59 protein-coding genes and 1 pseudogene (2 of these 60 cut by a window edge) are annotated in these 54,923 nt (G+C 60.9%); 33 read left to right on the forward strand and 27 right to left on the reverse strand.

Annotated elements, in window-relative coordinates; genetic code table 11:
• The 3 genes from ATY29_RS32185 to ATY29_RS32195 form a co-directional block, all read right to left on the reverse strand.
• On the reverse strand, positions 1-579 hold the 5' portion of the coding sequence (locus ATY29_RS32185; protein WP_097533879.1) for a sugar transporter. The gene continues 123 nt to the left of window position 1, outside the view; the window shows 579 of its 702 coding nt (coding positions 1-579); it begins with the start codon at positions 577-579; the stop codon falls past the left edge of the window.
• A gap of 81 nt (positions 580-660) precedes the next feature.
• Entirely contained in the window at positions 661-1,872 is a 1,212-nt protein-coding gene (locus tag ATY29_RS32190; RefSeq protein WP_037091494.1) for an SLBB domain-containing protein, read from the reverse strand.
• Between the two features lie 286 nt (positions 1,873-2,158).
• Complete coding sequence (locus ATY29_RS32195) at positions 2,159-3,583, reverse strand: O-antigen ligase family protein (protein WP_097533881.1); 1,425 nt, start codon at positions 3,581-3,583, stop codon at positions 2,159-2,161.
• 309 nt (positions 3,584-3,892) lie between these two features.
• Between ATY29_RS32195 and ATY29_RS32200 the strand changes: the two genes are divergently transcribed.
• Together ATY29_RS32200 and ATY29_RS32205 are read left to right on the forward strand one after the other, a co-directional pair.
• Positions 3,893-4,492, forward strand: a complete 600-nt coding sequence (locus ATY29_RS32200; RefSeq protein ID WP_097533883.1) for a transglutaminase-like cysteine peptidase — start codon at positions 3,893-3,895, stop codon at positions 4,490-4,492.
• Between the two features lie 269 nt (positions 4,493-4,761).
• Positions 4,762-6,090: a UDP-glucose dehydrogenase family protein gene (locus tag ATY29_RS32205; protein WP_003565853.1), complete on the forward strand. Its 1,329-nt coding sequence runs from the start codon at positions 4,762-4,764 to the stop codon at positions 6,088-6,090.
• 119 nt (positions 6,091-6,209) lie between these two features.
• On the opposite strand, the gene ATY29_RS32210 is transcribed toward ATY29_RS32205, so the two are convergent.
• On the reverse strand, positions 6,210-7,004 hold the full coding sequence (locus tag ATY29_RS32210; RefSeq protein WP_003565855.1) for a metallophosphoesterase: 795 nt from the start codon (positions 7,002-7,004) through the stop codon (positions 6,210-6,212).
• A gap of 551 nt (positions 7,005-7,555) precedes the next feature.
• On the opposite strand from ATY29_RS32210, the gene ATY29_RS32220 reads away from it, so the two are divergent.
• Positions 7,556-7,807 (forward strand): KTSC domain-containing protein, encoded by a 252-nt coding sequence (locus tag ATY29_RS32220; protein ID WP_003565857.1) that lies wholly within the window; start codon positions 7,556-7,558, stop codon positions 7,805-7,807.
• Positions 7,808-7,888: 81 nt separating this feature from the next.
• On the opposite strand, the gene ATY29_RS32225 is transcribed toward ATY29_RS32220, so the two are convergent.
• The 3 genes from ATY29_RS32225 to ung form a co-directional block, all read right to left on the reverse strand.
• The gene (locus ATY29_RS32225; protein WP_003565859.1) at positions 7,889-8,494 is read right to left on the reverse strand and encodes an alpha/beta hydrolase; all 606 of its coding nucleotides are present in this window, start codon (positions 8,492-8,494) and stop codon (positions 7,889-7,891) included.
• A gap of 12 nt (positions 8,495-8,506) precedes the next feature.
• On the reverse strand, positions 8,507-9,439 hold the full coding sequence (locus ATY29_RS32230) for a VOC family protein (protein ID WP_003565861.1): 933 nt from the start codon (positions 9,437-9,439) through the stop codon (positions 8,507-8,509).
• A 119-nt stretch (positions 9,440-9,558) separates the two neighbouring features.
• On the reverse strand, positions 9,559-10,278 hold the full coding sequence (ung, locus tag ATY29_RS32235; protein WP_003565864.1) for a uracil-DNA glycosylase: 720 nt from the start codon (positions 10,276-10,278) through the stop codon (positions 9,559-9,561).
• Between the two features lie 236 nt (positions 10,279-10,514).
• Here ung and ATY29_RS37240 point away from each other — a divergent pair.
• From ATY29_RS37240 to ATY29_RS32245, 3 genes and pseudogenes are all read left to right on the forward strand, one after another.
• Positions 10,515-11,936, forward strand: a pseudogene (locus tag ATY29_RS37240) (phosphomannomutase); the annotation flags it as partial.
• 39 nt (positions 11,937-11,975) lie between these two features.
• Positions 11,976-13,403 (forward strand): mannose-1-phosphate guanylyltransferase/mannose-6-phosphate isomerase, encoded by a 1,428-nt coding sequence (locus tag ATY29_RS37245; RefSeq protein ID WP_025417616.1) that lies wholly within the window; start codon positions 11,976-11,978, stop codon positions 13,401-13,403.
• Between the two features lie 126 nt (positions 13,404-13,529).
• Positions 13,530-13,835, forward strand: coding sequence for a hypothetical protein (locus ATY29_RS32245; protein ID WP_097533885.1), 306 nt, complete (start codon positions 13,530-13,532; stop codon positions 13,833-13,835).
• Positions 13,836-13,850: 15 nt separating this feature from the next.
• Here the strand turns inward: ATY29_RS32245 and ATY29_RS32250 are convergent, their stop codons facing one another.
• Complete coding sequence (locus ATY29_RS32250) at positions 13,851-14,807, reverse strand: endonuclease/exonuclease/phosphatase family protein (protein WP_097534026.1); 957 nt, start codon at positions 14,805-14,807, stop codon at positions 13,851-13,853.
• Positions 14,808-15,085: 278 nt separating this feature from the next.
• Here ATY29_RS32250 and ATY29_RS32255 point away from each other — a divergent pair, with 278 nt between their 5' ends.
• Entirely contained in the window at positions 15,086-16,102 is a 1,017-nt protein-coding gene (locus tag ATY29_RS32255; protein ID WP_025416861.1) for an NAD-dependent epimerase, read from the forward strand.
• 238 nt (positions 16,103-16,340) lie between these two features.
• Here ATY29_RS32255 and ATY29_RS32260 read toward each other — a convergent pair whose 3' ends face one another.
• Together ATY29_RS32260 and ATY29_RS37145 are read right to left on the reverse strand one after the other, a co-directional pair.
• Positions 16,341-16,655 carry a hypothetical protein gene (locus ATY29_RS32260; protein WP_097533887.1) on the reverse strand — a complete coding sequence of 105 codons (315 nt, stop codon included), beginning with the start codon at positions 16,653-16,655 and terminating at the stop codon, positions 16,341-16,343.
• A gap of 252 nt (positions 16,656-16,907) precedes the next feature.
• On the reverse strand, positions 16,908-17,060 hold the full coding sequence (locus ATY29_RS37145) for a hypothetical protein (RefSeq protein ID WP_003581757.1): 153 nt from the start codon (positions 17,058-17,060) through the stop codon (positions 16,908-16,910).
• Between the two features lie 320 nt (positions 17,061-17,380).
• Here ATY29_RS37145 and ATY29_RS32270 point away from each other — a divergent pair, with 320 nt between their 5' ends.
• The 6 genes from ATY29_RS32270 to ATY29_RS32295 all read left to right on the forward strand — a co-directional run bounded on the left by ATY29_RS32270 (position 17,381) and on the right by ATY29_RS32295 (position 23,600).
• Positions 17,381-18,088 carry a CerR family C-terminal domain-containing protein gene (locus ATY29_RS32270; protein ID WP_003565874.1) on the forward strand — a complete coding sequence of 236 codons (708 nt, stop codon included), beginning with the start codon at positions 17,381-17,383 and terminating at the stop codon, positions 18,086-18,088.
• The gene (hlyD, locus tag ATY29_RS32275; RefSeq protein WP_003565877.1) at positions 18,085-19,095 is read left to right on the forward strand and encodes a secretion protein HlyD; all 1,011 of its coding nucleotides are present in this window, start codon (positions 18,085-18,087) and stop codon (positions 19,093-19,095) included. The genes ATY29_RS32270 and hlyD overlap by 4 nt, the downstream gene beginning before the upstream one ends.
• Positions 19,092-20,837 (forward strand): ATP-binding cassette domain-containing protein, encoded by a 1,746-nt coding sequence (locus tag ATY29_RS32280; RefSeq protein ID WP_097533891.1) that lies wholly within the window; start codon positions 19,092-19,094, stop codon positions 20,835-20,837. Before hlyD ends, ATY29_RS32280 begins: the two co-directional genes overlap by 4 nt.
• Positions 20,834-21,961, forward strand: a complete 1,128-nt coding sequence (locus ATY29_RS32285; protein WP_097533893.1) for an ABC transporter permease — start codon at positions 20,834-20,836, stop codon at positions 21,959-21,961. The genes ATY29_RS32280 and ATY29_RS32285 overlap by 4 nt, the downstream gene beginning before the upstream one ends.
• Position 21,962: 1 nt before the next feature.
• Positions 21,963-23,075 carry an ABC transporter permease gene (locus ATY29_RS32290; protein ID WP_097533895.1) on the forward strand — a complete coding sequence of 371 codons (1,113 nt, stop codon included), beginning with the start codon at positions 21,963-21,965 and terminating at the stop codon, positions 23,073-23,075.
• Positions 23,076-23,204: 129 nt separating this feature from the next.
• Positions 23,205-23,600, forward strand: coding sequence for a DUF1236 domain-containing protein (locus tag ATY29_RS32295; RefSeq protein WP_003565884.1), 396 nt, complete (start codon positions 23,205-23,207; stop codon positions 23,598-23,600).
• Between the two features lie 99 nt (positions 23,601-23,699).
• On the opposite strand, the gene ATY29_RS32300 is transcribed toward ATY29_RS32295, so the two are convergent.
• From ATY29_RS32300 to ATY29_RS32320, 5 genes are all read right to left on the reverse strand, one after another.
• Complete coding sequence (locus ATY29_RS32300; protein WP_097533897.1) at positions 23,700-24,137, reverse strand: EamA family transporter; 438 nt, start codon at positions 24,135-24,137, stop codon at positions 23,700-23,702.
• Between the two features lie 39 nt (positions 24,138-24,176).
• Positions 24,177-25,220, reverse strand: a complete 1,044-nt coding sequence (locus ATY29_RS32305) for a Gfo/Idh/MocA family protein (RefSeq protein WP_097533899.1) — start codon at positions 25,218-25,220, stop codon at positions 24,177-24,179.
• A 9-nt stretch (positions 25,221-25,229) separates the two neighbouring features.
• Positions 25,230-26,015, reverse strand: a complete 786-nt coding sequence (locus ATY29_RS32310) for a ThuA domain-containing protein (protein WP_097533901.1) — start codon at positions 26,013-26,015, stop codon at positions 25,230-25,232.
• A 194-nt stretch (positions 26,016-26,209) separates the two neighbouring features.
• Positions 26,210-26,551, reverse strand: coding sequence for an SMR family transporter (locus ATY29_RS32315; protein WP_003565892.1), 342 nt, complete (start codon positions 26,549-26,551; stop codon positions 26,210-26,212).
• 18 nt (positions 26,552-26,569) lie between these two features.
• Complete coding sequence (locus tag ATY29_RS32320; protein WP_097534028.1) at positions 26,570-27,133, reverse strand: TetR/AcrR family transcriptional regulator; 564 nt, start codon at positions 27,131-27,133, stop codon at positions 26,570-26,572.
• A gap of 203 nt (positions 27,134-27,336) precedes the next feature.
• Here ATY29_RS32320 and ATY29_RS32325 point away from each other — a divergent pair, with 203 nt between their 5' ends.
• The gene (locus tag ATY29_RS32325; protein WP_097533903.1) at positions 27,337-27,726 is read left to right on the forward strand and encodes a group II truncated hemoglobin; all 390 of its coding nucleotides are present in this window, start codon (positions 27,337-27,339) and stop codon (positions 27,724-27,726) included.
• Between the two features lie 2 nt (positions 27,727-27,728).
• Entirely contained in the window at positions 27,729-28,100 is a 372-nt protein-coding gene (locus ATY29_RS32330) for a DUF423 domain-containing protein (protein WP_097534030.1), read from the forward strand.
• On the opposite strand, the gene ATY29_RS32335 is transcribed toward ATY29_RS32330, so the two are convergent.
• From ATY29_RS32335 to ATY29_RS32355, 5 genes are all read right to left on the reverse strand, one after another.
• Positions 28,097-28,468: a bleomycin resistance protein gene (locus ATY29_RS32335; protein WP_097533905.1), complete on the reverse strand. Its 372-nt coding sequence runs from the start codon at positions 28,466-28,468 to the stop codon at positions 28,097-28,099. The genes ATY29_RS32330 and ATY29_RS32335 overlap by 4 nt on opposite strands.
• Complete coding sequence (hmuQ, locus tag ATY29_RS32340; protein WP_003565902.1) at positions 28,465-28,779, reverse strand: heme-degrading protein HmuQ; 315 nt, start codon at positions 28,777-28,779, stop codon at positions 28,465-28,467. Before hmuQ ends, ATY29_RS32335 begins: the two co-directional genes overlap by 4 nt.
• A gap of 9 nt (positions 28,780-28,788) precedes the next feature.
• Positions 28,789-29,061: a hypothetical protein gene (locus tag ATY29_RS32345; protein WP_003565904.1), complete on the reverse strand. Its 273-nt coding sequence runs from the start codon at positions 29,059-29,061 to the stop codon at positions 28,789-28,791.
• Positions 29,058-29,465, reverse strand: a complete 408-nt coding sequence (locus ATY29_RS32350) for a DUF2325 domain-containing protein (RefSeq protein WP_097533907.1) — start codon at positions 29,463-29,465, stop codon at positions 29,058-29,060. The genes ATY29_RS32345 and ATY29_RS32350 overlap by 4 nt, the downstream gene beginning before the upstream one ends.
• Positions 29,466-29,571: 106 nt before the next feature.
• On the reverse strand, positions 29,572-30,885 hold the full coding sequence (locus tag ATY29_RS32355) for a TonB family protein (RefSeq protein ID WP_097533909.1): 1,314 nt from the start codon (positions 30,883-30,885) through the stop codon (positions 29,572-29,574).
• 338 nt (positions 30,886-31,223) lie between these two features.
• Between ATY29_RS32355 and hemP the strand changes: the two genes are divergently transcribed.
• From hemP to ATY29_RS32390, 7 genes are all read left to right on the forward strand, one after another.
• On the forward strand, positions 31,224-31,406 hold the full coding sequence (hemP, locus tag ATY29_RS32360; RefSeq protein ID WP_097533911.1) for a hemin uptake protein HemP: 183 nt from the start codon (positions 31,224-31,226) through the stop codon (positions 31,404-31,406).
• Positions 31,407-31,414: 8 nt separating this feature from the next.
• On the forward strand, positions 31,415-32,464 hold the full coding sequence (locus tag ATY29_RS32365; RefSeq protein ID WP_097533913.1) for a hemin-degrading factor: 1,050 nt from the start codon (positions 31,415-31,417) through the stop codon (positions 32,462-32,464).
• A gap of 11 nt (positions 32,465-32,475) precedes the next feature.
• Positions 32,476-33,405, forward strand: coding sequence for a heme/hemin ABC transporter substrate-binding protein (locus tag ATY29_RS32370; RefSeq protein WP_097533914.1), 930 nt, complete (start codon positions 32,476-32,478; stop codon positions 33,403-33,405).
• Positions 33,406-33,450: 45 nt separating this feature from the next.
• Positions 33,451-34,518 (forward strand): FecCD family ABC transporter permease, encoded by a 1,068-nt coding sequence (locus tag ATY29_RS32375; RefSeq protein ID WP_097533915.1) that lies wholly within the window; start codon positions 33,451-33,453, stop codon positions 34,516-34,518.
• A 22-nt stretch (positions 34,519-34,540) separates the two neighbouring features.
• Positions 34,541-35,335 carry a heme ABC transporter ATP-binding protein gene (locus tag ATY29_RS32380; RefSeq protein ID WP_025416872.1) on the forward strand — a complete coding sequence of 265 codons (795 nt, stop codon included), beginning with the start codon at positions 34,541-34,543 and terminating at the stop codon, positions 35,333-35,335.
• A gap of 147 nt (positions 35,336-35,482) precedes the next feature.
• A complete protein-coding gene (locus ATY29_RS32385; protein WP_003565920.1) occupies positions 35,483-35,827 on the forward strand; it encodes an ElaB/YgaM/YqjD family protein in 345 nt (114 codons plus the stop codon).
• A gap of 9 nt (positions 35,828-35,836) precedes the next feature.
• The gene (locus ATY29_RS32390; protein WP_097533916.1) at positions 35,837-36,238 is read left to right on the forward strand and encodes a hypothetical protein; all 402 of its coding nucleotides are present in this window, start codon (positions 35,837-35,839) and stop codon (positions 36,236-36,238) included.
• 287 nt (positions 36,239-36,525) lie between these two features.
• Here the strand turns inward: ATY29_RS32390 and ATY29_RS32395 are convergent, their stop codons facing one another.
• Entirely contained in the window at positions 36,526-37,083 is a 558-nt protein-coding gene (locus ATY29_RS32395; RefSeq protein ID WP_003565924.1) for an RNA polymerase sigma factor, read from the reverse strand.
• Positions 37,084-37,093: 10 nt separating this feature from the next.
• Positions 37,094-37,300 (reverse strand): NepR family anti-sigma factor, encoded by a 207-nt coding sequence (locus ATY29_RS32400; protein WP_097534032.1) that lies wholly within the window; start codon positions 37,298-37,300, stop codon positions 37,094-37,096.
• Positions 37,301-37,553: 253 nt separating this feature from the next.
• Between ATY29_RS32400 and ATY29_RS32405 the strand changes: the two genes are divergently transcribed.
• From ATY29_RS32405 to preA, 4 genes are all read left to right on the forward strand, one after another.
• Positions 37,554-38,348 carry a response regulator gene (locus ATY29_RS32405; protein ID WP_003581798.1) on the forward strand — a complete coding sequence of 265 codons (795 nt, stop codon included), beginning with the start codon at positions 37,554-37,556 and terminating at the stop codon, positions 38,346-38,348.
• A gap of 192 nt (positions 38,349-38,540) precedes the next feature.
• A complete protein-coding gene (locus ATY29_RS32410; RefSeq protein WP_193550385.1) occupies positions 38,541-39,536 on the forward strand; it encodes a sensor histidine kinase in 996 nt (331 codons plus the stop codon).
• A gap of 419 nt (positions 39,537-39,955) precedes the next feature.
• Entirely contained in the window at positions 39,956-41,317 is a 1,362-nt protein-coding gene (locus ATY29_RS32415; RefSeq protein ID WP_025416875.1) for an NAD(P)-dependent oxidoreductase, read from the forward strand.
• Between the two features lie 15 nt (positions 41,318-41,332).
• On the forward strand, positions 41,333-42,646 hold the full coding sequence (gene preA / locus ATY29_RS32420; protein WP_097533917.1) for an NAD-dependent dihydropyrimidine dehydrogenase subunit PreA: 1,314 nt from the start codon (positions 41,333-41,335) through the stop codon (positions 42,644-42,646).
• A gap of 422 nt (positions 42,647-43,068) precedes the next feature.
• On the opposite strand, the gene prfH is transcribed toward preA, so the two are convergent.
• From prfH to ftrA, 3 genes are all read right to left on the reverse strand, one after another.
• Entirely contained in the window at positions 43,069-43,680 is a 612-nt protein-coding gene (prfH, locus tag ATY29_RS32430) for a peptide chain release factor H (protein WP_097533918.1), read from the reverse strand.
• The gene (locus ATY29_RS32435) at positions 43,667-44,857 is read right to left on the reverse strand and encodes an RNA ligase RtcB family protein (protein WP_244597487.1); all 1,191 of its coding nucleotides are present in this window, start codon (positions 44,855-44,857) and stop codon (positions 43,667-43,669) included. The genes prfH and ATY29_RS32435 overlap by 14 nt, the downstream gene beginning before the upstream one ends.
• A gap of 115 nt (positions 44,858-44,972) precedes the next feature.
• Positions 44,973-46,094: a transcriptional regulator FtrA gene (gene ftrA / locus ATY29_RS32440; RefSeq protein WP_097534038.1), complete on the reverse strand. Its 1,122-nt coding sequence runs from the start codon at positions 46,092-46,094 to the stop codon at positions 44,973-44,975.
• A gap of 70 nt (positions 46,095-46,164) precedes the next feature.
• Between ftrA and ATY29_RS32445 the strand changes: the two genes are divergently transcribed.
• A complete protein-coding gene (locus ATY29_RS32445; protein ID WP_097533920.1) occupies positions 46,165-46,575 on the forward strand; it encodes a rhodanese-like domain-containing protein in 411 nt (136 codons plus the stop codon).
• Between the two features lie 68 nt (positions 46,576-46,643).
• On the opposite strand, the gene ATY29_RS32450 is transcribed toward ATY29_RS32445, so the two are convergent.
• Positions 46,644-47,666 carry a zinc-dependent alcohol dehydrogenase family protein gene (locus ATY29_RS32450; RefSeq protein WP_097533921.1) on the reverse strand — a complete coding sequence of 341 codons (1,023 nt, stop codon included), beginning with the start codon at positions 47,664-47,666 and terminating at the stop codon, positions 46,644-46,646.
• Positions 47,667-47,767: 101 nt separating this feature from the next.
• Between ATY29_RS32450 and ATY29_RS32455 the strand changes: the two genes are divergently transcribed.
• From ATY29_RS32455 to ATY29_RS32465, 3 genes are all read left to right on the forward strand, one after another.
• A complete protein-coding gene (locus tag ATY29_RS32455; protein WP_097533922.1) occupies positions 47,768-48,667 on the forward strand; it encodes a LysR family transcriptional regulator in 900 nt (299 codons plus the stop codon).
• 155 nt (positions 48,668-48,822) lie between these two features.
• Positions 48,823-49,359, forward strand: a complete 537-nt coding sequence (locus ATY29_RS32460) for a biliverdin-producing heme oxygenase (RefSeq protein WP_003565946.1) — start codon at positions 48,823-48,825, stop codon at positions 49,357-49,359.
• Positions 49,356-51,926 (forward strand): HWE histidine kinase domain-containing protein, encoded by a 2,571-nt coding sequence (locus tag ATY29_RS32465; protein WP_003565948.1) that lies wholly within the window; start codon positions 49,356-49,358, stop codon positions 51,924-51,926. Before ATY29_RS32460 ends, ATY29_RS32465 begins: the two co-directional genes overlap by 4 nt.
• Positions 51,927-51,929: 3 nt before the next feature.
• Here ATY29_RS32465 and ATY29_RS32470 read toward each other — a convergent pair whose 3' ends face one another.
• Complete coding sequence (locus tag ATY29_RS32470) at positions 51,930-52,580, reverse strand: TetR family transcriptional regulator C-terminal domain-containing protein (RefSeq protein ID WP_003565950.1); 651 nt, start codon at positions 52,578-52,580, stop codon at positions 51,930-51,932.
• 298 nt (positions 52,581-52,878) lie between these two features.
• Here ATY29_RS32470 and ATY29_RS32475 point away from each other — a divergent pair, with 298 nt between their 5' ends.
• The 3 genes in view from ATY29_RS32475 to hydA are tightly spaced (each overlapping or abutting the next) and all read left to right on the forward strand, a layout consistent with a single transcriptional unit that may run on beyond the window.
• A complete protein-coding gene (locus ATY29_RS32475) occupies positions 52,879-54,132 on the forward strand; it encodes a Zn-dependent hydrolase (protein WP_003565953.1) in 1,254 nt (417 codons plus the stop codon).
• A complete protein-coding gene (locus tag ATY29_RS32480; protein WP_025416884.1) occupies positions 54,129-54,410 on the forward strand; it encodes a hypothetical protein in 282 nt (93 codons plus the stop codon). Before ATY29_RS32475 ends, ATY29_RS32480 begins: the two co-directional genes overlap by 4 nt.
• Positions 54,407-54,923: the 5' portion of a dihydropyrimidinase gene (hydA, locus tag ATY29_RS32485; protein WP_003565957.1), read on the forward strand. It continues 938 nt past the right edge of the window; only the first 517 of its 1,455 coding nucleotides appear in the window; it begins with the start codon at positions 54,407-54,409; its stop codon lies off the right edge, out of view. Before ATY29_RS32480 ends, hydA begins: the two co-directional genes overlap by 4 nt.

The raw sequence follows: 54,923 nt of genomic DNA on the forward strand, positions 1-54,923 counted from the left end.
CTTCAGCGTACCCGCAGTCGTCGCGGCGCCGTCAAAAGGCGTGCCATCGTCCGCGCCGGGGCCGGTTTGGCCAACCTGCCCGTCGTTGCCGATGCCCGATGCAGCAGCGGCAGCGCTGGCACCCGGACCGAGTGCAGCGGTCCCGCCTTCGGCAAGAACCTTTGCAAAGGCTGCGAGCAGCGGCGCAAGGTTGGGATCGGCACTCGCCGCGTCGGCAACGGCCTTTTCGATCGCCAGCTTGAATTGCGGATCCGACACCTGGCAGCTGTTCGCAGCCCGTCCAAGACCGGAGCCGATTGCCGCCATCTGCGCGGCATTGGCCTTCTTGGCCTGTTCGATCACCGGCGACAGCGCGTCATTGCTGGTCCCGACCAGAGCGCGAACACGCGACGACAAAATCAATGGATCGGACATGTCGAGCAGAACGGCGGGATCGGCCGTAAACCCGCTGATATCAACGGAAGTGAGATTTGCCGGCCCCAGGCAAGCAGCCGCAGAAGCGCTTGAATTCATGCCGGCGAACATCGCCACGGCAATTCCCCCATATGCAAGCTTACGACAAACACCAAACCTTGCCATATCAGTGGCTTCCTTCATCAAATCCACTATCAGAAACAATGCGCGGCGTCGACCTTGCGATCAACGCCGCCTACATCTCAATCAATTTCCGAGATCCTGGACCGCGTTGCGGGTATCCCTCGCGTCGTCCGTTACTCCGGAAACAGTGGACGATACCGAGTTTACGATGTCAAGGAACTTGACCAATTCAACCGAGTCCGAATTGGAAATATAGATAATGTCCTTGTCTTCCATCTTGAATTGCTGAACGGCAAACAAGGTTGCCGGGTCCCGCAGATTCGCGCGGACGATCACCGGAACCGTCTCACCCGCAAATCTCGTCGTGTCGACCTGCATCGCTGCAACCGTCTTCTTCGGGACCAGGCGATAGAGCAGGACCTGGGCCGGATCGGCACGGTCGTCGCGCAAACCGCCCGCCTTGGCGATCGCCTCTCCGAGGGTCAGGTTAGACTCTTCGAAATCGAAGCGGCCGCTGACGCCTGCGGCGCCGAGCGTAAGATAGGTGCGGCGCTCATGATCGATCGAGATCGTATCGTCAGGCGCAACATAGATATTTTCCGCCGGGTTCTTCAACAACGTATTATAGGCGACGGTCGCCGTCTTGCCGCGACGCTGCAGCGTTACATTCGTTTCGATATTGTTGGTCGTCAAACCGCCCGCAGCGGAAATGACATCGAGAACACGCTCACCGGCCGGGCTGATCTCGACACGCTGGGGATTGTTGACGTCGCCGAGCACGGCAACTTGGCTGGAGCGGCTTGTCGTGGTGGTGATGACCACCTGCGGCTCGATCGCGCGGCTCGCCAGGCGATCTTCGACATCCTGCTCCACAGTCTCCTTGAGGCGACCGGCAGCCGGAACACGACCCGCATAAGGAATTGTGATCGTTCCGTTTCTATCAATGGTCTGGCTTGGCAACGAGATATAATTGCCAGGTCGGCTGCCGGCATCGGACGGAATGAACAGACCGCCGGACTGAGCTTCAAAGATGGCGACTTCGACGACGTCACCGAAACCGAGCGGAATTTCAGGCGGCCCACCGCGACCACCGCCGAACCCCTTGAAAGACGTCGGCTGCGGAGAGGTAAAATAGGGCAGAACATTTTTGCTAAGATCGATCAGGGCGTAGTCGATGCCGACGCGACGCTCCTTCGTTGTCACTTTCACCGCCGCATCTCGATCAACATCTTTATGATCGGGTCCGGATCTTGGCAACGACGTGCAGCTTGCTAATATAGTGGTTAGCGCTACAACAATGGCGACGCGTGTACTAACGATACGAGAACAACCCATAGAATAACCTGTGTTGACGCCCCTGAAGCTACTGCCCCGCAATCTGGCAAAATACAAGACAATCCCCGATCAATAACACTGAAGGCCGATTAACATTCCCCTAACTGTGGCAGGCTGGCAACGCCAAGCCCTTGAGGAAGCGAAAAACGACCCAGTCCAACTTTTCTGGTGTCGTAACAACCCGAAGGCTAGACCCGCTATAAAATTTCTTGCGTTTCAGAGTCAACAGTTCGCACCTGCACAATCGCTATTTTTCAAAAACCTTCATAAACCATCCATTTAAATTTCAGTTGGTGAGCGGCCGCTCATATGCCACATCCGCCCCTCCATTGCTGCGCCCAAGGCTTATGGCGACAACCGCACTGAGGAAGGCGGAATAAAACACTGCAAAACCAGGTATTTGCAGGGAGAAATCGACCGCCGCGTGAAGGGCGACCAGAACCGTTGCGGAGATGCCAAGAAGAACGCAATGCCTGAGACGCCGCCTTTGAGCGAGCCCCTGCCAGAACACTCTGGCAAGCACTGAGAAGACAATGATCGCCGCAACCGGGAACAATATCCCGAGGCCCAGAAATCCTTCGAGATAGAAATTATGCGCTCGGTCGAAGATCCCGAAAATTCCGCAGGCTGGATCGCGGTAGGCGGAAAATACCGTCCGGAAGGTTCCGAGGCCGGTCCCGGTTAACCAATGATCCGAAATGGCACGCCATATGCCCGGCAGGATGCAGAACCGATCATCATCCTCGAGCCGCCGCTCTTGCGCGCGCAAAATCGCCTGACCTGCAAATACCGTCAGCAGCCCGACGACGAAACCGATCGCCGCGAGGAGCTTCAGCATCGATCGCCATCCCGGCGCCGATTTCAGATAACGCCGCGAGCCGTTCCAATTCATGACCAGCCAGGGAAAATAAATGAGAGCGGCAACAAAGGTCGCGAATATGCCGGCGCGCGAGCGGCTCAGCATCAGTGCGGTGAAGCATGCGCACAAGAGCAGCATGTAGATCCACGATTTCACGAGAAGCGTGTTTCGGCAGGGCTCGCCAGGCGGATGGTTCGAATAGGAACGGGCGATGTCTCTGACCAAAGTCAGCATCAGCAGTGTTCCAAGCCCGAGGAAGGTCGCCGCGGTATTGCGGTTGACGAACACCGCCGTCAGGCTGTCGAGGTAGGCGTGTTTCTCCACGACGACCAGCATGTTGGGAAACAGTAAAAACTGCAGCAGGCCGAAAACAGCAATGACGCCCGCAGCAAGCCCGAGGCCGGCCAGCACTTTCCTAGCGCGCCGATCAGTATCGCATAAGAGAAGCCCGGTTAGGAACGTGACGAAGGGCAGCGCCACCCAGAGGATCGACGCAAGCGTGTCGGCGGGCTCGACGGAGATCGCCGCGTAATCGGCGCCCGCCAGGTCACGGGCGGCGTTCCAAGCGGGATTAGCCAGCCAGTGCGACGGCAGTTCGATCGTCTGAATCAACGTCCACCCCGTGAGAACGATCAGCAGAAACAACGCGATGTCGAATACCCATCTACTCTGCCTCGGCTCACCGAACAGAAGTCCCGAGATAAATGCCAGAGCAAACATTCCGATCGCCGCGAAGGCGAAAGGAAAGGGCGTGACGCTCCCGAACGGAATGAGTGTCAGTATAACCAGTCCGATAAAGGCGAAGAGAACAACCTCTTGCAAGATCGACCGGTTGATGAGGTTGGATGACATTTGAATTCGTTTACCAGAGTAGGCGGGAGCCCAAGCCATTGCAACCGAAGCGGTTAATTTACTCGTACTAACATAGGTTGAACATCAAACACTTGCGTGCTAAAGTGTAACAGAATTCCACATCGTTTAAAATTGTCGCGAAAGGCTTAAGCCAATCGAGACAAGACCTGGCTATGCTCCTTCCAAGCAGCAGAAACGGGACAGAAGTTCTGCGTCCAATACTTGGCACATCATCAGATCGCCATGCCATTGACCGAGAAAAAAGGCAAGCCTGATCTTAATCGGTGGCCCTGAACCGGGATTTAAGAGATGAAGAAAACATTCGTTACACTTCTGGCTCTGGCCTTTACAGCAGGGAATGCCTGCTCGGCATTTGCCGCCGGTCCCGCGGGTTTCGCACGCGGCCTGAATGGCGGTTCGGCGGTCAGCTATATCTCTGAAAAAGGCAAGATCATTCCGCCCTTCGCCCAGGTATTGTTCTGCGCCCAAAACCCGTCCGAATGCCGCGACAATAACGGTCTCGCGGTCGTCGCGCTCACCGATGAGCAGATGCTGCAACTGAAGAACGTGAACAGCACGGTGAATCGGACGATGATCGGTCGCAACGACCCCCACAACGAGTTGAACGGCGACGTCTGGAAAGTCAATGTCCGCAGCGGCGACTGCGAAGATTTCGCACTCACCAAGCGCAGCCGGCTGATTGCGATGGGCTGGTCGTCGCGCGCTTTGCGGATTGCGACGGCATACACGCCCTCCGGTGAAGGGCATGCCGTCCTGGTGGTTCGGACGGACAAGGGCGACCTCGTGCTCGACAACAGGCAAAGCAGCATCAAGAACTGGCGGGACACCGATCTGCGCTGGGACAAGATTCAATCGGGAACAGACCCCTATGTCTGGTACCGGCTGTAGAGATTTGGGCTATGGGAAATCTAAAATCGGCCTTCCGGAATTGAAGTCGAGCCGTCTCTGACGAACGGCTCGACTTGTCACATTACCCACACAAACCTATGATTTTAGCTGTCGAGGGGGTGGCCGGCGACGAATTGCCGTGCACGCCGTTCGATTTTCGATGTGGGTATCAAAGCGATCTTCGATATTGTCTTTTCGCCCAGATTAAGTATGACGGACGCCATGCTGCGACGCAGCATGATGTCCTACTCTAATGATTTGAGGGAATTATGCGCATCACGATGATTGGATCAGGCTATGTCGGCCTCGTTTCAGGCGTTTGCTTTGCGGATTTCGGCCACGACGTCATCTGCGTAGACAAGGATCTGAGTAAGATCGAAGCCCTTCGCGAAGGCCGCATTCCGATCTACGAGCCGGGTCTGGAACAATTGGTGGCCGAAAATACCAGCACCGGCCGGCTGTCGTTTTCGACGGATGTCGGCGAAAGCGTCCGTGGCGCCGACGTCGTGTTCATCGCGGTCGGCACGCCATCCCGGCGCGGCGACGGCCACGCGGACCTTTCCTATGTCTATGCGGCTGCGCGCGAGATTGCCACCTATGTGGAAGGCTTCACCGTGATCGTCACAAAGTCGACCGTACCGGTCGGCACCGGCGACGAAGTCGAGCGCATCATGCGCGAAACCAATCCTGCGGCGGATGTCGCCGTTGTTTCCAATCCGGAATTCCTGCGCGAAGGCGCGGCAATCGAAGATTTCAAGCGTCCCGACCGTATCGTCGTCGGGCTGAATGACGACCGGGCACGCGAAACTATGACCGAGGTCTATCGTCCGCTTTACCTCAACCAGTCTCCCTTGGTCTTCACCACCCGCCGCACATCGGAACTGATCAAATATGCGGCTAATGCGTTCCTGGCGATGAAGATCACCTTCATCAATGAGATTGCCGATCTCTGCGAGCGGGTCGACGCAAACGTCCAGGACGTGTCGCGCGGTATCGGCCTCGATGGCCGTATCGGCGCCAAGTTCCTGCATGCCGGTCCGGGTTACGGCGGCTCTTGCTTCCCCAAAGATACGCTTGCTCTTGCCAAGACGGCTCAGGATTACGACGCGCCGGTCCGTCTGATCGAGACGACGATCTCGATCAACGATAACCGCAAGCGGGCGATGGGACGCAAGGTCATCTCGGCCGTCGGCGGGGACATTCGCGGTAAGAAGATTGCGATTCTCGGCCTGACCTTCAAGCCGAACACCGACGACATGCGCGACAGCCCGGCGATTGCCGTTATCCAGACCCTGCAGGACGCCGGCGCCCAAGTGGTCGGCTATGATCCCGAGGGCATGGAGAACGCCCGCAAGGTGATCGAGAACATCGAATATGCGAGCGGCCCCTATGAAGCGGCCGCGGGTGCGGATGCGCTTGTCATCGTCACCGAATGGAACCAGTTCCGCGCGCTCGATTTCAATCGCCTGAAGCAGTCGATGCGCGCTCCAGTCCTGGTCGACCTGCGCAATATCTACCGCAGCGACGAGGTCCGCAAACACGGCTTCGCCTATACCGGCATCGGCACCAATCTCTATCAGGATTCGACAAACGCCTGACAGGTTCTGGTGAACCGATAATCATCCTGACGCCGCGGAGCAAAAAACCGCGGCGTTTTGGTTTTTGGCGCACCGCGCCGAAAAGCCTGAACGGTTCGGTCGGCATCACGCCTTCAGATCTAATTAAGGAGCCCGACCCGCGTTCCTTTTATCGTCAGCACGGTCAGCCGGCCCGTCGCCGAGACTGCGGTGTCGATGCCGATCCGTTGCGGACCGAATGTCGGGGTTCGCGCCGGAGTATGCCCGTGGATCACCAGGACGGGAAGCTGCGGCCCGTCATCCAGGAAGGGTTGGCGGATCCACATCAGGTCGCTGTCCTTCTGCTTCTTGAGGTCGATGCCCGGTTTGATGCCGGCATGGACAAAGACCACCCTGCCCATCCGCAGCATGATCGGCAGCGATTCCAGGAATTGGATATGCCGCTCGGGGATCATGTTGCGAATGACGCGGGTAATCATTTCGCTTCCAGCCGCCGACTGCAGCAGGTGTTCGATATCGATACCGTATGAGTGCAGTGTCTCCGTCCCGGCAAAGCCGAGCCATTCAAGAATGCGCGCCGGTTTGCGATAGAGCTTCACCAGCTCCGCGTCGTGATTGCCGCACAGAGCGAAACGCTGAAATCCCGCCGGCGGGTTCTTGCTCAGGAACTCCAGCACCGCGCTCGAATCAGGCCCGCGATCGACATAATCGCCGAGCATGACGATAAGTTTCGGCCCCGGAATGCGCGCGGCATCCTCCTCAATGCGGCGATGCGCCTCGACGAGCTCTTTATAACATCCGTGAACATCGCTCATCGCATAGACGGCAGCGAATTCGCCTTCGGCAAACGTCAGCCGAGCGCGTCCTTTGCGGCTGCCGGCCAGTATCGGTATCTGTTGTCGCCACGGCGCGAGATAGTTAAACATGTAACCCATTTATGAGGTCCGACAGCCCGCGAGGTTGTCGGAAAAGCTCGATTTCCTGCCCATCCTTGCAAAAGTATCAGGCTCACTGTTCAAAAAGAAATTGGCGTGATCACGGCCTCATCCAAACTGTAACCGGAACCCGGCGTGAAAAAGCCTATACCGCGGGCACTTCAGCCTCGCGTCGAATCATGCAGATCGGCTTTCCGAGGCACATCGTCTCGCCCTTTACGCAACGCACCCGCGACAGCGAAATTACGATTGCGAGAAACGGTAATCTGTATTCCGTCATTGGAAGGGAATCACGGTTAATATTGCGCTGTATTTTGGTAGATGAGCGTTAATTCAGGGTTAAGCCGTATTATTCGTTCCAGCAACGGCTGTGTCAGTCGCCAGTTCTCCGGACCACAGAATTTTCGGCAACGGGATTTCCACAGGGGACACCTCCGAAAAAGCTGCAAAAATCAACTATAGAGAGAGCCAGTAGAAAAAAATGAACGTTTAAGCTTATCATGCTTGACGCTACTGCAGCGGCGCATGATGATGGCGTATTGCGAGCGTGAATGACTTTCTTTACCGGAAATCTCAGATCCAAAACTGCGGGGTGCAAAGTGGAAACTGCGGTTGATTCGAAACTTATCGAGGCGATCACCTACGACGAAGACAGCCGGCATCTACGGGTCTATCTGACAAACGGTCAGAGGCGGGAATATGAAGGCGTTCCAAAGGGCGTTGTCGTCGGCTTGACGATGGCGGAATCCCCGGGAAATTTTTATATGACGGCAATCAGGGGCAAATATCCTCCCCGTCCCTGATGATCTATCATTCCAGCTAGGATGCGGGACCGGCATTCACCGGCCCCGCAAATCAGCGCCACCGACCGGCGGCGCAATCCATCAATAGCCACTGAAGAAATCGCGAACTGCATCGATCTCGAGCGGCGCAATTTCATGGCCGCCGGGATGCCAGACCGTTCTGACGTCCGCGCCGCGATCCTTCAAATGCACCGACAGCGCCTCGGTCACCGGGACGGGAGCGATCGGATCCCGTTTCCCGGCCGTCACCAGCACCTTTCTCCCCGCAAGAGTTCCATGGGTTTCGGGCTGAAACGGAATGAGCGGGTGCATCAGAACGGCGGCATCGAAGATGCCCTTTTCGATCAGCACATTTGCAAGAATGTTTGCGCCATTCGAAAAACCCAGACCGAGAATTTGGGAAGCCTGGTGTTCGTCAGCCAATGCCTTGACATAGGCGGCCATCTTCTCCGTCGCCCGTGAGAGGTCGGCCATGTCGTAGACCCCTTCCGCGGTGCGCCGGAAGAACCGCGCCGCCCCATGTTCTGACACGTCGCCGCGCGGCGAGAGAACCGTCGCTTCGGGCAGCAGGCGCCGACCGAATTCGAAAAACTGGTTCTCGTCGCCACCGGTGCCGTGCAGCACCAGCAGGATGGGTTTATCAGGCGCACCGGCATGCAGCCGGTGCACATATCCAGCTTCGGTCATATCGCCCACTCCTTACGCTTCGAGCGGCTGCAGGTGCTGCTCGAGCAGCGCGCGAAGATGGGCGTGCTGCTGCGGCAGCTTCAGGGCTTCGCCGAGATGGGCCGTATCCTCGTCGTGGTCAAAGCCTGGCTCATTGGTCGCGACCTCGAACAGCACACCACCCGGCGTGCGGAAATAGATCGCCCAGAAATAATCGCGGTCGATCACCGGCGTGACCTGATAGCCGGTGTCCATCAGCGCCTTGCGGACTTCGAGCTGCTTCTCGCGGTTTTCGACAGCGAAGGCAACATGATGGACGGAGCCGGCGCCGGGAAGCGCGCGGGCAATGTTGGGCATCGTCTCAAGATCGATGAGATGTGCGCCGTTGCCTTCGGGCTTGATCAGCCGCTTGACGCCGTCCCTTTGCTCGCCGAGCTCATAGCCCATGAATTTCAGGAGCTCGGCGGTGGCGCCCTCGTCCCGCAGCCGCATGGCGACGGAGTGGAAGCCACGAATGGCGTGATCTTCGCTGATGCCGCCATGCGTCCAGGGCTGGCGGGCATCGTCCTTGACCTCGACGAGCGCAAAGCCGTCGCCATCGGGACCGGAGAAGTTCAGCCGCTTCTCGCCGAAGCTTTCTTCGGCCTTCAGGCCGCTGACATTGAGCGCAGCAAAGCGATCGTTCCAGAAACCGAGCGAGCCTTGCGGAACGGAAAACACCGTCGTGCCGACCTCCCCGGTGCCGGGACGGCCCTGCGCCATCTTCGGGAACGGGAAATAGGTCATGACAGAACCGGGCGCTCCGGTCTCGTCACCATAATAGAGGTGATAGACATCGGGCGCGTCGAAATTCACTGTCTTCTTGACGCGGCGCAGGCCAAGCGCGTGGGTGAAGAACTGGTTGTTGGTTCGGGCGTCCTCCGCCATCGACGTGACGTGGTGCAGACCCTTGATCTGATCGAGCATGTGATACCCCTTTCTTGCCCGCGGCGGGCGGGCTTTCGATGGAGCTAAGATGCGCGCTGAAACTCCGTGGGAACAGTCCCTCAGACCAAAACGCATTGTCTACTTTTGGTGAACGAACGTTAACAGGCGTTCACAACTGGATGTTCTTGGGGATCGGCCGGCAATTGCCAGTCGATTGGCGACCGCCCGCGCGACTGCAGAAAATCATTCGCCTTCGAAAAATGCCGGCAACCGAAAAACCCGCTATGGGCCGAAAGCGGCGAGGGATGTGGCGCCCTGAGCACGAGATGTCGCGTCGTATCGACAAAGGCGGCCTTGCGCTGGGCATAGGAGCCCCAGAGCATGAAGACGACGGATTCGCACTCGTCGTTGATTTTGCGGATGACCGCGTCGGTGAACTTCTCCCACCCCTTGCCCTGATGAGCCGCCGCTTGGCCCTCCTCGACCGTCAGCACGCTGTTCAGCAGCAGCACGCCCTGTCTTGCCCAATGTTCGAGAAAACCGTGACGCGCCGGCGCTATGCCAAGATCCGTCTGCATTTCCTTATAGATATTGACGAGGGAGGGCGGGATGCGCACGCCCGGTCGCACGCTGAAGCACAGCCCGTGGGCCTGCCCCAACCCGTGATAGGGATCCTGACCGAGAATGACGACCTTGACGCTGGAGATCGGCGTCAGGTCGAGGGCGCGGAAATATTCACTGCCTCGGGGGAAAATCCGCTTACCGACCTGCTTCTGCGCGACAAGAAAGGATTTAAGCTGCTGCATATAGGGGCTTGAGAACTCACCCGCCAGAGCGGCTTTCCAGCTCTCTTCGAGACTGACTGATGTATCGCTCATCCAGCAAACCCTTCGCATATGACGAAACAACGGACACACGGTTCTAACAAAATCGATCTACGCTGCAATGCCTGTCGGCGCGGCAATGGGTCGACGACTTCGGAATCGACTGGAGAAGATGACAAGAGGCTGTCCGAGACACGGTCGTCCGTGTTTAACTATATGACGGCTTTGGTATTTACGCCGGCAGGCGGCCTGAGTAGAACTTTGATGATAAACTGGAGACATGTCTTCAAATGAAATTCGGCACGAGCGGTCTTCGCGGGCTTTCAGTGGATCTCAAGGGACGCGCCTCTGCGCTTTATGCGACGGCGTTCGGCAAATATCTGCTGCAGACCGGCAAGGCACAGGCCGGCGACGCCATTCTGGTCGGCCGCGATTTTCGCGATTCGAGTCCCGATATCTCGGGAAATTGCGCCGGCGCACTCGCCGCGCTCGGCTTCCGGGTATTGGACTGCGGCAATGTCCCGACACCCGCCCTTGCCCTCTATGGCCTCGAGAGCAACGCCGCATGCCTGATGGTTACCGGCTCGCATATTCCCGCAGACCGCAACGGCATCAAGTTCTATCGCCCCGACGGCGAGATCGACAAATCGGACGAAGCTGATATCACCGCACGAGCGGCCGAGATCGAACGAACCGGCGAGGCCGTTGCGGAGGCGCCGGCCAAGACCGAAGATCATGAGGCGATCTGCCGTCAACTGTTTTTCGAACGCAATGCCGGCCTGCTTCCGCAGGGCGCGCTCTCCGGCCTGAAGATCGGCGTCTACCAGCACAGCACCGTCGCCCGCGACCTGCTGGTCGAGGTTCTCGCCCATTACGGCGCCGAAATCATCGCTCTCGGGCGTTCGGAGAGTTTCATTCCCGTCGACACCGAAGCTGTTTCCGACGAGACGGTCACATTGATGAAGCGCTGGGCGTCCAAGCACACGTTGGATGCGATCGTCTCGACCGATGGCGACGGCGACCGCCCGCTGGTGGCAGACGAAACCGGCACGCCGCTACGCGGTGACCTCCTCGGCCTTGTCGCAGCCAATTTTCTCGGCGCCGGCACGGCGGTGACACCGGTGACCTCCAATTCCGGCATTGAGGCTGCGGGCTCCTTCGCCGTCAAGCGCACCCGCGTCGGCTCGCCCTTCGTCATTGCAGGCATGGAAGAGGCCGTGGCCGCCGGCGCGGATCATGTCATGGGCTTTGAGGCCAATGGCGGACTGCTGACCGCAACCCCTTTCGATATCAATGGCAGAGTCGTGCGCGCCCTGCCGACGCGCGATTGTTTCGTGCCGATACTGGCGATCTTGTCGCTCGCCGCCGTTCGCAGACAGCCGCTATCTGCCGTTGCCGCCTCCTATCGCCTGCCCTTTGCCGCCGCCGATCGCCTGGAGAATTTTCCGGTTGAGACGAGCGCGGCACTGATGGAATATCTTCGCGCCTCCGATGAAAATCTCGTCGCTTTCCTGCAGCCGATCGGGGAGCTGGCGACGAAATCCGACATCGACGGACTTCGCGTGACGCTGAAGGACGGCAGGATCATTCATTTCCGGCCCTCCGGCAATGCGCCTGAGATGCGCTGCTACGTGGAAGCCGGAAGCGAAACCGCAGCCCTGGATCTGCTGAAGACAGGGCTCAAGACAATAACGGACTGGGCAGACGCCCGCCAGCATGCCACGAACAAACTTTCTTCAAGGAACCCGCCTATGACGCAGAAAATCGTTCCCGTGATCATGGCCGGCGGCAAAGGCACTCGGCTCTGGCCGCTTTCCCGTGCCACCGCACCAAAACAGTTCATCCAGTTCGTTGGCGACAAGACGCTGTTTCAGGAAACCCTCGCACGCGTTTCCAACCCGGAGCTCTATGAAGCCCCGATCGTCGTCACCAATGAGGAATTCCGCTTCCTAGTCGCCGAACAGGCCCGCGCGCTGGGCGTCCCGCTTGCCGCGGTGCTGCTCGAGCCGGTCGCCCGCAACACCGCCGCAGCGGTGGCCGCCGCCGCCACACTTGCCGCCGAACTCTTCGGCAAGAACGCCATCATCCAGATGCTCGCCTCGGATCACGAGATCCTCGCCGACAAGAGCTATTTCGATTGCATCCGCATCGCCCGCGATGCTGCGGCCGATGGCAAGCTGGTCACCTTCGGCATCAACCCCACCGAGCCGGCAACCGGTTACGGATATATCGAGATCGGCGATGCACTCAAGAACGGCGCCCACAAGGTCAGCCGCTTCGTGGAGAAACCGGCCTTGAAAGACGCCGAGCGCATGCTCGCCGACGGCGGCTTTTACTGGAATTCCGGCATCTTCATGTTTCCGGTGACCGAACTCCTTGCCGAACTGCAGGAATATGCGCCCGACGTGCTGAAGGCGGCAAGCAAGGCCGTTTCGAAGGCCAGCCGCGACCTCGACTTCACCCGCCTCGACGCCGATCATTTCGCCAAGAGCCCCGATATCTCCATCGATTACGCGATCATGGAAAAGACCTCGAAAGCCGCGGTCGTCCCATCGCCGTTCAAATGGTCGGACATGGGAAGCTGGGATGCGGTCTGGAAATCAGGCGCACGCGACGACAATGGTAACGTCGCCGCTGCAAACACGACCGTCGTCAACACCCGTAACTCCCTCGTCATGACGCATGGCGTGCATCTTGCCGTCCAGGGTATGGAGGATGTGGCCGTCATCGCCAGCGAAGACGCGGTCTACGTGGGACCGCTTAAAGACAGCCAGAATGTCGGGCAGTTGGTCAAGATGCTGGCCTCTTCTTCCGCCACCGCCAAATTCGCTGAAACCCACCCGACATCCTACCGCCCCTGGGGCGGCTATACGTCCATCTTCAACGGCGACCGTTTTCAGGTGAAGCGCATCTTCGTCACGCCCGGCAAGAAGCTTTCGCTGCAAAAACACCACCATCGCTCCGAACACTGGGTCGTCGTCAAGGGAACGGCCGAGGTGACGGTCGGAGAGAGCGTGCGGATGCTGCGCGAGAACGAGAGCGTCTATATCCCGCTCGGCGAAGTCCATCGTCTCGCCAACCCCGGCAAGATTCTCCTTGAACTGATCGAGGTGCAGACGGGCTCCTATCTCGGCGAGGACGACATCATCCGCATTGTCGATGAGTTCGGAAGAACGTAAGATCCTAACCGAACCAGCGGCGAGGCCTAGACGGTGCGTCACCTTTCCGGTGCGATCGCTGTTGAGTTCGCTATCGGAACTCTCGTAGAATGCACGTACCGAAGACATGACCGGAGATATCCACTGATGCGCATCTTGCCCGCCCTCGCCGGATTTCTTTCAATCATGGCCCCGGGAATGGCGTTTGCCGAAACCGGAAAGATGCGAACCGCAAGCGAGGCTGAAATCCGCGAGCACCTGCCGGGCACGTCGGAACTGAAAGAAAGCAGCAACGGTTACGAATATCGCCAGGGCAACGCCAATGGCTATTTAATAACCAATGGCCAAGTGTGCGTCCGGTTTCCCAACAAGTCGACCGACTGCGTCAACATAAAGACCGACGGCGAGAAATTTCAGATGATCGACAAGAAGGGCGGCAGGACGAGATTTTGACTTTGACCGGCAGGCTTATTTTGCCGGTGAAGTCTCACCGTTCCTGTCGAGAACGAATTCGGCGATCAGACCGGAATGGTTCGAGCCAAGATTGTCATCTAGACGTCTGAGCGATATCAGATGAAGCGGGGGGCGCGCAAATACGTGATCGATGGCGATCCCCAATGAGCCGGCAGCTATCGGCCATGTCGCCGGTTCAGGCGCAACCGTCTTCAATCCCTGTTTACGCAGGAAAGCCTGGATGCTCGGGGCGATCGACGATGAGTTGAAATCCCCTGACAGCACTACAGGGCCGTCGATCGAACCAAGCGCTTTGGCGAGATCTTCCAGTTCAGCCATCTGGAAATCGTCGAAGTATGGCTTGCTCAGATGCGCCGAGACCAGATTGATGGTTTCGCCGCCGAAGTCGACGCTGGATATGACCAGCCTGTTTTTTCGCAGACTGCCCATGCTTGCGACCTGCCGGCTGACGAACGGGCGTTTGGACAGCACCAGCGTATCGCACGTATCCTTCCCGGTGTCGCAGCCGATATGATAGGGATAGGCCTTGAACAATTGCTGCAGATGGAAGGTCAGCGGCTTGGCTTCGAGCAAATTGACGACATCGGCATTCGACGCGATCACCATGTTTGTGATGGCAGTCGAGTTCGTCCAGTTGTCGATTGCGATGTTGAACGACATCAGACGAAAAAGCGGTAGCCTGTCTGTACCTCTGTCGTCCCCCGAAAACTCGCGCAGCATGATGACGCCGTGAGCGATGAGAAGAAGCGAGACAAACAGCAGGACGAAGCCGTAAATCTGTCGCCTGACAGCCAGGATGACAAGGCTGGCGGCAGCAAAGAGGACGCCGAAATGAACCTGAAAGCTGTAGAGAAAGGACAGCAGCCAGAAGTTCGTGACATAGCGCAAGGACACGATCGCGATGGCAACGGTCAGAAACGCGCAGAGAATCCAATAAACAATCTCTCTCATCGATTCCGACCTGCTTGCAGACGACCCGCCGGCCATAACATGCAGGCGGCCATGCCGCAATGCAGCATAACAGCCGGTGGCTGCGGCTGACCCGCAAACCATATAGACGGCTTCGGCCACCCGGCGGGCGGTGAAGGGATAGGCCGACGACCGCGGCAATGACGGCCGCCGCCTTCTCTGTCAAAGACCTATCGACTCGGCCTCTTCTTATCTTGTAAGTGGGGTCACGTGATACGGAGTCGGCTCTTTGCCGTCGGCAGGAGTCGAGAAAGATGGGAATGCGCTACTTCATTACAGGCACAGCCGGCTTTATCGGTTTTCATCTGGCCAGGCGCCTGCTGCAGGAAGGGCACGAGGTCACAGGTTTCGACGGCCTCACTCCCTATTACAACGTCAAGCTCAAGGAGATGCGTCATGCGGCCCTCTCCCAGTTTCCGGCCTTCAAGCCGGTCATAGCAATGCTCGAGGACCGGCCAGCGCTGGAAGCGGCTGTTGTGGCGGCCAAGCCCGACATCCTGATCCATCTTGCCGCCCAGGCCGGCGTGCGATACAGCCTGGAAAATCCGGAGGCCTATCTTCGATCGAACGTCGAAGGCTCGTGGAACATCATGGAAATCGCCCGGCGCGTCGAAATCCGTCACCTGATGCTGGCCTCGACATCATCGATCTACGGCGCCAATGCAACCGTGCCCTTTCACGAGACCGACCGCGCCGACGAGCCGCTGACCATCTATGCCGCGACGAAGAAGTCGATGGAGTTGATGGCGCATAGTTATGCTCATCTGCACAAGATTCCGACCACGGCCTTTCGCTTCTTCACCGTTTACGGCCCATGGGGCCGGCCCGACATGGCGCTGTTCAAATTCACCAAGAACATGCTCGAAGGCCAGCCGATCGAGATCTACGGCGAAGGCAATATGAGCCGTGACTTCACCTATATTGACGATCTCGTTGAGGGGATCGTCAGGCTGTCGGCAATCGCCCCTGGCGAAGATAACCGCCTGGACAACGTGGCTGTCGAAACGCTCTCGCGCCAGGCGCCTTTTCGGGTCGTCAATATTGGCGGCGGCCAGCCGGTCAGCCTGATGGATTTCGTCGAGACGGTGGAAAAAGCGCTCGGCCGTCCGGCCATCCGCAAGATGCTGGCGATGCAGAAGGGTGACGTGCCGCGCACCTTCGCAGCCCCGGATCTGCTGGTGGCGCTGACGGGTTACAAGCCGGATACGACTTTGGATGTCGGCGTCAAAGCCTTCGTCGACTGGTATCTCGACATGCGCGGCGAACTCGACGCCTAACTCATTTGCCGAACTAGAGCAATTCCAGCAAAAGTGCGTAACGGTTTTGCGTCCGGAATTGCGTGAAAACAAAGAGATAGGGCATTTTCGTGATTCGAAGAAGAACGGAAATACTCTAGCTGCGGCCGGTCTCAAGCCGTCGCGTGACACGTGGTTCAAGCGCGTTTTAGCTCGTGGTTCTTATGCCTGTCGTTATCCCGGAACCGCTACGCGCTTCCGGCCGACATGCATCAGGATGTCAGCGGAGAATGGTCACCGCCTCTACGATGTCTACGGCCGTCGAAAACACGTAGTCGACGACAACGGTCAGGCTCTGCGAATAGGTTTTGAGCCGATAGTTTTCACCTTCGACCGTCGCGGGGCTGCGCAGAACGAACGGCATTCCCGGGCGCACGAAACCGGCGCGCGTCGTCAGCGGAATTTCGGACGAATGGCCGATGGCGGAGGTGTACATCAGGTCGCGGCCAAGGCTGGCGGGGCCGATGGCAAGCGCCGGCCCGGCCGCGGCCGCGATGGTCAGAGTCAAAGCGATGGCGGCAAGAATCTTGTGCATGTCGAAGTCCCCGTTTGCGGATTGGCGGGCGCTGCTTCGCCCCTCTCCAAACGATCGACGCGTCTGTCCACGCTCCGGTCGCTTTCATGAGACCACTCTACACATCAGTATTTGCAGGGCTTTTAAGCGGATCGGTCAAATTTTACGAAATTTGATTTTCTCTCCCGATCGTCTCTGGCCAGACCGGAAAACGCTTCCACGGCTCTCGCCAAGGCGAGATCGGCGGAGTGCCGATGGACGCTGATCGCAATCTTAAAGAACGCGATCCAGCTTCTTGTTGATATGCAGGTTCGGCATCAATCCCGCACTCTGCGCGGCGTGATAGGATTCGCGCGCCGCATCGAACGAGATCGACCACATGATGGCGCTCAAGAGCAGCGCAATAATATAAATTTGAATACGCATCTCATCGCCGATACGGAAAGAGCAAGGCAGTTTTGTGTCAAAAAATGACCGCGGAAATAGAAAAAATCGGCGGAGTTTTCGCCCCTGCGTTTGAGGGCAGACATATTAGTGTCGCGAAAATTAGCGACAATGGGTGGCTACCTGTTAGCAGCCAACCCCGAGGCTTGGTTTCCCACCCTGAAACCCTCAAAGTTCCGTTCGCCACGGGCCTCTTTGCTTTTTTGGCCGACGAGCCTGAGTGAAAAGCCCACAGCTAAAGCCTTTCCCCGAAAAATATATCAATCGATTGACTTATTTGGTGACCTGCGTTATAAAATATCATGAACCAAGAACACGACAGCCAAACCCCGCCAGCATCCGCCCGCGCCGAGGCCGCGCGGCAGAAGATGTTGGCCGCCGCCCTCGACGTCTTCGGGCGCTACGGCTTTGACGGCGCCTCGACACGCCAGCTGACCGAAGCCGCGGGCGTCAATCTGCAGGCGATCCCCTATTATTTCGGCAGCAAGGAAGGACTTTACATCGCCACCGCCGAATATCTGATGGCCCGCATCGATACACATGTCGGCGACATGCGGGCGCGTATCGGCACGCATCTCATGGCGCTCGATGCCGCCGGCGAAACACTCGGCGAAACCCAAGCCCGTCTCTTCCTCACAGAAATTCTGCAGACGATGGTGACGCTTTTTGTCGGCAAGGAATCCGAATCCTGGGCACGCTTCCTGATCCGCGAGCAGATGGAGCCGACCGAAGCCTTCACCCGTGTTTATCAGGGCATCATGCGGCCGATGATCGAGATGGGCCGGCGGCTGATCGGCGCCATTCTGGGTGAAGATCCCGCCTCGGAGCATGTACGCCTGCGCACCTTCACCCTTATTGGCGGCATCCTCGTCTTTCGCGTCACCCATGCCGCCGTGCTTGCCCAGATGGAATGGGACGGAGTCGGCCCGAAACAGGTGGAAATCCTGCGCGGCCTTACAGCTGAACTGGTCGACATGCTCGGCCCGTCAACCAAAGGAGGCGCAGCATGAAACGTCTCCTCCCCCTCGCCCTGCTTCTCCTCGTTGCGGCAGGCGCTGCCTGGTGGTACGGCCTGCCCGAAAAGCTCGGCTGGCTGCCCGAGGCTCGCCGCGAATTCGTCCTGTACGGCAATGTGGATATTCGCCAAGTCTCGCTCGGCTTCCGGGTCAGCGGACGCCTCTCCGAACTCCGCGTCGACGAGGGCGATGTCGTCAAGAGCGGAACGGTTTTGGCGAAGCTCGACGCCGCGCCCTATGACTTCGCCGTCCGCTCCGGCGAGGCCAATGCCGCGGCCCTTCGGGCAACGCTCGACAAGCTGAAGGCAGGCCCGCGCCCGACTGAGATCGCCCAAGCGCGCGCCGCTTATGATGAAAGCCTCGCCGATCTCGAAAATGCCAACCTTGCCTACGACCGAGCCCGCCAGCTTCGCCCCCAGGGCACGATTTCCGAGGCAAGCCTCGACCAGGCGACCGCCGCGAAGGCAATGGCCGCCGCCCGCTCCCAGTCCGCCAACGAGGCGCTGAAGCTGCTGCAGGAGGGTTCTCGCGTCGAGGATATCGCCGCAGCCGATGCGCAAGTAAAGGCGGCGGAGGCGACGCTCGCCTCGGCCCGCACCTCGCTCGCCGATACCGAATTGCGCGCCCCGAACGACGGCGTCATCCTCTCGCGTGTGCGGGAGAACGGCGCGATCGTCTCGCCGGCCGATACCGTCTTCGTCTTGTCCCTGACCGAGCCCGTCTGGGTGCGCAGTTATGTCGCCGAGCCCGATCTCGGGCGAATCCACCCCGGCATGAAGGTTTCCGTCACCTCCGATACGGCACCCGACAAGCCCTATGAAGGCACGATCGGCTTCATCTCGCCGGTCGCCGAATTCACCCCGAAATCGGTGGAGACGCCGGAGCTGAGGACCGACCTCGTCTATCGCCTCAGGATCGTCATCGACAAACCCGGCCCGGATCTGCGCCAGGGCATGCCGGTCACCGTGCGGCTTTCGACGCCTGCGGCAGACGGACGATGACCGCCGCTCAAACCCATCGGGGCGACGAGCCGCTCGTCCGGATCGACGGCGTCACCAAGCGCTTCGGCGACGCGGCCGCAGCCCTCGACGCAGTCTCCGGGGCGATCGGCGGCGGCGCCATCACCGGCCTCGTCGGTCCTGACGGCGCCGGCAAGACGACACTCATCCGCCTGATGACCGGCCTGATGCTGCCAGACGCCGGAACGGTCGAGGTTCTGGGCTTCGACACGAGGAAGAATGCCGCCGGCATCCAGGCGGCGATCGGCTACATGCCGCAACGTTTCGGCCTCTATGAGGACCTCTCGGTGCAGGAGAACCTCGACCTCTATGCCGATCTGCGCGGCCTGCCGAAGAGCGAACGCGCCGGCGCTTTCGAGGAGCTACTGACATTCACCGACCTCAAGCGCTTCACCGGCCGGCTCGCCGGCAAACTCTCCGGCGGCATGAAACAGAAGCTCGGCCTTGCCTGCGCGCTGCTGAAAAAGCCGCGTCTGCTGCTGCTCGACGAGCCGGGTGTCGGCGTCGACCCGATCTCGCGCCGCGACCTCTGGAAGATGGTGGAAAACCTGACGAAGGAAGGCATTGGCGTGCTCTGGTCGACCGCCTATCTGGACGAGGCCGAAGCCTGCGACCATGTGCTGCTGCTGAACCAGGGGAAACTGCTTTTCTCGGGAAAACCGCAGGAGATGACCGAGCGTGTCAACGACCGCGTCTTCCGGGTCTCCGGTGTCGCCGGACGGCGCCGGCAGGTGCTCGCCGAACTCCTGCAGGCCGATGGTGTCATCGACGGCGTCATCCAGGGTGAGGCGATCCGTCTGGTGGCCGGCAAGGACAAAAAGCCCGATATCGGCAAGGCCGGCGACGGTGCATCGCTGGCCCCTGCGCCGCCCCGCTTCGAGGATGCCTTTGTCGACATGCTGGGCGGCGGCCCCGGCGGTCGATCCAGGCTTGCCGAAGCGCAAGAGCCGCTGAAGGCCGAGGGCGACCGGCCGGTGATCGAGGCCAAGGGCCTGACCAAGCGCTTCGGCGATTTTACCGCCGCAGACGACATCAGCTTCGATATAAGCCGCGGCGAAATCTTCGGCCTGCTCGGCCCGAACGGCGCCGGCAAATCCACCACCTTCAAGATGCTCTGCGGGCTGTTGAAGCCGACAGCAGGCGAAGGCCGCGTCGCCGGTTTCGATCTCCGCCGCGATGCCGCCGAAGCCCGTAACCAGCTCGGCTACATGGCGCAGAAATTCTCGCTCTACGGCGATCTCACAGTCATGCAGAACCTCGAATTCTTCGCCGGCGTCTATGGCCTTCGCGGGCAGCGCAAGCGCGATCGCATCGAGCTGATGGTGAGCATTTTCGATTTCGGACGCCACGCCCGTGAACCCGCCAAGGACCTGCCGCTCGGCCTCAAACAACGCCTGGCGCTTGCCTGCGCCGTCATGCACGAGCCGCGCGCCCTCTTCCTGGACGAACCGACCTCAGGCGTCGATCCGATCACCCGGCGCGAATTCTGGACGCATATCAACGCGCTGGTAGAAAAGGGCGTCACCGTGCTCGTTACCACCCATTTCATGGATGAGGCGGAATATTGCGACCGCATCTCGCTGATCTATCGCGGCCGCTCGATCGCGCTCGGTTCCCCCGATGAGTTGAAGGCCCGCGTGGCGACCAAGGAGCAGCCGGACCCGACGATGGAGGACGCCTTCATCGCACTGGTACAACAATCGGAAGCGGAGGATGCCGCATGAGCGCGTCTTCCGGCCGGCGACGGCGTTTGTTTGCCCTCGTGCGCAAGGAGAGCTTTCAGGCGATCCGCGATCCGAGCAGCATTCTCATTGCCTTCGTGCTGCCGCTCATCCTGCTCTTTCTCTTCGGCTACGGCGTCTCGCTCGATACCAGCCGCACCCGCATCGGCCTGGTGACCGAGGCGATGACGCCGCTGACGCAGGATCTGTCGGCCAGTTTCCAGGCCTCGCGCTATTTCGATGTGGTGATCGGCCGTGACCGGCGCCTGTTCGAGGAAGATCTCGTGATCGGCAAGGTACGCGGCATCGTCATCATTCCGGCCGAGTTCACCACGCGCTATACCGCCGGCAACCGTCCCTCGATCCAGGTGATCGTCGACGGCTCCGACCCGAACACGGCGAATTTCGTGCAGAATTATGCGCAGGGCGCGGTCGCCAACTGGGAGCAGCAGAGACAGGCGGATGTCGCCTCCCGCAATCCCGCCATCGCGGTCGAGCAGCGCTTCTGGTTCAACCCGGAACTCACCAGCCGCAATTTCCTCGTGCCGGGCTCGATCGCTATCGTCATGACGCTTGTCGGCACGCTGCTTACCTCGCTCGTCGTCGCCCGAGAATGGGAGCGCGGCACGATGGAGGCGATGATGGCGACGCCGGTGACGGCGGTCGAACTGCTCGCCGGCAAGATCCTGCCCTATTTCCTGCTCGGCCTCACCTCGATGACGCTCTGCGTGCTGCTGTCGGTCTTTCTCTTCGGCGTGCCGTTTCGTGGCTCCGTCGCCGCCCTTTACGCCTTGTCGGCCGCTTTCCTGATCCCGGCGCTCGGCCAGGGCCTGCTAATCTCGACAGCGACGAGGAACCAGTTTCTCGCCTCGCAACTGGCGCTGATATCAGCCTTCCTGCCGGCCTTCCTGCTCTCGGGCTTCCTGTTCGAGATCAACTCGATGCCTCAAGTCATCCAGTGGATCACCTTCATCGTGCCGGCGCGTTACCTGATCCCCAGCCTGCAGACGGTGTTCCTGGCCGGCGACATCTGGCCGATGTTCGGGAAGGCCATTTTCGTGATGCTGACGATCGGCGGCATCATGTTCGTGCTCGCCGCACGCAGCACCCGAAAGAGGATCGGCTGAGATGGGATGGACAAGGCTTTACGCCCTCATCGTCAAGGAATTGCTCGCCGTGCTGCGCGATCCCAAGGGCCGCGCGATCCTGATCGGCCCGCCGATCGTTCAGCTTCTCGTTTTTTCCTATGCTGCCACACTTGAAGTGCGCAATGTCGACGTGATGGTCCTCAACCGAGACAGCGGTCATTGGAGCCAGGAACTGATCGAGCGTATCGATGGTTCGCCGACCTTTCGCAACATCGCGTTCGCCGCGAGCCAGGCGCAAGTCCAGGTAGCGATCGATAACCAGACCGTGATCGCCGCCGTCGAGATCGGTCCGGATTTTTCGCGCAACATTGAGGCCGGGAGCCCCGCAGACCTGCAGGTCGTGCTCGACGGCCGCCGCTCCAACGCCTCGCAGATCGTCGCGGGCTACCTCTCGCAGATCGGCGCGGCCCTTGCCGCCGAGACCCCGGTCGGCAAGCGCGCCGGCACCGAATTTGTTTCGACCGTGCCCCGGAACTGGTTCAACCCGAACCTCACCTACCAATGGTTCATGGTGCCGAACCTGATCGCCAGCATCGCGCTCCTGATCGGCCTGATCGTCACGGCCTTGTCGATCGCCCGCGAGCGCGAGCTCGGCACCTTCGACCAGCTGATGGTCTCGCCGCTGCGCCTGCACGAGATCCTGATCGGCAAGCTGATCCCGCCGATGATGATCGGCCTCTTCCACATCACCGTCTATATTCTCGCTGCCGTCTTCCTGTTCGAGGTGCCGCTGCGCGGCTCGCTCTTCCTGCTTTACGGCAGCGCCATCTTCTACCTCGGCTCGGTCGCCGGCCTCGGCCTCTTCATCTCGGCACTGTCGATGACCCAGCAGCAGGCGATCCTCGGCGCTTTCCTGTTCATGGTCCCGGCCATGCTGCTGTCGGGCTTCGCGACGCCGATCGAGAACATGCCGGCATGGCTGCAGCCGATCACCCTGATCAATCCGCTGCGTTATTTCCTGGTGATCGTCAAAGGCGTTTTCCTCAAGGATATTCCCTTGAGCGAGGTGGCAAACCAGACGATCCCGCTGGCGCTGATCGCCACGGTCACCCTCAGCGCCGCCGCCTGGCTCTTCCGCCGGCGGCTGGAATAATCCCATCCCACGCATGCTGAGCCGCCTCACAGAATGTGAACCGGCCTTCCAAAGCGTGACTCTCTCCTACCGGAACCTCCGATTGGCGCGGTCGTTACTCAAACGCAACCCCAGCAAAGGAGAAGCAAAATGTACAAGATTCTACTTGTCTCCAGCGCCCTTGCGCTGTCGTCGCTTGCCACCAATGCTCTGGCTGACGGAGCCGTGACCGGCGCTGCCGGCGGCGCCATCACCGGCGCGATCGTCGGTGGTCCCGTAGGTGCTGCCGTTGGCGGCATAGCCGGCGGTGTTGCCGGCGCCGTCGTCGATCCGCCGCCGCGCGAGGTCGTCACCTATGTCCAGCAGCAGCCTGCTCCGACCGCTTCCGTAGTGGTTGAGCAACCGATCGTCGTCGGCAAGCCGCTTCCGGCTGATGTCGTCGTGACGCCGGTGCCGGACAATCCGAAATATGCCTATACGGTCATCAACAATCGACATGTGATCGTCGAGCCCCGCACCCACCGCGTGGTGCAGGTGATAGAATAATCAACCAACCGAAGCCGCCTGCTGCGGCTCGGCAACTTTCGGCCCCGCTTCGGCGGGGCCTTTTTGCTTTTGTGAAAACGCATGACGCTTGTCGTTGATTCAGGCCCGGTAGGCGACGAGCACGGCGCCTGCCGCAATCATGATGACGCCAAGCCAGTTCGGAAGCGTCAGGCGTTCGCCCAGGAACAGCACCGCAAAGACGGACATGAAGACGACGGATAGCTTGTCGATCGGGGCGACTCGGGCAGCATCGCCGAGCTTCAGCGCCCGGAAATAGCAAATCCAGGATGCGCCGGTGGCAAGGCCGGAGAGCACCAGGAAGAGCCAGCTCCGGCTCGACACCGAGGATGGCTCCTGCCAATTTCCTGAGATAGAGACCATCATGCCCGCTGCCAGCAGGATAACGATTGTGCGAATGAAGGTCGCGAAATCGGAATTGACGTTCTCGACCCCGACCTTGGCAAAAATCGCCGTGAGCGCTGCAAAGCCGGCGGAAAGAAGCGCCCAAAGCGGCCAGCTTGTCATAAGGCTTTTCATGCGGCGTTCCTTGCCCCGTTTCCCTCATCCTAAAGCAGATCAGACCTTCAGCTCGCGCCGCTCGCGTTCGGTGACCATGGCAAGGTCGAGCACCTTCTGCAGATTGGCGGCGTGGCGGAAGTTGGGGTCCGGCTGGACTCCGGTCGCCACGGCCTCGGCAAAACGCTCATAATTGGTCGCCACCGGTTCAACCTCGATCTCAGTCCAGGTGGCGGTTTCGACACCTTCGCCGAGGCAGCCATGCAGCTCGGAACCACTGGGACGATGAATGACCTCGAGGCTTCCCCTCTCGCCATAAATGCGCAGTTTCAGCTCGTTCAGATGCCCTGTCGCCCAGCGGCTGGCATGGATGACGCCGAGCGCGCCGTTGGCGAAATCGACGGACATAGTGAAGCTGTCATTGGCATCGAGCAGATATTCGCCGATCTGGCCGCCCGGCGCCTTGTTGAAAGTCTTCAGTCGCGCAAAGACGTGGTCGATATCGGTCGCAGCGCCATAGGCAGCGAAATCGAGGATATGGATGCCGACGTCGCCGAGCACGCCGTTCGAGCCATGGCCGTTGGAAAGTCGCCACAGCCAGGTCGATTCCGTGCGCCAATCGCCCCAAGCGCGCGACACGAGCCAACTCTGGAGATAGGAGGCTTCCACGTGCCTGATCGTGCCGAGCTCGCCTGATAGCACCATCTCGCGGGCGCGCTGCAACGGCGCGACATTGCGGTAAGTCAAGTTCACCATGTTGATGACACCGGCCTTTTCAGCCGCCTCCGTCATCTCCAGCGCCTTCGCATAATTCTCCGCCAGCGGCTTTTCGCAGAACACATGTTTGCCGGCGGCAATCAGCGCCATCGTCGTCGGGTGATGGATCCGGTCGGGCGTGACGTTCGTCGCCGCATCGAATTCACCCCAGGCGATCGCCTCTTCCAGTGAAAGAAACCGCTTTTCGATGTTGAACTTGTCGGCGAATGCCGAAAGCCGTTCGGGATCGGTGTCGACGGCACCAACCACCGTCACGCCATCAATGAGCGGGAAGCGGGCGAGCTGGTTTTTCGCCATCACCCCGGTGCCAAGAACGAGTAGTCGCATAGGTGCTCCTCAGCGATAACCGGCTTCGCCGGCCTGGTGCAGTCTCGGGCCGCGTTCGACGATCGGCTCCAGTGCGTTTTCTACCGGGACATTTGGAGCGTCGGTGATACCAGTTAACGCTCCCTCAGGGTTATAGGCCCACTTGACGCCGTTGATCAGCACCTTCTGGACATTGGCGTCGTGATAGGTCGGATAGGTCTCGTGACCCGGGCGGAAATAGAAGATGTTGCCGGCGCCGCGCCGCCAGGTCAGGCCCGAGCGGAATACTTCGCCGCCCTGGAACCAGGAGATGAATACGGTTTCGAGCGGCTCCGGCACCGAGAACTGCTCGCCATACATTTCCTCGTTCTCGAGTTCGAAATGTTCGCCGATGCCGGCAGCGATCGGATGGCGCGGATTGATCGTCCACAGCCGCTCGCGCTCGCCCGCCTCGCGCCATTTCAGCGCGCAGGGCGTGCCCATCAGCCGCTTGAAGATCTTCGAGAAATGGCCGGAATGCAGCACCAGCAGGCCCATGCCCTCCCAGACGCGCTTGGCGACCCGCTCGACGACGTCGTCGGATACTGCGCCGTGGTCCTTGTGGCCCCACCAGGTCAAAACATCGGTTTCGGCCAGGCGGGCCTCGCTCAATCCGTGTTCCGGCTCCTGCAGCGTCGCCGTGGTGGCGGAGATCGCGGGATCGCTGTTCAAGGCATTGGCGATCGCCGTGTGCATGCCCTCGGGATAGATGCCCCGGACGATCTCATTGGTATTCTCGTGGATGTTTTCACCCCAGACGACGGTGCGAATGGCCATGATGTGCTCCTGTGTAACCTGGAAGTATCAATAGGCGGGAAGCAAAAGAATTCAAAGCGCTTTGGAAAGTGGCGCTGGCTGCGCCTCAGTCTCCGCCGCGTCCAAGCAACACATAGCCCTTTGTCAGGAATTTGACAAAGGGGAAAATCTCTCTAGTGAGGTGCGAAAAAGCTCTATGAAATATTGCAGCGATATCAATGCGAAACGGATTTCGAGAACAGGTTGACGACGAGCACGCCCGATACGATCAGCCCGAGCCCGACGACGGCCGGCAGGTCGAGCCGCTGCTTGAAGAATATCAAGCCGACCGAGGAAATTAGAACGATTCCCAAAGCGCTCCAAATCGCATAGGCGATGCCGACAGGGATGCTCTTCAGCGTCAGCGACAGGCAATAGAAGGCGGCCGCATAACAGGCGACGACGAGCGCCGTCGGCCCGATGCGAGTAAACTGCTGCGACAATTGCAGCGCGGTCGTGCCGATGACTTCGAGCGCGATGGCTGCAAAAAGCAACCCGTAGACGGCGGCCTGGCTCATGACGAATTCCCTTTCGGATTACTTCCCGGTCAGTTCCACAAGGCGGCCGATCAGATCCCGCCTCAGGGCGCCGTCAATATCGTGGCTTTCCAGCGTATCTGCGAACCACAGACCATCGGCGGCCAAACGCACGATCTGTGCATCGAGGGAGGAGTCGGTACCGACATATTCCTCCGCCCGCGCCTGGACCCACTGACGCCAGCGACGGCGCAACCGGGGTTCGGCAAGAAGCGCGATCGTCACCTGCGTCCAGTTCCTGGAATCATCGGGACGATCTTTCAGACCGGACACCGCACTGACATAGGCGCGGGTGAAGCGGCCCTGCGGCAGCGGATCGCCGCGCATCAATTCGTCGATATCGGCGTCGAACTTTTCAAGCAGGCTCTCGAACAAGGCATCGAGCAGCGCATTCTTGGTCGGGAAGTGATGCAGCAGCCCGCCCTTGCTGACGCTGGAGGCGGCAGAGACCGCATCGAGCGTCACTGCCGCCATGCCTTCACTGGCGGCAAGACGCGCCGCGACATCCAGCAACTGCTGGCGCACGAGAGCGGGCTGTTTCTTGCGGTGATGAGCGTTCGACATGCAGATGAAAGATACCGTCTGGACGGTTTTGTCAAGGATAATCGCCTGGACTCCCTGCGATCCCGGCATTTATGCGCGAAATGCCGCGGCAGCTTGATGACAGTTGCGATCATTTTCCATCGGGTGCATGAAGGATCGGGGGATGGCTTGGGGAATGGCTTGGGGAATGGCCAAGCGAATGGGACGGCATCGGGGATGACTTCGTGACGGAAAAGGTCACCACACTCTATGAAGCGATCGGCGGCGATCCTGCCGTGCGGGCACTGACGCACCGCTTCTACGCGCTGATGGATACGCTGCCGGAGGCAAAAAACGTGCGCGCGGTGCATCCGGCAAGCCTTGAGGGCAGCGAGGTGAAATTCTACGAATATATGAGCGGCTATCTCGGCGGCCCACCGCTCTATACCGACAGACGCGGCCATCCGCGCCTGCGCAGCCGCCATTTCGTCGCCGAGATCGGACCTGTCGAGCGCGACGAATGGCTGCTCTGCTTTCGCCGCGCGCTCGACGAGACGATATCGAGCCAGGCGCTGCGCGATCTCATCCGGGCGCCGGTCGAACGGCTCGCCTATCACATGCAGAACAAGGAATAATGATGAGCCTGAACGCGCGTCTGGAGCCGGTGCTCTATCTGTTTGCCGGCCTGTTCGGCGTCGCCGGCGTGGGGTTGGCCGCCCTTGCCGCCCATGGCCGCGGCGAGGCCAATCTTGCGGCGTCCGCCTCCGCCATGTGTCTTGCCCACGCCCCTGCCCTCTTGGCATTGGCTCTTGGCACCGCCAGGCTCAGAACCGCCTGGCTGGCCGGTTTGCTAATGATTATCGGGACGCTGTTCTTTGCCGGCGACCTCGTCACCCTGCGTTTTGCCGGTTCCGGCCTCTTCCCCTATGCCGCGCCGACCGGCGGCTGGGCGATGATGCTCGGCTGGCTGGCCGTCGCGGCAGGCGCCGTATTTCGCGTCCGAACCTAATCGCGCGGCTGCGGTATGCGGCCGAAGCGCAGGAGATTTCCATGCGGATCATGGATGTAGAATTCCTCCATGTTCCACGGCCGCACTTCCATTTCGGTCAGGTGCTCGACGCCCTTTTCGCGATATTCCGCATGAAGCGCGCCGATGCCGCCGCCGCGGAGATAGACGGAGGTCTTCTTGCAGAGACTAGCATCCTCGGTACGCCAGAAATGCAGCTCCATATCGTCGCGTCGCAGGATGAGATAATCCGGCGCCTCGTAGACGATATTGGCAAAGCCGAGTTTATCGCGATAGAAGGAGAGCGTCTCGTTGATATCGAGTGACGGCAGGACCGGCAGAACCTCGATGCGGTCGGGGTCTTCGTTCATATGCCCTCAATCACGTTAAAACCCTCAAAAACCGGCGGTCCCTTGTACATCGCCTTGCGGTCGCCGGCATTGCGGTGCGCCGCGCGAAAACTCTCGGACTTCGTCCAGTTCTGAAAATCCGCTTCGCTGCTCCACAGCGTGTGCGAGGAATAGAGCGTATAGCCTTCCTCTTCGTTGAGCTTGCCGCGCAGCAGGCGGAATTCGACGAAACCGGGCACCTCAGCCAAGCTGGAGTCGCGATTGCGCCAGACCGTCTCGAAATCACCTTCGCTCCCGGTTGCAACCTTGAAGCGGTTCATTGCGATATACATGCGATCTCCTTACGCCTTCCTCTTGCCGGCCCTTGCGGCACGCGAGGGAAAGGCGAGAACATTATTGCCGTTTGCCGTCGCTTCGCCAAGCGGCCTTGTGGCCGCCTCCCCAGGCATGCGCGCTTCCCAGGTCGGGAACAGCGCCACATTCTGGTAGATCTGCTGGCGTTCGGCATGCTGCCGGAAAACTTCGAAGAGCTCGGGCACAAGGCCCTCGCCATTTTGGGCGGCGAGCTTGTGCAGACCGATCATGGTGAAGCCGTCGGGACGCTGGTCGTTCATCGGGAATTGTCTCGTTCGTTCATCGTCTGCAGCGCACGTTCCAGGCTGGACTTGCTGCCATTGCGAAGCGGGATAAAGGCCTTGCTGAACTTCTTGCAGCCGGTCTTCACGCGCAGGCAGGCATCGTGGCTGATACAGTCGATCGGGCAGAACACGCAATCAACAGATGGAAGCAATGTATCGATGCGGGAAACCGCTTCGCGCAGGCCGCCGTCATGATGAATGAGCTCTGCGCCGAAATTGCTGGCGATCTGGCGCAGATGCGCCACCTGGCAGTCACGCCCGCCGACATAGAGGAAACTGCGGCCATCCAGTTTGGACCGTCCGTTGGATGCCTGGCTGGCCTCCTCGCCCGCGCTGTCGGGGACCTCCCGGTTCGAACCCTTCTTGCCCTTGCGAGCCATATGCCACCCGTTCGCTCGTTGATCGTCACACGATTCCTGCGTGTGCGGGTGGACCTTATTAAACCTGATTTTATAGTAAAGTATAAAGTTGATTATTTTTGTCATATTATCGCGGTGTCACCTCAACCGGAAAGGTATAAGTGCGCGAGGATCCGACCATATTGTCCGGCATAGCCGGAAGATTGCAGGAAGCCACCCTGCTAAGAGCGGCCCGATCCACTTCAGGCAAGCTTGACCCCCGGACGATGCCCGATGCCGTTATATCGCCGCTGGGACTGATCGTGATGCGGACCGTTAAGCTGGCATGAGCGGTCCGATACCGCGCCTCCATCCGGTCGACGCAGCGGAATAATCGCGTCACAAGCCTGCCTCTGTAATTGGCTTCCGACACGCCGCCAGATCCATTCCTTCCACCCGAAGTGCGCGAATTCTCACTGGAGTTGGCGTCTACTTGCCCGTCTGCAGCGCCTCTGCGCGCCTCCTGTTTGGCATCCCCCTCCGAACCTTGGGCCTTTTTCGCCGGCTGTTTTCTTTCCACCGGCTTTATTTCAGCGGGCTTTTCCAGCTTCGGTTTCGGCTGCGGCTTCGCAATCTCTACCGGTTCCGGCTCAGGAGAAATCTCAGCCATCTCGACCGGCTTGATCTCCTCCCGCTTGGAGGGCATGGCGGCCACCATCGGCGGCTGAGCTGATATTACCGGGGTCTCTACCGGCTGCTCGGGCACCACCGTTGACATCGGCTGTGCGACGGAAGTTTCCGCAGGCTTTTCCGATACAAGAACTTCCGGCTCCGCGGCCGTCATCGTCTCCGCTGACTGACGTGTAATCTCCTGCGTCGGTTGAACAGCCTCGACAGGCTCCGCATCGGTCGCCTGGGCGGCCTGTACCTCCGCTGTCTCCACTGGTTTGACCTCATCCGGCTCGACAGCTTCTGGAACGATCTCTTCCTGTATCGTGACGTCGGTCTGGCCGGCTGCGCTCTGCTCGGCGTCGGAACTGCCGAGCATAACGACGCTGATCGCTTCGCCTGCTTCCATCAGCGTCTCGTCCGAGGGCATGGGCATAATGGCGAGCAGCGCCGCGGCCAACGCCGCGTGGAAAATCACCGAGCCAACACACGTCAGCGCCACCCGCCGTCGCACCGCCTTCGGCTCGTCTTCCTGCTTCTCGACCGCCGCATCCATCGGCGGCGCGGGCGCGGGAGCGGCCGGTTCGGCTTTCGGATGGTCGGGAAAGGAAGCGATCTGCGAAAATCGCGTGTAGTGGATCACCGTCTCGCCGGCCGGCTGCCTCTGTACGTTGCGCAGTTCGGGAAGCTCGTGGCCGGGGTGCATGCCTGGTATATTGTCGTTCAGGCTGCTGTCGGCGTCCGCCTCCCCGATGAGCACCTGTCTCGATCTGGACTTCGCTGAAATCGCCATTGTGTACGCCTCGGACAGCCGGAAACATGTCCGCCGGGGATCATCCCCGGCGTTATCTTAGCCCTCGAAATGGAACTGATATCTGCGAGCGGGTGACGAGACCCTTCATGCATTCGCCGGCAGCCGGCCCGTCGCAGACCGGCCGCAAACCTCACCGTCATCATCTTCTCCGCCATTGTCGCGAACCGCCTCGATGCGGCCTCAAATCGGCAATCTCACAAACTTGACTTTATTAGTCTTCTATTGCGTCTTTAAAAAACTATGAGTAAGAAAGTCAAGATAATTGTCATCACAACCGGGGACCCTGATCCCCGGCCCCACGGAATTGCCAAACCGAAATGATGGTGGAAAAGCCAGATAACTTTAAGCACGCGCCGCTGCAGAGCGAGCCTGCGCCGCAGCACCGGACCGTCGAAAGCGCGGATCTTTTCCGCGGCACGAACGAGATCATGATCAGACATGACGGCTTGCTCTATCGCCTGAAGATCACCCGTCAGGGCAAGCTCATTCTCAATAAATAGGGTAAGACATGACCGAGCAGACAAGACCGACGCCAGCCGAAATCCGTGCGTTTCGCGCCGAAAATCCGAAGATGCGCGAGCGCGAGATCGCCGCCCAGCTGAAGATCTCGGAGGCGGCCCTCGTCGCCGCCGAAACCGGCATCAGCGTGACCCGCATCGACGGCAGCGCGACAAAACTTCTCGAACGCGTGGCCGGCCTCGGCGAAGTGATGGCGCTGTCGCGCAATGAAAGTGCCGTGCATGAAAAGATCGGCATCTTCGAAAACATCAAATCAGGCGCACAGGCCGCAATCGTTCTCGGCGAGAATATCGACCTGCGCATCTTCCCGAGCCGCTGGGAACATGGTTTTGCCGTCTCAAAACAGGATGGCGATCAGGTGCGCCTCAGCCTGCAATATTTCGACAAGGCCGGCACTGCCGTGCACAAGGTGCACCTGCGCCCGAATTCGAATGTGGAAGCCTATCACGCGATCGTCGCCGAGCTGAAACTTGAAGACCAGTCGCAGGACTTGGTCGAGGCCAGGGTCTCGAATGCCGTCGACGAAGCCGCCGATGTCAGCCGCGACGAGCTGCGCGACAATTGGAGCAAGCTCACCGATACCCACGAGTTCTTCGGCATGCTGAAGCGGCTGAAGATCGGCCGTCAGGCGGCCATCCGCAACGTCGGCGACGATTATGCCTGGAAGCTCGACGACACCGCGACGGCTGAGATGATGCACGCCTCGGTGAAGTCAGGCCTGCCGATCATGTGCTTCGTCGCCAATGACGGCATCGTCCAGATCCATTCCGGCCCGATCTTCAACGTGCAAACGATGGGCCCGTGGATCAACATCATGGACCCGACCTTCCACCTGCATCTGCGCCAGGATCACATCGCCGAGACCTGGGCCGTGCGCAAGCCGACCAAGGACGGCCACGTGACCTCGCTGGAGGCTTACAATGCCGATGGCGAGATGATCATCCAGTTCTTCGGCAAGCGGCAGGAAGGCTCCGACGAGCGCGCCGAATGGCGCGGGATCATGGAAAACCTACCGCGCGCAGCAAGCGTGGCAGCATAAGGATCAGTGCGATGACGATGCGTAACAATCTGCGCCGGATCCGCCCGTGGCAGCTGGCGCAGACGGCGGCCGTCATGGCACTGCCGCTGATCCCCGCCACGCCGGCAGTCAAAGGCTTCGCCTTCGTCCCTGCCGCCCACGCCGAGGAAAAGAAGCTCGACACGTCGCGCCTGGTTTCGGTCGGCGGTGACATCACCGAGATCATCTATGCGCTCGACGAGGAAAATCGGCTGATCGCCCGCGACACGACGAGCCTCTATCCGGAGGCGGCGCTGAAGCTGCCTAATGTCGGTTACATGCGCGCGCTTTCGCCGGAAGGCATCCTGGCCATGAACCCGACCGCGATCATCGCTGTCGAAGGTTCCGGGCCGCCGGAGGCGCTGACCGTGCTGAAGAATGCCAGCGTGCCCTTCGAGACCGTGCCGAACACCTTTACCCGCGACGGGATCGTCGCCAAGATCGACCGAGTCGGCGCGCTGCTCGGCGTGCCCGACAAGGCGAAGGCGCTTGAAGAAAAGGTCGCGGCCGATCTCGACGCGGCGATTGCCGATGCCGAAAAGCGTCCGGAGGCCGAGCGCAAGCGCGTTCTCTTCATCCTCAGCGCCCAGAACGGCCGGATCATGGCATCGGGCACCGGCACGGCGGCCGATGGCATCGTTAAGCTCGCCGGCGCCGTCAACGCCGTCGGCGTCTTCCCGGGCTACAAGCCGCTGACGGACGAGGCGATCATCGAAGCCAAGCCCGACATCATCCTGATGATGAACCGCGGCGATGGCGCCGGCACCAAGAACGAGGACCTGCTGGCGCAGCCGGCGATCGCGCTGACGCCGGCCGGAGAGAAGAAAGCGATCATCCGCATGGACGGCGTTTACCTGCTCGGCTTCGGTCCACGCACGGCCGCCGCCGCGCGTGAACTCAACACGGCGATCTATGGGGGCTGATCATGGCCCCTGTCGCAAGCCATGGAACGAGGGCGACACTTCCCGATGGCAGAGATCCGCGCAAGCCGGCAGGCAGGCGACAGAACCCGGCTCGCCTTGCTGGCGATCGCCCTGCTCGCCGCCGGCTCGATCTTCGCAATGCTGTTTTCGGTGACGACGGGCGCCTCGGATGCCTCGATCCTCGACGTCATCGCCAATATGGCCGGCTCCGAGGCAGCGCTCAGCACGCGTGACCGGATCATCATCTTCGATATCCGCCTGCCCCGCGCGATCCTCGGCTTCCTGATCGGCGCCTCGCTGGCCGTCTCCGGCACGGTGATGCAGGGCCTGTTCCGCAACCCGCTCGCCGATCCCGGCCTCGTCGGCGTCTCCTCCGGCGCAAGCCTCGGTGCAGTCACCATCATCGTGCTCGGCGGCGGCCTTGCGGCTCCGCTTCAGGCACTTCTGGGCATCTACGCCCTGCCGGCCGCCGCCTTTAGCGGCGGCCTCGTCACGACGCTGCTCCTCTACAGGATCGCCACCCGTCACGGCCAGACCTCGGTGGCGACGATGCTGCTTGCCGGCATCGCGCTCGGCGCGCTCGCGCTGGCGCTCACCGGCCTGCTGATCTACATGGCCAACGACCAGCAGCTGCGCGACCTGACGTTCTGGAGCATGGGTTCACTGGCCGGCGCCACATGGACGAAGATCGCCGCCGCCGCCCCGATCATCCTGTTGTCCTTCATCGCCCTGCCCTTCATGGCCCGCGGCCTCAATGCCATCACGCTCGGCGAGGCCGCCGCCTTTCATATGGGCGTGCCGGTGCAGCGCCTGAAGAATATCGCGATCATCGGTGTCGCAGCGGCAACCGGCGCCTCCGTCGCCGTCAGCGGTGGCATTGGTTTCGTCGGCATCGTCGTGCCGCATATCCTGCGCATGGCGGTCGGCCCGGACCATCGTTTCCTGCTGCCGGCCGCAGCGCTGCTCGGCGGCTCGCTGCTGATCTTTGCGGACGTGCTCGCCCGCACCCTGGTTGCCCCGGCCGAACTGCCGATCGGCATTATCACCGCGGCGGTCGGCGGGCCGTTCTTTCTGTGGATCCTGCTGAAGCAGCGTTCGCGCCTTGCCCTGTGAGCGACGTTGCAATGGTGTTCAGATGATCGAAGTTTCCGGCGTCTCGGTGCGCCTTTCCGGCAAGGCCATCATCAACGACGTCGCCTTCACGGCAAAATCAGGCGAGCTGACGGCGATCGCCGGGCCGAACGGCTCCGGCAAGACGACGACGATGAAGGCCATCTCCGGCGAACTCGGCTATGAGGGCTCGGTGCGCATCGGCGGCGATGAGGTGCGAGGGCTGAAACCCTGGCAGCTTGCCGCCATCCGCGGCGTGCTGCCGCAGGCAAGCACCATCTCCTTTCCCTTCACCGTGCGCGAGATCGTCCGCATGGGCCTGACATCGGGCCTCAACCTCAATCCCGACAAGGCCGAGCAGACGGCGGCAGCAGCCCTTGCCTCGGTCGACCTCACCGGCTTCGAAGGCCGTTTTTATCAGGAGCTCTCCGGCGGCGAACAGCAGCGGGTGCAGCTTGCCCGCGTGCTCTGCCAGATCGCCGCGCCCGTGGTCGACGGCAAGCCCTGCTGGCTGCTGCTCGACGAGCCGGTCTCGAGCCTCGACATCAGCCACCAACTGACCATCATGACGCTTGCCCGTAATTTCTGCCAACGCGGCGGCGGCGTCATCGCCGTCATGCATGATCTCAACCTGACGGCGCTTTTTGCCGACCGCATCGTGCTGATGAAATCCGGCCGCCTCGCCGCCGCCGGCAGTATTGGTGACGTGCTTACGGACGAAACGATGCTGTCGGTGTTCGGCTGCGCGCTCAGGATCAACCAGGTGCCGGCCGACGGCACGCCCTTTGTGCTCGCCCACAGCGCCGTTTCCCAGGCCTGACCGCCGCCGGCGGAACTTTTGATCGTCCGGCACGTTTTTCGGCAGTGATCTGGGTCAATGCCGGGCGATATAATTCATGCAACGGACGATGGTGACCCAGGTGCGAATTAGGCGGGCTTGCGCGCGCCCCAGCCAATGGAGACAGCCATGAGCTATTCGATTTTCCAGTCCAGCCGCAGCCGCCGCAACGGTACTTTCCACAATTTAGAATCCGGCATCGAGGAGCAGATCGAGGCGCTGCGCGACGAGCTCGCGGAACTGACCCGACTCGTCGGCAAGAGTTCGCGCCACCAGGGCGAAAAAATTCGCAGCCAGGCCGGCGTCGGATATGAAGAACTGCTCGGCCGCAGCGAGGATCTGCTACGCGAATTGCAGCGCGGCTATGAACTCGGCACGACGGAAATGCGCGAGACCGTGCGCAAACATCCGCTGGCAACCATCGGCGCTGCAGCCGTCTTCGGCCTGGCCATCGCCTTCCTCGCCCGCCGCTGAGGAAGCGCGATGCTCTCGATCCTCAGCCTCGTAACGGGCGCAAGCGTGCACCGAACCGTTGCACGCGCCAAGCGCAATAGCATCTTCATCGCGCTCGCAGCGCTTTTTCTCCTCACCGCCTACGCGCTGGCTGTCACAGCAGGCGCCATCTGGCTCGCTCGCATCTACGGCGCGTTCGGCGCCGTTCTCTTCCTCGCCGTCTGCGCGCTGTTGATCGCCATCATCGCGCTGGTGGTAATGGCGGTCATGAATGCCCGGGATAAACGTCGCGCCCGCGAGCGCCGTGCGGCGATGGAATCTATGGCAACTGTCGGCCTCGGCCTCATCCGCGCCCAGCCGCTCCTGACCGCCGGCGTGCTGGCGGCCATCGTCGCGGCCAATCTGGTGGGGTCGAAGCGGGAGGAAGACTAGGGGTGCAGATCGCTCCCTGATACGGAGCACCCACCTCTCTTCCTCATTTCTGTGCCTGTCACAGGAATCCAGCACGGCGCGTCCGCGCCGTGCGTAACTCCATACGTCCTTCAAAGTAGTCTCTCGCGCCCAAGGACTTAGGCGCACTGGATTCCTGTGACAGGCACAGAAATGAGAGGTGAGTCCCCGAATGGCAACGCATCCGCGGATTCTGGTCCTTCCCCGCGGCAAAGACCGAGAGGCCGGCGCCCCAAGGGCAACCGGCCTTCCTCGCAATTATAACTTTCTCAGAACGCAAACGCCTTCGAGGTCAGCGGCGCGGACGTTGCATCCGGGCCGAAATCGGCCTCGCCTGATATCTGCAGCAACTCCTGCAGGCGCTGGCGGGCGCGGTTGACGCGGCTCTTGATGGTGCCGACCGCGCAGCCGCAGATTTCGGCGGCTTCCTCGTAGGAAAAACCCGAGGCGCCGACGAGGATGATCGCCTCGCGCTGATCCGGCGGCAACTGGTCGAGCGCCTTCTTGAAGTCCTGCAGATCCAGCGCGCCGTATTGCGAGGGGTGCATCGCCATCGATTCTGTGAACAGCCCGTCGCTGTCCTGGATTTCGCGGCCGCTCTTGCGCATCTGGCTATACAGTTCATTACGCAGGATCGTGAAGAGCCAGGCCTTCATATTGGTGCCCATCTCGAAATGATCCTGTTTGGCCCAGGCCTTCATGATGGTGTCCTGGACGAGATCGTCGGCACGATCGTGCCGCCCGATGAGCGAAATTGCAAAGGCGCGGAGACTTGGGAGGGCCGCCAGCAATTCCCGCTTGAAGCTGGGTTGCGCTTTATCTTCCATGCGGACGATCCTATTCGGCCATCTTGGCAGAAGCCATCATTTCGGCATGGTCGAGCTTTTCGAGAAGGTCGAGAAACCGGTCCGGGATCGCCTCCTCCTGCGCGGAGGTATAGAGCGACCGCAACCGGACGCCGATTTGATTGTTCGGGTCCAGGATGTCGCTTGCCCGCAGCTCCAGCTTGCGCTGATCGGCTGCTTCTTTCTTGCGTGTCGTCATCAATTCGTCTTCTCGCCGGTTGTCTGTTGGGGCGTGCATGGGGCTGATCATGATTTCAACCATCGACACCGACCCTTCGCCTGTCGCTGTCGCCGGGATTTTTTACTGCATGGGTCAAAACGCTACGCCCTTTCTTCGTCGGCTTGAATAATGCGGCGCGACAAAAAAAGTTCCTGCCGTTCCGGAACTTTTTTAGCAAGGCGACGTTAACCGCTCATTGGACCAATGACCGGCCTGCATACGGGAGCCCTTAATGACACTTTCCACTCGAATTGCGCCGCACCTTCCTTATCTGCGCCGCTATTCCCGCGCCCTTACCGGCACTCAGACTTCGGGCGACGCTTATGTCGCCGCCGTTCTCGAAGCTATCATCGCCGATCTCACCATTTTCCCGGATACGGCGAATGACCGGGTGGCACTCTACAAACTGTTTACACAATTGTTTGGTTCCACCGCCGTCCAGATTCCGGAGCCAACTTCACCCTATGCCTGGGAACAGCGAGCCACCCTGAACCTTTCGAAGGTTTCGCCGGGCGCCAGACAGGCCTTCCTGCTTGCCTCCGTAGAGAATTTTCGCGTCGCCGAGATCGGCGAAATCCTGGAACTCGACGAACAGGATGTCATGCGTCTGCTCGACATGGCCTCGCAGGAGATTTCCCGTCAGGTTGCGACCGATATCATGATCATCGAGGACGAACCGCTAATCGCCATGGATATCGAGCAAATGGTCGAAAGCCTCGGCCATCGCGTTACCGGCATTGCCCGCACCCATGCCGAGGCCGTGGCGCTCTACAACAAGACCAAGCCGAGCATGGTGCTGGCCGACATCCAGCTGGCCGACGGCAGCTCCGGCATCGACGCCGTCAACGACATTCTCAAGACGTCGAGCGTGCCGGTGATCTTCATTACCGCTTTCCCGGAACGGCTTTTGACCGGCGAGCGCCCAGAACCAACATTTCTTGTCACCAAGCCCTTCAACCCAGACATGGTCAAGGCATTGATCAGCCAAGCTCTTTTCTTCAACGAATCGACCAGAGTGGCCGCCTGAGACGCAATTTTCCGGCCTTCGGAACCAAATCGCTAAAACAGACGTTCCGGTGCTAACCGGGACGCTCCGGTGGCTTTAACGGTTTTTGCAGCGCTTTGTTCTAGAGTTGACAGGCGGGGCCTCGAGGGCGCTCCCTTCAGCGAGGTTCAAGATGTCACAAGGAAAGGCGGCCGAGTGAATACGACTGAACCATTGTCCGGCATGCCTTTTACCCTCGAAGGCAAAGCCGCAATGATGGAACGCGCGCTCGGCAGCGCCGGGATTTCAATCCTCTGCCAGGACGCCCGGCTGTCGATCTTCTATGCCGAAAATCTGCCGCCGCATTTCGCAGCGCTCTTCACGCCGGGCGGCGGCGATGCCGTCCTGTTCGGCGACACGCACGGCCGGTACCTGACGGCGCTGAAACAAAAGGTGCTGGAAAGCGGAATCCCCAACAATGCCGAGGTCGAGGTCGACGTCGACGGCGAAATGCGCACCTATGAACTGAAGATCCAGCGCACCGGCAAACGCGGCACCCATGGACTTCTGTCGGTGATGGCGGAAGTCACCGAAAGCCGGCATCGGGAAAAAGTGCTGAAATCGCTGTTGCGCGAACTCTCGCACCGCTCCAAGAACCTTCTCGCCATCATCCAGGGGATCGCCACGCAGACGGCGCGCAACACACTCTCCCTCGACAGTTTCCTGCTTAAATTCCGCGGACGGCTGCAATCGCTTTCCAACTCGCAGGATCTGATCACGGATTCGAGTTGGCGCGGCGCCTATCTGTTCGAACTTGCCGAAAAGCAATTCGCTCCCTACTGGCCGGAAACGGCCGGTTCCATGCCGATCTACGGCATCAACGCCCATCTGACGCCGAATGCCGCCGTGCATCTGGGACTCGCCCTCCACGAACTCATCGTCAACTCGGCCTCCTATGGCGCTATCTCCGGTGGCGCCTCCTCGATCACGTTGAATTGCCGCGACGCCATGATCGGCGACAGGCAGGCGATCGAAGTCACATGGGCAGAGGTTCTACAGAACCAGACGGAAGTCCACGAATTCAGCGACAACAGCTTCGGCCGCACCGTGCTCGAGCGTGTCGTGCCCTCATCGGTCAACGGCAGGGCGGAGCTGAACCTCGTTCCCGGCCGCATTGAATATCGTCTGACCATTCCGGAAACCGAATTCGAGATCTTCAAGCGTGCGTGAAAACGGAACTGCGCGTGAAACGGGATTGGCGAACGGAAAAACAGCCGGTGCGAGGGCGGCGCACCGGCTGTCTTCACTCACCGGGAGGGGACCGTGAGTACGTCCGGATAGTGGGTTGGGGGCGCGCATGTTGGGTCGATGCGATCACCATCCGGATATCGCAATAACGACGACATCGAACATTGGTTCCCCGCCAAACAAAAAAAATTCGACTTTTTTCAATCTTTTTTCGGATACCCTCCTCCCGCCGCTCGCCCAATCATTTCGCCGGCAGGCGCCTGTAGAATTTATGGCGACAAAACAGTTACTTACCCGATGGCAACCAAGGTCGGTCCGTCAAAATTTTACCGTTTGATAAATTTTTAAACCTGAGTTACCTTTTTCCTCACAGGCCGTTTACCAATAATGAGGGAACTTCAATGGAACGACTGGAAACTGGGATTCATGCCGGCCGGCTTTCGCCTGCCGACTATGAGGCTAATTTTTCCGATCTGCATCCGCGCCTCGACAATCATGAGGCGCTGGTCGCCGCCGACCGCTGTTATTTCTGCTACGACGCGCCGTGCATGACGGCCTGTCCCACCTCTATCGACATCCCGCTGTTCATCCGCCAGATTTCGACCGGCAATGCGCTTGGCTCGGCAAAGACGATCTTCGACCAGAACATCCTCGGCGGCATGTGCGCCCGCGTCTGTCCCACCGAAGAGCTCTGCGAGCAGGCCTGCGTGCGCAACACCGCCGAAGAACGCCCCGTCGAGATCGGCCGCCTGCAGCGTTATGCGACCGATGCCGCCATGCAAGCCGGCAGGCAGTTCTACGCCAGGGCCGAGCCGACCGGAAAGACCATCGCCGTCGTCGGCGCAGGACCGGCCGGTCTTGCCGCCGCCCATCGCCTGGCCGTGAAGGGCCATTCCGTCACCATTTATGACGCCCGGGAAAAATCCGGCGGCCTCAACGAATACGGCATCGCCACCTATAAGACGGTCGATGATTTCGCTCAGCAGGAAGTCGATTACATCCTCTCAATCGGCGGCATCGAGGTTCGCCACGGCGCTCTTCTCGGCCGAGATTTTTCGCTTGCCGATCTGCAGGCGCAGTATGACGCCGTCTTTCTCGGTATCGGTCTTGCCGGCGTCAATGCTCTGCGCATCGACGGGGAGAACCTCCCCGGCGTCGACGACGCCGTCGATTTCATCGCGGCACTGCGCCAGGCCGAAGACAAGGGCGATATCGCCATCGGCCGCCGTGTCGTCGTCCTCGGTGGCGGCATGACGGCGATCGACGCTGCCGTCCAGGCAAAGCTGCTCGGCGCCGAGGAGGTGACGATCTGTTACCGCCGCGGCAAGGAACACATGAATGCCTCCGAATATGAGCAGGATCTGGCAAGCTCCAAGGGCGTCATCATCCGCCACTGGCTGGCGCCGAAGTCGATCCTGTCGCAGGACGGCAAGGTCGCCGCGATCGAAGTGGAATATACCAAGCTTGTCGAAAGCCGCCTCATCGGCACCGGCGAAACCGGCGTGATCGCCGCCGACCAGATCTTCAAGGCGATCGGCCAGAGCTTTGACGCTGCGGGCCTCGGTTTGCTGCGCATGGAATCCGGACGTATCGCCGTCGATGTCGAAGGCCACACCTCGCTCGACGGCGTCTGGGCCGGCGGCGACTGCGTCTTCGGCGGCGACGATCTCACGGTTTCCGCCGTCGCCCACGGTCGCGACGCGGCCGAATCCATCCATCGCACCCTCACCGCAGCAGCCGCTCCGGCTGTCGCGGTTGCCTGAAGGGGAGAGAGAACAATGGCTGATCTCCGCAATAATTTCGTCGGCATCAAATCCCCGAACCCGTTCTGGCTGGCATCGGCGCCGCCGACCGACAAGGCTTACAACGTTGAGCGCGCCTTCAAGGCCGGCTGGGGCGGCGTGGTCTGGAAGACGCTGGGCGAGGAAGGCCCGCCTGTCGTCAACGTCAACGGCCCGCGCTACGGCGCGATCTTTGGCGCCGACCGCCGCCTGCTTGGCCTGAACAACATCGAACTCATCACTGATCGGGACCTCTACACCAACCTCCGGGAAATGAAGCAGGTAAAGATGAACTGGCCGGATCGGGCGCTGATCGCCTCGATCATGGTGCCCTGCGAGGAGCAGGCCTGGAAGGCGATCCTGCCTCTGGTGGAAGAGACCAACGCCGACGGCATCGAACTCAATTTCGGCTGTCCGCACGGCATGTCTGAGCGCGGCATGGGCTCCGCCGTCGGGCAGGTGCCGGAATATATCGATATGGTCGTGCGCTGGTGCAAGCAATATACCCGCATGCCCGTCATCACCAAGCTGACGCCGAATATCACCGACGTTCGCCGGCCGGCCCGCGCAGCCAAGGCCGGCGGCACCGATGCCGTCTCGCTGATCAACACGATCAATTCGATCGTGTCCGTCGATCTCGACAATTTCGCCCCCAATCCGACGGTCGGCGGCAAGGGCAGCCATGGCGGCTATTGCGGCCCGGCGGTCAAGCCGATCGCCCTCAACATGGTGGCCGAGATCGCCCGTGACCCCGAAACCTACGGTCTGCCGATCTCCGGCATCGGCGGCATCACCACCTGGCGCGACGCCGCCGAATTCCTCGTTCTCGGCGCCGGCAACGTCCAGGTCTGCACCGCAGCAATGACCTATGGCTTCAAAATCGTGCAGGAGATGATCACCGGCCTCTCCGACTGGATGGACGAAAAGGGCCATCGCACCCTCGACGACATCACCGGCCGCGCCGTGCCCAACGTCACCGACTGGCAGTATCTGAACCTCAACTATATCGCCAAGGCGAAGATCGATCAGGACGCCTGCATCAAATGCGGCCGCTGCCACATCGCCTGCGAGGACACCTCGCATCAGGCCATCACCAACGTCGTCAACGGCCTGCGCCATTTCGAGGTAATCGAAGAGGAATGCGTCGGCTGCAATCTCTGCGTCAACGTCTGCCCCGTCGAGAATTGCATCACCATGGAGCCGCTTGCCGCCGGCACCCTCGACAAGCGCACCGGCCGCACCGTCGACCCGAACTACGCCAACTGGACGACGCATCCGAACAACCCGATGGCCCGCCAGGCAGCGGAGTGATCGGTCTGGAACGCCGCGGAGAAGATCGATCCGCGGCGTTGCGCTGAACCGGCAATGGATTTATGCCGACCATGTTGCACGATCGCAGCGTATCACGAAGAGGAGGCAGCCATGGCTCGCAAACACCTCACCGACTTCAGCTTTTGAGGTCACATCGAAACGGCGTAAATCCTTCCCGTCAGAAGCCCGGGTCAAAACCGGTTCGCAATTCGTCCATGGCGACGTCGAACTGATCGAAAAACTCGGCCGCAACGATCCCTGCCCCTGCAGTTCCAGGAGGAGGTTTCAAGAACTGCTGCCTGCAATCCGGCAATTATGACGGCATCGAGGGGGATCACTACTTTTAGAGACCGTGATTGAACGTGACGGCGCCCTTTGTCGAAGGGCGCCGTTTATTGTTGCGGTCGGACCCACATGCCGAATCACGGTTTAAAAGCCTTGACCTCGTTGCCCCGCTCGATGGCCCGATTGGCGATGAAGCGTCCGGATTTGGCCACCTCTTGCTTTTCAACCTCGATTTGATGCAGCATCGCTTCAAGCCGTCGAAGCGCCAGGGCTTTGTTGCGGTGTTGCGAGCGCTCGTCACGCGCCGTCACCATGAGACCGGTTGGCCGATGCAGAATGCGTACCGCGCTGTCTGTCGTATTCTGATGCTGCCCACCCGGACCGCCGGCTCTCAGCGTCTCGAAACGCAGGTCGGCGGGATCAATCACCACGCCACCCTCCGGGCCGGGCTCGATACGCTGAACCCCAACGTACCAGTTCTGCCGTTTGTGACCGAGACGCACCGGGCTCTTGAAGGTGAACCTGATCGAGCCGCAATAGCCGCTGGCAATCCGCTCCGCCTCGAGACCATCGAGGCTGATGATCGCCGACTTCGCACCGTGCCGATCCGGCATCGGACCGAGGTTCGCCTCGAAAGAACAGCCAAGCTCGATCGCCTCGCGCTCGAGGATGCCGAGAAGTTTGGTGAGCGCTATACGGCACTCCACCGGTCCGTTGCCCGACGTCACGAGAAGATCAATAGCGTTCATGGCCGCGCCCTCCTTCTCGGCGATAGTCAGGCTTTCGCCGACGCTGTTCCACCTCCGCCTCATCAACCGCCTTCTTGAAGGTGACAAGCGGCCGCAAGCTAGCAAGCCCAATGATCAGGCCGGCCTTTTCGAGGTCGCTCACGACCTGCCCCGCATCCTTGTAGGCCGATGCTGCTTCTTCGACGACGAGAGCCCGATCGTCGCAAATGGCGATCCCGCCCCAGGAATTGCGCAGCAGCTGTTCGCGTTCGGATCGGTTGCGGCCGACCCGCCCATGCATGGTGGCGCGGTCATATTTGCGTCCGGCCCCATGAGAGATGCCGCCGAGCGAACGACCGATCTCGGCACTGGTGACAACCACATGGCTGAGGCTGGCCCGAGATCCCGCAATCGGCGCGAATTCGCCGGGTGCGACGGCCGCAGCGCCCTTATAATGCACAAACCCGCGATCTGAGCGACGAACGAGATTGTGCGGTATGTCGGCGATGAGGCGTAGATCGGCACGAAGCGCCGCTGCGGCCCGCACTGCGATCAGCCGCCGGTTCAGCGATGCCCAGGCGACACAGCGATCATGGCTCCCGAGCCAGGCGCCCCCCGCCTCCGAACCGGGATCGAGGCCGGCGGCAAGTCCCGAATGAGCGGCCAGGCTCTGCGAGAAGACTGTGGCGCCAAGGGCGCGTGAGCCGGAATGAACGAGCAGGTAAAGACCCTGATCGTCAAGACCGGCAACGTGTCCGCCCTCGGCAACATCTTCAACCGCCTGCAGCTCGCAGAAATGGTTGCCGCCGCCGATCGTGCCCAAGGCATCGGGGGCGAGGTCGGCGGGCAGTCCGGTTTCGGCCAGCCATTCGCGCGCCTCTCCGATTGCCTGCGTTTCAAGCCGGCGAAGCCGCTCCGCCGCCTTATCGATCTTCAGCTTGCGCAGTGGCAGATCGAGGCCGAAGAGCGACATTCCGCAGCCGATATCGTTGCCGATCAGCAGCGGGTGCAGCCGCGACGACAGCAGGGCGACGCCGGTCGCACCATATTTTCCGGGGTGCACATCCGGAAAGGCAGCGATTTCCAGGACGCCCGGCAGGCGCGACATCTCGTCGAGCTGGTCCAAGGCAGCGCCTTCGATCCAGGCGGAACCGGAAAAGAAACGATTGATGACCGCCGGATCTGATGCCGACGTCATCGGGGAGCTCCCGCTCCCGATAGAATTGCCCATGATAATGAACTCTGGATATGAGTGGTCTTTCATCGCTGCATATGGCGATGTTCAACCGGCATTCATCAGCTCATTGGCCGAGTTAAGCCGAAACCCTCTCGGGGCGTGCGGAGATAGTCGTCATCGTGGCGCTCCCTTTATCCAGAACAATAGAGAGCGCCCCTTTAGGTGAAGTCGGACATAAATGCAAGCACGACGCGCCCCACCCGCCGAATGACTTCCGATAGGCATGCGGGCTCGTTCCCAGCCGCCGGCGGAAATGGTGGCGCATCGTTGCCAGAGTGCCGAAGCCGCTTGATACCGCGATGTCCTCGAGCGAGACGGCAAGTTCCTTTTCGAGGAGGTCGCGGGCATGGCGCAGCCGCTCCTTCAGCAGCCATTCGCCGACACTGAGACCCGTCGTCGCTTCGAAGCGGCGCTGGAAGGTGCGCATGCTCATGCCCGCCCTCTTGGCGAGCCGGCTGATCGGTTGCTCCTCGGCAAGGCTTTCGCGCATCCATTCGATCAGCGGCCCGAGGCGGATGCCCTCACGCTCTTCAGGAACCGGCGCGCTGATGAACTGCGCCTGTCCGCCTTCGCGGTGCGGCGACACGACAAGGCGGCGGGCGACGCTGTTGACCGCCTCCGAACCGAAATCGCCCCGCACCACATGCAGGCAGAGATCGATGCCGGCGGCACTGCCGGCCGCCGTCAGCAGGCTGCCCTCATCGATATAGAGAACGCCGGCATCGAGCGCGATATCGGGATAACGGGCGGCAATCGAGGCGACGTAACGCCAATGCGTCGTCGCTCTGCGGCTGGCAAGCAGTCCGCACCCGGCCAGAACCGCGACACCGGAACAGAGCGACATGATGCGCGCGCCGCGCTGATGCGCTGCTCTCAGCGCTTGGGCGAGCGGCTCGGGCACCGGCGCATCGATCGCCCGCCAGCCGGGTACGACGATCAGATCCGCCTCATCAAGGATCTCCAGTCCCTTGTCGACCCCGACCGTCAGCCCTCCCGCGGCGCGAAGCGGCCCCGGCTCGATGCCGCAGACCGAGAAGCGATACCAGTCCTCGCCCATTTCCGGACGCGACAGACCGAAGACCTCGTAGGCGATGCCGAATTCGAAGGTGCAGAGCCCGTCATAGGCAAGGGCTGCGACCAACGGTCCCTTCGTCTGCTGTGGGAAGTGATTTGGCATGATCTTTACGCTGTCAGTCACGATGGCCAATTTCGCAAAGCTGTAGCATCGGCAATACCAGACGGCAATTACAACATGAAAGGAAAGACCGATGCCAAACCCCGCCTCCGAAATCCCTGCCGCCGCGCCCGATCTCGCCGTCGCCCATTATGCCGCCAAGCTCGCCTTCGAAACCGACTGCTCGGATGTCCATGCCGCCTTTGCTGGCGCCAAGGTCGATTTCGTACTCCTCGACGTGCGCACGCCGGCGCTATTTGCGCAGTCCCACGTGCCGGGCGCGATCAACCTGCCACACGGCAAAATGACCGCGCACCGTATGTCGGAATGGTCAAAGGACACCCTCTTCGTCGTCTATTGCGCCGGTCCCCACTGCAACGGCGCCGACAAGGCCGCCTTCCGCCTGGCCAAGCTCGGCCTAACGGCCAAGCTGATGATCGGTGGCATGACCGGCTGGGCCGACGAGGGCTTGGCCTTCGAAAGCGCAGCCGTTGCCGCCAAATAAAGCATGTCGCTCGATGCGACACGCTTTGGCAGAATGCTCCCCTCAGCAGTGCGAGGGGAGCGTATGTTTCAGAACTCGACGACCACCTTGCCGAACGGGCCGCGATAGAGATGATCGAGCGCTTGCGGCAATTCCTCGAAAGCATAACGCTTGTCGATTACCGGCTTCAGCCCGGTCTGGTCGACGGCGCGCACCAGGTCCTCAAGCGCTCGGCGATGGCCGACCGAGATGCCCTGCACCACCGGCGCCTTGAGCAGGAGCAGGCCGGCCGGGCCGGAGACTTCGAACCCTTCGAGCACGCCGATGACGGAAATTCGGCCGTTGACCGCGACCGCCTTTAGTGCCTGACCGAAATGCGGGCCGCCGACGATTTCGAGCACGTGATCGGCGCCGTAGCCGCCGGTCAACTGATAGAGCTGCTCAACCCAGTCGCCGTCATGGCGGTTGATCGCATGATCCGCCCCGAGGGCAACGGCGCGCTCGAGCTTCCCGGTGCTGCCCGAGGTGATGAAGACCTCCGCACCATGCGCCTTGGCGATCTGCAAGCCGAAGAGTGCCACGCCGCCGGTGCCTTGCACCAGCACCTTTTCGCCGGCCTTCAGGCAGCCGCGTTCGATCAGCGCGAACCAGGCCGTCAGCCCGGCGCAGGACAAGGTGCTCGCCTCACCCGCATCCAGCGTGTCAGGCGCGCGCACATACCATTCCTCGGAAAGCACGGCGTACTGGGAAAGGACGCCCGGATAAAAGCCGCCGCGTGTCTTGTAAGGCGGGGTGCGCGCATCGCCTAGACCGCGCCCGTCAACCCAGTCCGGCGAAAAGGTCGAGATGACGCGGTCGCCCGGCCTGAAACGGGTGACATCAGGTCCGACCGCCTCCACGATCCCCGCCATATCCGAAGCCGGTACGAAGGGGAATTGCAGCGGCAACCCCATGCCGCTTTCCAGCACCAGCCGGTCGCGGAAATTGAGGGAGACGGCTTCTGTCCGGACCAGAACCTTGTTTCCCGAAAGCGGTTCGAGTGTCCGCTCGCCGATCGTGAGGCGGCGGTCGGGGCCGATCGCGTCAATCTGCCATTGCCGTGTTGTCTGCATTGTCTTGCTCCTTGTCCATTGCAGGGAGCAAAAACATATCGTTGAATATTTCGCGCCAGTTGCGATATTAATTCGCCTGAATGGTTCCATGGAGGAAACAAATGGAGCAGCTGAAGGGTATCTCGATCTTCGTGGAAGCCGTCGAGGCCGGCGGCTTTTCGGCTGCCGCCGACCGGCTCCACCTCACCCGCTCGGCCGTCGCCAAGACCATCGCGCGCCTCGAACAGCGCCTCGGCGTCCGCCTTTTCAACCGTACGACACGCATGCAGAGCCTCACCGAGGAAGGCCGCTTCTTCTACGAGCGTTGCCTGCGGGCGGTCGAGCAAATTCGCCTCGGCGAAGCCATGCTGGAATCCGGCCGGCGTGAGGTTCGGGGACGGCTGCGCATCTCCATGCCCGTGCTCTTCGGCCGCCACTGCATCGCGCCGATCCTCGCAAGCCTGCTTGATGAACATCCCGATCTGGAACTCGACCTTTCCTTCAACGACCGGATCGTCGATCTGCTCGAGGATGGCTTCGACCTTGCCATTCGCAACGGCCCGCTGAAGGACAATCCCGATCTGATGGCTCGGACGATTGCCCGCCAGCGCATGACCGTCTGCGCGTCACCCACCTATCTGGACAGACATGGCGCCCCGCAAACGATCTGCGATATTCAGCTGCATGAAGGCATCGTCTACAGGCGGGGCGATTATGACAGAGGCTGGATCTTTCCCACGTCGGCCGATCCCTGGCGACGGATAGCGCCCAAGGCGCGACTGCGGCTCGACGATCTGGCTTCGATTTCCGATGCGGCCGTCGCGGGGCGCGGTCTTGCCTGGCTGCCTTGCTGGCTGGTGCGCGTGGAGGTGCTGGCCGGCCGGCTCGTTCAGGTACTCAAGCACGAACCCGCCAATGTCTTCGATGCCCATGCCATCTGGCTGCGCTCCCCCGTCATGCTGCCGAAGGTGAGGCTTGCGATCGATACGCTCGCCGCCAGATTGCCGGCGGTGATGGGCTGAGCGGCCAGCGCTGGTCACCGTTGGCGGGCTGCCGCCGCAAGGTGATGAGAAACGCATGTAATTCCCAGGCGTTTCTCTGGAAATAACCCGATGCCGCAGTATATCCGCTAGTTCGTCATCCCGACGGCAGCCATATCACTCGGAACAAGCTCAGCATGTCACTTCGCAGCGCCCTCCGCGCACAAACTGCAGATTGCCACGCCGCGGTCGACGCTCTCTTCGGCAGTTTCAACCTCTCACGCACACAGGATTACAAGGCGTTCCTGCGCGCGCATGCCCGGGTCGTGCCATCAATCGAACATGCCCTCGAGGAGGCCGGCATAGCTCGGCTGCTGCCCGACTGGCCGGAACGAGGGCGCGCGCAGCTGATATCAGCCGACATCAGGGAACTCGGCGATCAATTGCCCGATTTGCTTCCGCCACCGGCATTGCGTGGCGAAGCGGCAATCTGGGGCGCCGCCTATGTGCTGGAAGGCTCCAAGCTCGGCGGCGCCATGCTCGCCAGATCCGTGCCCGATCACCTGCCCTGCCGATATCTGACGCCGCAGGGCCCCAAGGCCGCCATGCGAACCTTCATGGAGAGCCTCGACGCCAGCGATCCAAAGGATCCCGAGGCCGCCGTCTTGGCGGCCCGCAGCATCTTCGATCTTTTCCTCGAGGCCGGACAGCTCGAACTGGAAGCCGTCGCATGAGCGGCGCACGCGAACCCATCGATCTCACCAATTGCGACCGCGAGCCGATCCACCAGCTCGGAGCGATCCAGCCCTTCGGCTTCCTGCTGGCCATATCTTCGGACTGGATCGTCACCCGCGCCTCGGCCAACCTCGCGGAGTTTCTCGGGGTGGAACAGCCCGACGCGCTGGGCCGTCCCGTTTCCTCCGTGATCACGCCGGAGGCGCTCCACACGATCCGCAACAAGCTGACCACGCTGCGCGGTCCCGATGTCGGCGAACGCATTTTCGACATTGCTCTGATGCCCGATCAGTCGCGCTTCGACCTTGCCGTGCATTTCAATGAAAATCAGGTCATCCTCGAAGGCGAACCCGGCCAGGAAGTCAGGCGCAACGCCCCCTCGCTCTCCATGCGCGGCATGATGTCCCGCCTCGACCAGACGGAAACGATAGAGGCTTTCTTCCGCGAGGGCGCGCGGCAGGCGCGCGCACTCACCGGCTTCGACCGGGTGATGGTCTATCGTTTCGATGAAGGCGGTTCCGGCGAGGTCGTGGCGGAAGCCGCCCGCAGCGGCATTGGCTCGTTCCTCGGTCTGCACTATCCGGCCTCCGACATTCCGGTGCAGGCGCGGGCGCTCTATCTGCGCAACCTGTTCCGCATCATCGCCGATATCGAGGCGGTGCCCGTGCCGGTCCTCCCGCAGCTCGACGAGCACGGACAGCCGCTCGACCTCTCCATGTCGGTTTTACGTTCGGTCTCGCCGATCCACATCGAATATCTGAAAAACATGGGCGTCGGCGCCTCGCTCTCCATATCGATCGTCGTCGACGGCAAGCTCTGGGGTCTGTTTGCCTGCCATCATTACGGCCCCCACCTGCCTTCGGCGCAAAACCGCTCCACCGCCGAACTGTTCGGCCAGATGTTTGCCTCGCGCCTCGAAAGCCGCGAACGGCGGCTGGCGCTCGATTACGAGACCAAGGCCCGCCGCATCGCCGACCGGCTTCTCACATCCGTCGCCGACAATGCCAGCCTGCTCGACGATCCGGCCTGGCTGATCGAGGCGCTTGCCGACGTCATTCCTGCCGACGGCATCGGCGTCTGGATCAACGGCCGGCTGGCGCTTGCCGGCATCGGGCCGGATGAGACAAGCTTCGCGGCCCTTGTCCGCCATCTCAACCGCAATGCCGCCGGCCGCATCTATGCCGTCGACAGGCTCGCCGACACCTATCCGGATCTTGCCGTCGACGACGGCGTCGCAGGCATGCTCGCCATCCCGATCTCGCGTTCGCCGCGCGATTATGTCGTGCTTTTCCGCCAGGAACTGGTGCGCACTGTCCGCTGGGGCGGCGACCCGCACAAGCCGGTGGAATACGGCCCCAATGGTCCCCGGCTAACGCCGCGCAAGAGTTTCGAGGCCTGGTCGGAACTGGTGCGCGGCCGCTCCCGGCCCTTTACTGAGGCTGAGCGCCATGTCGCCGAAACGATCCGGGTCACGCTGATCGAGGTGGTCTTGCGTCTCACCGACGAGGCCAGCATGGCGCGCCAGGCCGCCAACGAGCGCCAGGAACTGCTGATCGCCGAACTGAACCACCGTGTCCGCAACATATTGAGCCTCATCACCGGCATCATTCGGCAATCGCAGACGACGTCGGTCAGCGTTGGCGACTACATCCGCCAGATCGAGGGCCGCGTCCAGTCGCTCGCTCGCGCCCACGACCAGATCACCAGGGATCATTGGGCGCCGGCTTCGCTGCGGCAATTGCTGCTGGCTGAGACGGCCGCCTATTTCGGGAAAAATGCGCAGCGCATCCAAATGCACGGCGAAGACGTGCTCCTGGAACCGCAGGCCTTTTCCACCGCCGCCCTTGTGTTCCACGAGCTGATGACCAATAGCGCCAAATATGGCAGCCTTTCGGCAGCCGGCAGCGGCACCGTCCAGCTCGGCTGGCACCGCGATGACGAAGGCAATCTGCACATCGGCTGGCGCGAAAAGGATGGCCCGCCCGTCGTCGAGCCCATACGTCACGGCTTCGGCTCGACGATTATCCGGCGCTCCATCCCCTATGATCTCGGCGGCAAGGCGGAGATCCGCTACGTCAGGGACGGGCTCGAGGCGGATTTCAATATTCCGGCGCGCTATGTCGTCGAGCCGACAAGCGAACCGCCAAATTCAGCTCCGGTCGGCGCGACTGAGCGCAGGACGATCGCCGACGATCACCAGCCGCTCTCCGGCCTGAACGTTCTGCTGGTCGAAAACAACCTGATCATCGCCATGGATGGAGAGGACATCCTGCGCCGCCTTGGCGGCAAAGTGACAACGGCGCCAAGTGTTGCCGAAACAATGGAGACCCTGGCCAGCCAGTCCTTCGATCTGGCGCTTCTCGATGTCAACCTTGGCGATGAGACGAGTTTCGGCATTGCCGACCGGCTCGCAGCCGAGGGCGTGCCCTTCCTCTTTGCCACAGGTTATGGGGAAGGCATCGCCCAGGCGAATAGCCACTCGGACGCGCCGGTCTTGCAGAAGCCTTATACGATGGAAGGCGTGACGAACATCCTGGGCCGCGTGCCGCTCCCTAAAAGGCAATAGACCTCAGCTCTCGGAGCGATCCAGCCGCAGCCCGCCGATGAAGAGCTGTTCCAGAAACCGCGCCGCATCCTCGAAACGCCCCTCGCCGGCATGCTCCTGCCCCAGCACGGCACGCACCTGGACGTCGAAATCCGCGTAATGCTGCGTCGTCGACCAGATGGAGAAGATAAGATGGTAGGGGTCGCACTCGGCGATCTTGCCTGATTTCGTCCAGGCGCGGATGACCTCCGCCTTCTCGTCGACCAGTTCCTTCAGCGGCCCCTTCAGCTCGTCCTCGATATGCGGCGCGCCTTGCAGCACCTCGTTGGCGAAAAGCCGGCTCTCGCGCGGAAAATCGCGCGCCATCTCCAGCTTGCGCCGGATGTAACTGCGGATTTCCTCTTCCGGATTGCCGTCGGCATCGAAGGCGCGCAGCGGCTCCAGCCAAGTGTAGAGCACCCGGTCGATCAGCGCCCGGTGCATGGCTTCCTTTGTGCGGAAATAATAGAGCAGATTGGGCTTCGACATGCCGGCCACTTCCGCGATCTGATCGATCGTCGAGCCGCGAAAACCGCGTGCCGAAAACACGTCCAGCGCCGCCTCCAGAATTTGCTCTTCCTTCTCCTCCTGGATTCGCGTTCGCCTCAGGGTCTTCGCTGCTCTCGGAATAGCCATCGGCTATTGTTTCCCCTTGAAATTCAACTTCTTCCCTCAAGTTTCAGCAGAAACACCCCTGCCGTTTTCCTGAGCAACTGCCCGCATTTTTATCGGCAATTTTCGTGATTTTCGTCTTGAGCCCGGCGGTGGAAGTTGTAATGTTTACCAATCGGTCAAATATCCGCCAGATGAAAAGCAAAGGCAACTGGCGATTTTCCGGCGCTCGACAAAACCAATAAGAGGCGCGGGAACAGACCACGGGAACAGGCGGGCATGCCCCTTGCATGACTGCCGCAAACAGGTGAGGGTTTGAAGAATGGTGGCAGCACCAGGCGAGAACATGCGCGTCAATGGCGACCGTCTTTGGGACAGTCTCATGGACATGGCGAAAATCGGCCCCGGCATTGCAGGCGGCAACAATCGCCAGACGCTGACGGATTCGGATGCCGAGGGCCGCAGCCTTTTCAAGATATGGTGCGACGAAGCCGGCCTCACCATGGGTGTCGATCGCATGGGTACGATGTTCGCCACTCGCCCCGGAACCGATCCCGATGCCCTTCCGGTCTACGTCGGCTCGCATCTCGACACCCAGCCGACCGGCGGCAAATATGACGGCGTGCTCGGCGTGCTTGCGGCGCTTGAAGTCGTGCGCACCATGAACGACCTCGGCATCAAGACCAAGCATCCAATTGTGGTCACCAACTGGACGAACGAGGAAGGCGCACGTTTTGCCCCTGCCATGCTGGCTTCAGGCGTCTTCGCCGGCGTGCACAGCCTGGACTTCGCCTATAACCGCAGGGATCCCGACGGCAATCTCTTCGGCGACGAATTAAAACGCATCGGATGGGTCGGTGAAGAAGAGGTCGGCGCTCGCAAGATGCACGCCTATTTCGAATATCACATCGAACAAGGCCCGATCCTCGAAGCCGAAGACAAGCAGATCGGCGTCGTCACCCACTGTCAAGGCCTGTGGTGGCTGGAATTCACGCTGACCGGCAAGGAGGCCCATACCGGCTCGACGCCGATGAACATGCGCGTCAATGCGGGTCTCGCCATGTCGCGCATCCTGGAAATGGTTCAGGGTGTGGCGATGGGCGAACAGCCGGGCGCCGTCGGCGGCGTCGGCCAGGTCTTCTTCTCGCCGAATTCCCGTAACGTCCTGCCGGGCAAAGTGGTCTTCACCGTCGATATCCGCTCGCCCGACAAGGCCAAGCTCGATCGCATGCGGGCAAAGATCGAGGCCGCAGCGCCTGGCATCTGTGACGCGCTTGGTGTCGGCTGTTCGGTCGAGGCAATCGGCCATTTCGCACCGGTCACCTTCGACGAAAAGCTCGTCACCTCGGTTCGCTCAGCCGCCGAACGGCTCGGCTACAGCCACATGAACCTCATCTCCGGCGCCGGCCACGACGCCTGCTGGGCCGCCAAGGTGGCGCCTGCAACGATGGTCATGTGCCCCTGCGTCGGCGGCCTCAGCCACAACGAGGCAGAAGACATTTCCAAGGAATGGGCGACGGCGGGCGCCGATGTGCTGTTCCATGCGGTGGTTGAGACGGCGGAGATCGTTCCGTGAGCCCTGATCCGGATGCAGATCTGAACAGCATGAGCCATGCCGAGCTGTTGTCGGCAGCACGCGCCATGCGTGATGCGATCCGCAGCCATCGGGACACGTCCGGCCACGAACTCTGTTGGCATCACCCCGATCTTTGGGCACTTCTGCCCGACGCCCCGATCGGCGGTCAAATCGTGCCCGATTGGCCTCAATTCATGCGCGGCTGCATCCGCTACCGCCAGTCATTGGATAACCAGCTCGCGCAGGCACCGCGCAGCGATAGGGAGTTCGGAGAATGAGCACAGTCATCAAGAACGGCACCATCGTCACGGCCGACCTCACCTACAAGGCCGACGTCAAGATTGACGGCGGCAAGATCATCGAGATCGGCCCGAACCTGTCGGGCGACGAAACGCTGGACGCCTCCGGTTGTTACATCATGCCTGGAGGCATCGATCCGCACACCCATCTCGAAATGCCCTTCATGGGCACCTATTCCTCCGACGATTTCGAGAGCGGCACGCGTGCGGCGCTTTCCGGCGGCACGACGATGGTCGTCGACTTCGCCCTTCCTGCCCCCGGCCAGTCGCTGCTCGAAGCGCTGACCATGTGGGACAACAAGTCGACGCGGGCCAATTGCGACTATTCCTTCCACATGGCGGTTACCTGGTGGAGTGAGCAGGTCTTCAAGGAGATGGAGACCATCGTCCGCGACAAGGGTATCAACACCTTCAAACACTTCATGGCTTACAAGGGCGCGCTGATGGTCGATGACGACGAGATGTTCGCATCCTTCCAGCGCTGCGCCGAAC

Source organism: Rhizobium hidalgonense (assembly GCF_002914525.1).
Taxonomy (GTDB): domain Bacteria; phylum Pseudomonadota; class Alphaproteobacteria; order Rhizobiales; family Rhizobiaceae; genus Rhizobium; species Rhizobium hidalgonense.

Coding starts and splice junctions, on each gene's coding strand:
- ATY29_RS32190 (WP_037091494.1), bottom strand. CDS start 1,872: ATGGGTTGTTCTCGTATCGTTAGTACACGCGTCGCCATTGTTGTAGCG.
- ATY29_RS32195 (WP_097533881.1), bottom strand. CDS start 3,583: ATGTCATCCAACCTCATCAACCGGTCGATCTTGCAAGAGGTTGTTCTC.
- ATY29_RS32200 (WP_097533883.1), top strand. CDS start 3,893: ATGAAGAAAACATTCGTTACACTTCTGGCTCTGGCCTTTACAGCAGGG.
- ATY29_RS32205 (WP_003565853.1), top strand. CDS start 4,762: ATGCGCATCACGATGATTGGATCAGGCTATGTCGGCCTCGTTTCAGGC.
- ATY29_RS32210 (WP_003565855.1), bottom strand. CDS start 7,004: ATGGGTTACATGTTTAACTATCTCGCGCCGTGGCGACAACAGATACCG.
- ATY29_RS32220 (WP_003565857.1), top strand. CDS start 7,556: ATGACTTTCTTTACCGGAAATCTCAGATCCAAAACTGCGGGGTGCAAA.
- ATY29_RS32225 (WP_003565859.1), bottom strand. CDS start 8,494: ATGACCGAAGCTGGATATGTGCACCGGCTGCATGCCGGTGCGCCTGAT.
- ATY29_RS32230 (WP_003565861.1), bottom strand. CDS start 9,439: ATGCTCGATCAGATCAAGGGTCTGCACCACGTCACGTCGATGGCGGAG.
- ung (WP_003565864.1), bottom strand. CDS start 10,278: ATGAGCGATACATCAGTCAGTCTCGAAGAGAGCTGGAAAGCCGCTCTG.
- ATY29_RS37245 (WP_025417616.1), top strand. CDS start 11,976: ATGACGCAGAAAATCGTTCCCGTGATCATGGCCGGCGGCAAAGGCACT.
- ATY29_RS32245 (WP_097533885.1), top strand. CDS start 13,530: ATGCGCATCTTGCCCGCCCTCGCCGGATTTCTTTCAATCATGGCCCCG.
- ATY29_RS32250 (WP_097534026.1), bottom strand. CDS start 14,807: ATGAGAGAGATTGTTTATTGGATTCTCTGCGCGTTTCTGACCGTTGCC.
- ATY29_RS32255 (WP_025416861.1), top strand. CDS start 15,086: ATGCGCTACTTCATTACAGGCACAGCCGGCTTTATCGGTTTTCATCTG.
- ATY29_RS32260 (WP_097533887.1), bottom strand. CDS start 16,655: ATGCACAAGATTCTTGCCGCCATCGCTTTGACTCTGACCATCGCGGCC.
- ATY29_RS37145 (WP_003581757.1), bottom strand. CDS start 17,060: ATGCGTATTCAAATTTATATTATTGCGCTGCTCTTGAGCGCCATCATG.
- ATY29_RS32270 (WP_003565874.1), top strand. CDS start 17,381: ATGAACCAAGAACACGACAGCCAAACCCCGCCAGCATCCGCCCGCGCC.
- hlyD (WP_003565877.1), top strand. CDS start 18,085: ATGAAACGTCTCCTCCCCCTCGCCCTGCTTCTCCTCGTTGCGGCAGGC.
- ATY29_RS32280 (WP_097533891.1), top strand. CDS start 19,092: ATGACCGCCGCTCAAACCCATCGGGGCGACGAGCCGCTCGTCCGGATC.
- ATY29_RS32285 (WP_097533893.1), top strand. CDS start 20,834: ATGAGCGCGTCTTCCGGCCGGCGACGGCGTTTGTTTGCCCTCGTGCGC.
- ATY29_RS32290 (WP_097533895.1), top strand. CDS start 21,963: ATGGGATGGACAAGGCTTTACGCCCTCATCGTCAAGGAATTGCTCGCC.
- ATY29_RS32295 (WP_003565884.1), top strand. CDS start 23,205: ATGTACAAGATTCTACTTGTCTCCAGCGCCCTTGCGCTGTCGTCGCTT.
- ATY29_RS32300 (WP_097533897.1), bottom strand. CDS start 24,137: ATGAAAAGCCTTATGACAAGCTGGCCGCTTTGGGCGCTTCTTTCCGCC.
- ATY29_RS32305 (WP_097533899.1), bottom strand. CDS start 25,220: ATGCGACTACTCGTTCTTGGCACCGGGGTGATGGCGAAAAACCAGCTC.
- ATY29_RS32310 (WP_097533901.1), bottom strand. CDS start 26,015: ATGGCCATTCGCACCGTCGTCTGGGGTGAAAACATCCACGAGAATACC.
- ATY29_RS32315 (WP_003565892.1), bottom strand. CDS start 26,551: ATGAGCCAGGCCGCCGTCTACGGGTTGCTTTTTGCAGCCATCGCGCTC.
- ATY29_RS32320 (WP_097534028.1), bottom strand. CDS start 27,133: ATGTCGAACGCTCATCACCGCAAGAAACAGCCCGCTCTCGTGCGCCAG.
- ATY29_RS32330 (WP_097534030.1), top strand. CDS start 27,729: ATGAGCCTGAACGCGCGTCTGGAGCCGGTGCTCTATCTGTTTGCCGGC.
- ATY29_RS32335 (WP_097533905.1), bottom strand. CDS start 28,468: ATGAACGAAGACCCCGACCGCATCGAGGTTCTGCCGGTCCTGCCGTCA.
- hmuQ (WP_003565902.1), bottom strand. CDS start 28,779: ATGTATATCGCAATGAACCGCTTCAAGGTTGCAACCGGGAGCGAAGGT.
- ATY29_RS32345 (WP_003565904.1), bottom strand. CDS start 29,061: ATGAACGACCAGCGTCCCGACGGCTTCACCATGATCGGTCTGCACAAG.
- ATY29_RS32350 (WP_097533907.1), bottom strand. CDS start 29,465: ATGGCTCGCAAGGGCAAGAAGGGTTCGAACCGGGAGGTCCCCGACAGC.
- ATY29_RS32355 (WP_097533909.1), bottom strand. CDS start 30,885: ATGGCGATTTCAGCGAAGTCCAGATCGAGACAGGTGCTCATCGGGGAG.
- hemP (WP_097533911.1), top strand. CDS start 31,224: ATGATGGTGGAAAAGCCAGATAACTTTAAGCACGCGCCGCTGCAGAGC.
- ATY29_RS32365 (WP_097533913.1), top strand. CDS start 31,415: ATGACCGAGCAGACAAGACCGACGCCAGCCGAAATCCGTGCGTTTCGC.
- ATY29_RS32370 (WP_097533914.1), top strand. CDS start 32,476: ATGACGATGCGTAACAATCTGCGCCGGATCCGCCCGTGGCAGCTGGCG.
- ATY29_RS32375 (WP_097533915.1), top strand. CDS start 33,451: ATGGCAGAGATCCGCGCAAGCCGGCAGGCAGGCGACAGAACCCGGCTC.
- ATY29_RS32380 (WP_025416872.1), top strand. CDS start 34,541: ATGATCGAAGTTTCCGGCGTCTCGGTGCGCCTTTCCGGCAAGGCCATC.
- ATY29_RS32385 (WP_003565920.1), top strand. CDS start 35,483: ATGAGCTATTCGATTTTCCAGTCCAGCCGCAGCCGCCGCAACGGTACT.
- ATY29_RS32390 (WP_097533916.1), top strand. CDS start 35,837: ATGCTCTCGATCCTCAGCCTCGTAACGGGCGCAAGCGTGCACCGAACC.
- ATY29_RS32395 (WP_003565924.1), bottom strand. CDS start 37,083: ATGGAAGATAAAGCGCAACCCAGCTTCAAGCGGGAATTGCTGGCGGCC.
- ATY29_RS32400 (WP_097534032.1), bottom strand. CDS start 37,300: ATGACGACACGCAAGAAAGAAGCAGCCGATCAGCGCAAGCTGGAGCTG.
- ATY29_RS32405 (WP_003581798.1), top strand. CDS start 37,554: ATGACACTTTCCACTCGAATTGCGCCGCACCTTCCTTATCTGCGCCGC.
- ATY29_RS32415 (WP_025416875.1), top strand. CDS start 39,956: ATGGAACGACTGGAAACTGGGATTCATGCCGGCCGGCTTTCGCCTGCC.
- preA (WP_097533917.1), top strand. CDS start 41,333: ATGGCTGATCTCCGCAATAATTTCGTCGGCATCAAATCCCCGAACCCG.
- prfH (WP_097533918.1), bottom strand. CDS start 43,680: ATGAACGCTATTGATCTTCTCGTGACGTCGGGCAACGGACCGGTGGAG.
- ATY29_RS32435 (WP_244597487.1), bottom strand. CDS start 44,857: ATGACGTCGGCATCAGATCCGGCGGTCATCAATCGTTTCTTTTCCGGT.
- ATY29_RS32445 (WP_097533920.1), top strand. CDS start 46,165: ATGCCAAACCCCGCCTCCGAAATCCCTGCCGCCGCGCCCGATCTCGCC.
- ATY29_RS32450 (WP_097533921.1), bottom strand. CDS start 47,666: ATGCAGACAACACGGCAATGGCAGATTGACGCGATCGGCCCCGACCGC.
- ATY29_RS32455 (WP_097533922.1), top strand. CDS start 47,768: ATGGAGCAGCTGAAGGGTATCTCGATCTTCGTGGAAGCCGTCGAGGCC.
- ATY29_RS32460 (WP_003565946.1), top strand. CDS start 48,823: ATGTCACTTCGCAGCGCCCTCCGCGCACAAACTGCAGATTGCCACGCC.
- ATY29_RS32465 (WP_003565948.1), top strand. CDS start 49,356: ATGAGCGGCGCACGCGAACCCATCGATCTCACCAATTGCGACCGCGAG.
- ATY29_RS32470 (WP_003565950.1), bottom strand. CDS start 52,580: ATGGCTATTCCGAGAGCAGCGAAGACCCTGAGGCGAACGCGAATCCAG.
- ATY29_RS32475 (WP_003565953.1), top strand. CDS start 52,879: ATGGTGGCAGCACCAGGCGAGAACATGCGCGTCAATGGCGACCGTCTT.